The organism is Acinetobacter lwoffii, assembly GCF_024129435.1.
In the GTDB taxonomy this organism is placed as follows: Bacteria; Pseudomonadota; Gammaproteobacteria; order Pseudomonadales; family Moraxellaceae; genus Acinetobacter; species Acinetobacter lwoffii_F.
Genome location: NZ_JAMXXN010000010.1, coordinates 1 through 57,671, shown reverse-complemented (window position 1 = coordinate 57,671; position 57,671 = coordinate 1). Strand labels below are relative to the sequence as shown.

Below are 57,671 nucleotides of genomic sequence, written 5' to 3'. Positions count from 1 at the left end.
ATAATTTTTTAAAATATTGGTCGAATACAGAACAGGGTTACTTCAATTGAACTTCTTTAAAAATAATGTCTTTGAAAATATTAAAAAACTAGATCAGCAAAAACAAAAAAAAATAGCTGCAGCTCAGGAGTTGGGCAAGATATTGGTTAAATCTCCAGGAAAATTTATATGGGACAGTATGGCTTTGATCACACAGTCCAAATCCTTCGAATCTAATTCTATATTAGGGAATTCCAAATTAAATCAACTCGGTTTACACCGTTTTCGGGTTCAGTTTGCCGCAAAAATGGCAGCACAACGTAGATTGAAGTTATCAAAGTTCATTCATCCGGCAGATGTCGAAAGTTTTCAAAAAAATGGGTTTATATTCAAAGAAAATTTTTTAGCTACAGATGAGTTTGCACAATTAAAACAAGAATTACTGATGACTCCGCTAGAAACACGGGAAACCCTACAAGGGGATACGGTGACTCGCCGTATGGCATTAGATGGCAAAACCTTGAAGCACATGCCTGTCACCCAACACTTCCTATATTCAGATGAATGGAGAAACCTGCTGAATTATGTTGCCAGTTTTAAAGTTCAGCCCATCTCTTATCTGCAAGTTATCTTTTCGCATGTCAGAAAGGCCAAAGCAGATCCTCAAACGAATTTACATAGTGATACTTTTCACTCCAGTGCAAAAGCCTGGCTATTTTTAGAAGATGTTGCTGAAGATGAAGGCCCTTTTGTCTATGTACCAGGCTCTCATCATTTGAATCCTGAACGCTTAAATTGGGAACAGCAGAAATCTGAGTCAATCACAGTAAAAACGGATGCCATGACCCGTCGAGGTTCTTTTCGAGTCTCTGAAGAGGAGGTACTTGAATTAGGCTATGCAAAACCGCAAGCTTTTGCTGTGAAAGCAAATACATTGGTGATTGCGGATACCTATGGTTTTCATGCCAGAGCAAAAAGTCTCAAACCTTCGGTGAGGATTGAACTATGGGCTTATGCACGTCGAAATCCATTTGTGCCTTGGTTGGATGGTGATCCACTTTCCTTTCCTTTTTTGAAATCAAATTTAGTGCCTTGGTATTGGGCAAGTCTGGATTTCCTGGAAAAGCGGTATCAGCGAAATAATCCTTGGAAAAAAGTAGGTAAAAAGTGTGCAGCAGATCCTGCTGTTCTGACCAGTAAATAAGAAACGTTTTGAACTTAGAACACTGGATCGACCTTGAATATGGACAAAAAAGCTCGTATTAAATAAAGCATAGATTGGATCTTTTCTCATTCTGCTGTCTACCACTTAAGTATAGGCAGGTTTATTTACTGGGGGTTTAACTTTCTTCTCTTTATTGATCGCTGTATGATAGTGAAAATTTTACATAATAAATTTACAAGTCATCGTCATGGAACCACAGCATCAGATGCCATTAAGAAAACTACCGCGATTGAAAGCGCGTGGTGGTTTACAAGTGATGTATGCATCGATACGTGCATTATTGCTTCGGGAATTACAAACCCGCTTTGGTCAATACCGTCTAGGATATTTATGGGTTTTTTTAGAGCCTTTATTGACTATTGGGATCATGGTGGTACTTTTTGGGACCGTCATGCAAAGAACACTACCGGGGATGGATTATGCTGTTTTTTTAATTAATGGCATTATTCCTTTCTTTATGTTTAGAACGGGAGTGACTTTGGGGATCAGTGCCACTGAATCCAATCGGGGTTTGTTTAGCTATCGCCCAGTCAAACCGATCGATGCTTTACTTGCGCGTAATATTCTTGAGTTTTTGCTTAAATTTACTGCTTATATTGCTTTTACTGCAGCCTTTGTATGGTTTGGCTATCACATCAGTTTTGAACAAATTCCACAACTTCTAGGCTATTGGACGCTCTTATTTATATTCATGTTGGCGTGTAGTCTTATTTTTATTGTGATTGGCGATTTTTCAAAAGAATTAAATAAATTTCTTTCAGTATTCTTTTTAATTCTTTATTTTTTATCGGGTATTTTATATTCCATTCATATTATTCCAGTGGAATATCGCGAATATTTACTTTATAACCCCCTGATTCATATCTTTGAGTTAATGCGCCATGCGGTTGCGCCTACTTATAGTTTGGTGCCGGGAATTAGTCTAAGTTACTTCATGATATGGATGATTATTTCTTTATTTATAGGTTTACTTCTGTATAAGCGCTTTGAACGCCGTATGGTGAAATCGAAATGATCGAACTCAAAAATTTAACCAAATCATACGCAACGCCTAAAGGTCGGCATTATGTATTTAAAGATTTAAATGCGATTTTACCTGAAAACAAAAGTGTGGCCCTTTTAGGAAAAAATGGTGCCGGCAAGAGTACCTTGCTCCGGGTTATTGGAGGAATTGACTATGCTGATTCTGGAAGGGTAGTTACTAATAAAACCATTTCCTGGCCAGTCGCGTTGTCAGGTGGATTTCAGGGAAGTTTAACGGCCCGACAGAATGTGCGCTTTGTCGCCAGACTTTATGTAAATAGTCATGATGAAGTTGAACATGTGGTAAATTTTGTTGAAGAGTTTGCTGAAATTGGTAAATACTTTGATATGCCGATGAAAAGTTACTCGAGTGGTATGCGTAGCCGGATTGGTTTTGGTTTAAGTATGGCCTTTAATTTTGATTATTATTTGCTCGATGAAGCGGGTGCTGTAGGGGATGCGTCCTTTCGAAAAAAGAGTCAGGCTTTACTTGACGAACTTAAAGAAAATTCAAATATTATTATGGTTTCTCATGACTTAAAAGACTTGACCCGCAATTGTGATGTCGCTTTCTTGGTGCGGGATGGTAAAGCAGAATATTTTGATAATGTGCAAGATGCAGTAGGGGTATATAAAGCGTATGCAAGCTAAAATAAATAAGCGGCTTTGGATTGCCTATACCTGCTGTGTTCTTATTCCGGTATTGATTATTGTTTTTTATCTTTTTGCCTTTGCGAAAGACCGTTTTCAGTCTTCTTCGATACTGTTGGTGAAGCAGGTGGCAGATACGCCAGTGGCTGATACTGCAGGAATAGGCGCTTTGTTGGGCGTGCCCAATACTAGTCGTGAAGACTCTCAAATTCTGAAAGAGTATATTGGTTCTCGCGATATGATCGAGAGGCTGGATCAAACGCTGAATCTGCGCAAAGAATTTTCATCGGTCAGTGACCCAATCTTTGCACTACCTCAAGATGCCTCAATCGAAGACTTGGTCGAATATTTTAATAAAATGATTAAAGTCGAACTTGATGAGCAAACCATGATGCTACATGTGCATGCTCAGGGATTTTCGCCAGAGTTCTCACTGAAACTCAATCAAGAAGTATTAAAGCAAAGTGATGAGTTTATCAATGAAATTTCCCAGACCATTGCGCAAGAGCAACAAGTATTTGCAGAGAAACAATATACAGAAGCAACAGCGCAGTTAGATGAGGCTCGTCAGGCGGTACTCCAGTACCAAAATGAAAATGAAATTTTTGATCCTGAATTACAAGCCAAAGCGGTGGCTACACTGATTGCAGGTTTACAGAGTAGTTTGGCACAATTGAAAACTGAAGAGCGCACTTTACTTAGTTATTTGACGCCTGAAGCACCTCAAGTGGTGGCGTTACGGAGTCAGATCGCAGCCTTGCAACAGCAAATTAATACTGAAAGTTCAAAACTGACTTCACCAAATAATTTAAAATTGAATAAAAATGTAGCGGACTTTGAAGCCCTGAAAGCGCAGGTTGAATTTGCAGCTGATCTTTATAAAATCTCTTTGGTCTCTTTAGAAAAAGCTCGATTAGAAGCCTCACGTAAGCTCAAGAAATTGGTGGTGATTGCGACACCGCGTTTAGCCCAGGATGCTTTATATCCGCGTAAAGTCTATATCAGTCTAACTTCATTTATTTTGTTGAATATTATTTTTGGTATTGGATTGCTGATCCATTCGATTATCCGTGAGCACAGAGAATAAATTATGAAAAAAATTGCGTTATTATCAGTTTTATCATTGGCCTGTGCGACGACTGGTTATGCATTTGATCCAAGTTTATTGCCAAGCGAAGTATCTCAGACCTTCAGTGGCGGAAATTTCGATACAGCAAGTGCTAACAGTACTGCCCTGTTAAACAGCCAGTCTGTGGTTGAGCTTTCTCCAAGCAGCTCAATGAAATATCCAATTCAAAACAAGATGTTTGGTTCGCAGCTTTTTAAAGGGGCTTTTGCCTCAACTGCGGGATCGACCTTCAATAGTAGTTATCAAATAAATCCGGGCGATAATATTAATTTACGCCTCTGGGGTGCCTATCAGTTTAACGGCACTCAAAGCGTCGATCCACAAGGCAATATTTTTATTCCGAATGTCGGACCGGTCAAAGTAGCAGGTGTTCGGAATGGCAGTCTACAGTCGGTAGTTGAAGCGCAGGTACGACGTATTTATGTGTCTAATGTCGGCGTGTATGCCGCCCTTGAGCAAGCTCAGCCGGTAAAAGTGATGGTTACTGGCTTTGTGAATCAGCCCGGTAATTATGGTGGTGTGGCGAATGATAGTGTTATTGCTTACCTGGATCGTGCGGGTGGGGTAGATCCAGAACGTGGCAGTTATATTGATATTAAAGTCATGCGCAATGGCCAAACAGTTCAGCAGGTCGATTTGTATGACTTCTTGTTACAAGGTCAAATTCGTCCTTTTTCCTTCCGTGACGGTGATGTAATTGTGGTCGGGCAGCGTACCCATACCTTTAATGTCTCTGGTGAAGTCTATAACCAGAATGATTTTGAGTTTAACTCACCTGCGGTTACGCTGGCACAGGCTTTGGCATTTGCCAAACTTAAACCCGGAGCAACTAATGTCAGTATTCAACGTCGGCAAGGCGCAGAATACCGCAGTGAATATTATTCGTTGAATCAAGCACCGAATATCATGATTGAGGATGGTGATATTGTCACTGTAACGGCTGACCGTTATGCAGGTACGATTCAAGTGCGTGTTGATGGTGCTCATAATGGCGCCCATGCTATTGTTTTACCTTATGGGGCTAAATTGAGTGATGTGTTGACCCAATTACAGCCTAATGCTTTGGCTGAAGTGGAATCTTTGCAATTGTTCCGTCCTTCTGTGGCCAAGCGCCAAAAAGAGATGTTAAATGTCGCTCTAGATAAGTTGGAAGAAACCACATTTAATGCACGCTCAAGCACGCAGGAAGAAGCAGCTTTACGTTTACGCGATGCAGAATTGGTCAAGCAGTTTATTGCTAAAGCGCGTCAAGTAGAGCCTAAAGGGCAGGTGGTGCTGAATCCAGATACTTTTCAAGATGTGATATTGGAACAGGGTGATATTTTACATATTCCAGAGAAAACCTCCGTGGTCATGGTGCATGGTGAAGTTGCTTTCCCGAATGGTATTGAATACAGAAATGGTTTAAGTGCTAAAAATTACATTGAGCAGGTTGGAGGTTTTAGTCAAAAATCGAATAAGTCCAAAGTAATTGTGATTCGTCAAAATGGTAAAGCTGAACTTGTACGTAAAGGTGAAAAAATTCAGCAAGGTGATGAAATCCTAGTTTTGCCTAAAGCGCAAACCAAAGGTATTGAGTTAACACGTGGTATTACACAAGTGCTCTATCAAATTGCGGTAGCAGCTAAAGTAGCTTTGGATTTATAAATATATAAAACTAAACTAAAAATTTAATAGTATTGTTTAAAGAGGGAAGTTTTTTTGGATACCATTAATATTAAGCCAGAAAATATTAATATACTTCATGAAGTGCTTGTAAAGCACTTTTTTGGAAATGCAATGATAGAAAGTATTAATATTTATAAAAATTCTTTAGTTTATCTGACGATTAAAATAAATAATATTCATTTTTCTTTAGATGTATATTTAGACTCTACTATTGATATAGTTTTTAGAAATGATGAAACAAGGAAATTTTATTCTGAATACTTTAAATGTAATTTAAATGTTAAAAATAATATTCTAGGAAAAGAAGAAGTTTTAAATAAAGTTTTTCAAGTTTCGGCTAATAGTATTCTTGATATTGTAGAGGAAACTTTGGATTTTTTGGTTTCAATAGAAAATGATTCAAATATGAGATTAAAAAAAATAAATGAAAGTGTATTTATTTTAAGTCAGCAAATTATCGAAGATAATAGAAATAAAACCTTTTTAGATATGGATTTATTTTTAAGAGATAAACAATTATCAATATTAGATACTTTAAAGGTTATTAAAGAAAAAGAACTAAGTATAGCTAGATTTGGTGATGGTGAAATTCGCTGCATGATTACTAAAAATGGTTGTGGTTTTCAAAAGCATGATTGGAAATTAATGTCCGAGTTAATGGAAATTAATCGAGAAAAATCAGATTTATTGGTTTGTTATCCAGGTTTTTTAGTATATGAAAACTTTTGGTTGAATTTTTGGAGGGAGTATTGGGCTAGGGTAAAATGTTATATTAAGCAAGATGTTTTAGGTGATGCCATGATAACTAGACCTGAGGCATTCTATCTACATGGGCATGATATCTCTAAATTGTGGATTGATATATGGGACAATAAAAATATTTGCTTTGTAACTGGGAAGTCTTCACGCTTGAATTCCAACCATCATTTGTTTTCTAATTTAAAGAATGCTTCTTATGTTTATACAAAAAATAATAATGCTTATGAATGTATAGATGAGATTTATAGTAATTGTCTTAAAGAAAAAAATATTGATATTTTTTTAATTGCATTAGGTCCAACAGGAACTGCTTTAGCTGCAAGATTACATAATTCCGGTAGAAGAGCATTAGATATAGGGCACCTAAATAATAGTTTTGATACTGTTTTTGAAGGGTGTGTTAGACCAGAAAAAGTCAAATATGAAAAAAATATATACTAGACCTTGCTAAAATATGCTCTTACCTAATTTTTGAATTAGCTAAAACCTTATAAAATATAGCTTGTGGCTGTTTGAATTTTGAATAGTACAAGAAGTCTAATATAAATAGTTTTATTGTGGTTTATACTTATTGATACATTTATTTGAAATTATTGTGATATGGAGATAGTTGAAGTTAAAGTAGAGGGGATTAGTTAAGACTTGTGAGATACTGAAGAAAGTATTTCAAGTATATCGTATATTAATATTAATCGGAATTTTTTATGAATGAATTGGAAAATTTAAAAGTTAAACTTAATGAATTCATTAGGGAGGAAAGTTTTTTTAAAAAAATTAGTCATAAGACATGGATTTATAATTATAATACTCTAGTCTTAGATTGTGATTTAAGTGAAAAGAAAATTGCATTTGATTTTTATTTTAAAGATAACTTATTATATGTGGATTTAATCGATAGAGATTTGAACAATAAGAAAAATATATATTGTGATTCTATTAATAGCTATGAAATTGCATTTTTAAAATTTCATAATGAAATTCAATTTTCATTTAATGAAATTAGGGAAGGTTTTTCTTTTATAGTTTCAATAATCGTACCAGTTTATAATAGAGAAAATTTAATAAAAAGCTGTATTGAAAGTATAAATAACCAAAAAACTTCATTTGAAAATTTTGAAGTCGTATTTGTTGATGATTACTCATCAGACTCTTCTATAAAAACGATAGAAAATTTAATTAGTAAAAAAGTCAATTATAGGATATTAAGAAGACCTATTAATTCAGGTTCTGCAAGTTCACCCAGAAATGATGGAATTAAAGCATCAAAAGGGGAATTTGTCTTATTCTTAGATTCTGATGATTATTTATATGATTATACAATTGCTGATTTGTTGGATTTAGTAGATAAAGAAAATTCAGATATTATATATCTTAAAATTAACGGAGATAAGGGCCGGCCTTTTGGTATTAGACCATATAAAAAAGGCGATGTATTACAAGCTTCTATTGATAAAGATCATTTAGTAAGATCTCTAATGCCTTCTAAGTTAATTAGAAAAAGTTTATTAATTAAAAACAATATTTATTTCCCTATTGATATTAAGGTGGGTGAAGATCGTGTATTTTTAATACAAGCTTTATCTAAGGCTAAAAAAATTAGTATATTAGCAAATAGGCCTTATTATTATTTGGTTAATCATGATCAAGAAAGATTAACTTTTGCCCATCAAACTTTAGAGCAGGATCTAGAATTGGTTTCTAGGACCATGAGGTATATTAGCCGTTCCAATTTAAATATAGAAGAAAAGAAAAAGTTTTTTTCATCTTGGATGAATGTTATTCTAGAGTCATATGTGAAAAATAGGATAAAAAGTAATAAAAATAGTAGGAAAAATAAAATAGCTTATATTAAAAGTATTATTAGGGAGTATAGTTTTTATCCTGAATTACATGATGATTCTTGTATCTACCCAGAATTTAAAGTTCTATATAAGTATTTTGTAAGTTATGATTTGGAAAATTTATTTAAAGTTAATGTTGAATGATTTTAGGAAAAATAATTTATGTCTAAGTTAAAGAAGCTTATAAAGAATCCAGAACTTTTTTTAAATGATTTTATGGAAAAAAGATACCCTCCCGGAATTAAGTTAATAGATGTAATAAAAAAAAGGTTCATGACTCAAGAAAAATCTATTTTAAATAAAGGTTCTGCGAGTGTTATTACATCAAATATTCGCCTTTTTAAAAAAACAGTTCACCTTTTACATACTGGTGAAGGTTTAACTCATGGCCCATCTCATTTAGATTTATGGGTAGAGCATTTTGCTAAATCTGGTGAAGAATTCGCAATATTGGTACGCAATAAGGCTTTATTTGATTGGGCTATAAAAAAATACTCTTATTTAGATATCGTCTATGCAAAAAACCCAAGTGATGTAGAAAATATATTAAATAAGCTACCTTTTATTAATGTAATTTATTATTTTTCGAATACAGGAAATCTAATACATACTTTAAGATATAATCGTTATAAGCATGTATTCTTGGGTCATGGCGATAGTGAAAAAGCTGCTAGTGCACACAAATTTTTTCGTGTATATGATGAAATTTGGGTGGCAGGTCAAGCTCATATAGATCGTTTTAAAAATACTGATTTTAATACTGATCATATCAAATTCGTTAAGATCGGTCGTCCGAATTTAAAGAATACATTAACAGTACAGTACGTACCATCTAAAAACCAAAGAAAACGTTTGGTTTATTTACCTACATGGGAAGGAGTTTATGAGGAGAATAACTACTCATCAGCTCATTTGGCTCCAGTAATGTTAAATACGATTTTTAGTAAATTTAATTATTTAATAGATATTAAGCTTCATCCTGTTCTTGGCTCAAGGGATAGTACTTTATTGAATTTGCCAATGACACTAGAGGAAATATTTTTCCAAAATAAAGATGATGTAACTTTATTCCCAAAAGAAGTTTCAGTTGAAAAAATCATTAAACATGCTGATTTCTATATTTGCGATATCTCTGCGGTAGTCAGTGAGTGTATTTCTACATTAGCACCTATTTTCTTGTTCATGCCTAAAGATAGAGAAGTCGTCATATCTAGTAGTAATATGCAGTATAGTGAATACACTTATATATTTTCTGATATTGAAGAGCTACTAGAACTTTTAGAGAGCGTTATTGTTCAAGGTAACGATCCATTAGCAGATGCACGTTATAAAGCCTTAGACTATCTGTTAACAATAGATGCTACCAAGAATGATGAGTTTACCAAGCAATTAAAGAAGATTTCCGAATCATCAACTTTATTGAACAATAGTCGTGAAAAAGTAATTCAGTAATTGAGATTTTAAATGAAAAACATAGCAGTAATTTTATCTGGTGGTTCAGGCTCACGCTTTGGAGGTGCTTTACCGAAACAGTTTACAAAGCTTGCAGGTAAGGCGATTATTGAATATACCATTGATGTTTTTCAAAACTCAGATGATATCGATGAGATTTTTATTGTCTCCCAGACCCACCATATTAACCGCACATGGGACCTGATCAAAAAAAACAAGTGGTCTAAAATTTCCAAAGTAGTAACAGGTGGGGATGAACGCTTTGATTCAACCTATTCGGCTTTAACAGCTTTAAAAGAATATGATGACTCATGTAATGTGCTCTTTCATGATGCAGTTCGACCTTTAGTCAATCAAGAAATTATTAGTAACTGTGTCGAAGCTTTAAAGGATTTTGATGCAGTAGATGTTGTTATTCCTTCAGCGGATACTTTGGTTGAAATTTACGATGATGGATGTATTGCCAATATTCCTCAACGCTCACATATGCGTCGAGGCCAAACTCCACAAGCATTCAAACTGGGCTCAATCCAATTAGCTTATAAAAAAGCATTGGAAAAAAATCGTAAAATCTTTACCTGTGACTGTGGTGTGATTCGGGCAATGTTGCCGCGCACTCGTGTAGCAACTGTAGAAGGAAGTGAACGCAATTTAAAAGTTACTCATCCTGTTGACTTGTTTATTGCCGAAAAGTTTCTTCAATCTGCTCATGGAATCCCTTTCCGTGAAGGGGATAATTTTGATTATCTAAAAGATAAAAATATTGTGATTTTTGGTGGCACCAGTGGTATTGGCCTGGAAATGAAAAATATTGCAGTATTGCATGGTGCTCATGTTGAAATTGCAAGCCGCTCATACAATCAAATAGATATTTGTAATTTGCAAAGTGTAAAAAGCTATCTTGCAGATATGAAAATAAAGCTAGGACATATTGATTATATTGTGAATACTGCTGGTTTGTTGATTAAAAAGCCAATTGATACTTTGACTATTGAAGAAATTACCGCATTGATTGGGGTGAACTATACTGGTGCAGTAAATGTAGCAATTGCATCTAAACCTTATTTACTAGAGACCTCAGGTATGCTGATGAACTTTACCTCTAGTTCATATACACGTGGTCGTGCATTTTATGCGCTCTACTCTTCAACGAATGCGGCAATCGTGAATTTTACTCAAGCAATTGCAGAAGAATGGAGTGATGAAGGAATTCGCGTTACTTGTATTAATCCTGAGCGTACAGCAACACCAATGCGTACAGCAAACTTTGGTATAGAGCCAGCGGAATTATTGCTCTCGGCCAAGGAAGTTGCAATGACTAGTCTTAAAGTGTTAGGAACTAAAAATACAGGTATAATTGTTGACGTTCGTAAAGACGGTCGCTAAGAATTTGAATATGCCTGAAAATAATCTGTACTATATCTATATAGATTCAAAAATTGAAGGAACTATAGATCAATTGATGGGTTATTTTCAGGCTAATATTTTCCATCCTGATGATTGTATTTGTATTTACTTCAAGTTTTATAAAGATATTGAAAAGTATATTCATAAACGATTTAAAAGTACTTCTATTCGATATAAATTTATGCGTAAAAATTCAGATTTTTCTTTTCAGAAAAATAAAGTTGTTTTTTATCTCTTTAATGCTCAATCTAATTGCCGTGTAGTTGCTCATCGAGACTTAGTACATATCTTTGTGACACACGGGGAAAGCCATAAATTGGCATCTATAAAGCCCATCATACGCATTTACGATTTTGTGATAACCTCAGGGCAAGTGGGTGTAGATCGTTTTTTGAAAGCTGGTATTTTTAACTCATTTAATATCCAAAATGAACAACGTGTTATTCCCATGGGAAATACGTTTATCGGCCAGCATTCCTATTATGCTGATGTAAATTCTGATGCCATGTTGTATGCACCAACTTGGGAAGGGGGGATTCCAAGTGAGAACTATTGCTCAATAGGCACACATGCAACGAAAAAATTAACGTGGCTTATTCAGATAAACAAAATTAAGAAACTTTATATTCAAGTACACCCCAATTTGGGCCATAGGGATAAAAGATACCTTGATTATCTTAAAAAGATGGTTAAAGATCTAAATAAATTAGACATTGCTGTGATTTTGATCAAATCAAATTTTCGATTTTTTGAACGATTTAATTATTTTAGTTGTGAGTTACAGACATCAGATGATCTCAAACCGATTGCTTTAAGAGGAGCTGTTGTTGATATTTCAGCGATGGAAATGCAATTGATTAGTGAACACATCCCAACCCTAGTTTTATATCAAGAAAAGCAGTTAGATGGTTTAATTATTCCTAAACGCATAGCTCATCTATACAATGCTAAAAACTCTTTAGAAGCTTTTAATATTGATGATACTGGTTTCCAAGCTCGAATGAAGGAGATATTAAATCATTTCGATTATTTAATAGATTATCAAGAAAGTCATTTGGAGCAAAAAAGTTTTCGGGAGCGAATACATTGGCTGTGCCATTTCGCTACACAAAAAAAGATTAAATTACAAAGACAATTATTGAGCATGTATTAAATGATTCTAAATCAATATTTAGAAAAGCATAATTTAAGTAATTGGAAAAAATCCTTAAATATCTATCATGAATTTCATGCTGGCTGGGGCCGTAAAAAAAGTTTCTTTAAAGCTCAAGCTCTTGCTGAAAAAAAGGGTTTAAAGGCGCTGTGTCTTGAGGATGGATTTATCCGTTCTTTAGGCCTCGGCAAAGACGGTTATGCCCCTCTTTCCCTAGTGGTAGATGAAATAGGGATTTATTTCGATGCCTTACAATCCTCCGACTTGGAACAACTGATTCTTCAGCCTGAAAATGAAGAATTAAACTTACGGGCCGCATCTGCTATTCAGACCATTTTGCGTCATAAAATCACCAAATATAATCAAAAATTCCTAAGTGTAGAATCAGGAAAATTTAACCAAAATACTAAGCATATTTTAGTTATTGATCAAACCTTTGGAGATCAATCCATCAAATATGCAGGTGTGACATCAGAAACATTTAAAACCATGTTGGCACAAGCTTGTTCAGACCATCCACAAGCGACCATTTGGGTGAAAACCCATCCAGATGTATTGGCAGGCAAAGCACAATCCCATTTTCAAGCACAAGACTTCACATCTGCAAATATTCAGGTCTTAACGGATGCTTATAATCCGATTGAATTATTGGGCTATATCGATGAAGTTTATGTGGTCAGTTCACAGCTTGGCTTTGAAGCCTTGCTTTGTGGCAAGACAGTTCATTGTTTTGGGGTGCCGTGGTATGCAGGTTGGGGACTGACAGATGATCAATATGCACCTTTGGAAATCTTAAATGGAAGACGTGGTGTCAAACGTTCCCTCAACCATTTATTTGCATCTGCTTATTTTCATTATGCACGCTATGTCAATCCAGTTACCCGTGAGCGCTGTGAATGTGAAGATATTATAGATCTGATTATTCCGAATATTGAATTTCAAAAACATCTAGGTCAATCCTATATTGCGTATGGTTTTAGTCCCTGGAAAAAGAAATTTATTGCGGACTTTTTAAGCTTTCCAAAGCTTAGTTTAAAATTTCAACGCTATCTAAAGCCTAAAAAAAATCAGCCGACTCTTGCTTGGGGCAAAAAAGCGCAACGACTGAAAGATCAGAATTATCTAAATGTGATTACTGTAGAGGATGGATTTATCCGATCTGTTGGATTGGGCGCCACTTTAATTCGACCATGTTCGCTCGTTTTTGATGATGTCGGTATCTATTATGACGCGACAAAACCATCAGGAATTGAGAATCTTCTCAATCAAGTTAATCTTACCGAACAGCAGCTTCAAAGAGCACGTGATTTACAGCAAAAGCTGATCGATCTGAATATTTCAAAATACAATGTAGGTGAGTCAAGGCCATTAAAACGTCCTCAGCATTCGCGGGTTTTATTGGTCGTGGGGCAGGTTGAAGATGATATGTCGATTCAGCTCGGTGGAATCGGGATTAAAACTAATCTGGATTTGCTGAAAAAGGTGCGGGAAGATCATCCGGACAGTTATATTATCTATAAACCCCATCCAGATGTACAAACGGGTCTGCGGGTCGGAAAAATTTCCGACCAAGACATGTTGACCTATGCTAACCGAGTTGAATTAAACACCTCTATTTTAGAATGTTTTGAAATTTGTGATGAGGTACATACCATAACCTCACTCAGTGGCTTTGAGGCCTTGATTCGAGGCTTAAAAGTTTATTGTTATGGTTTACCATTTTATGCAGGTTGGGGATTAACACAGGACTTGTACTCATCACAAAGACGCAACAATAAAAATGTGACATTGGAAACTTTGTTATATGTAACTCTTGTAGAATATCCAACATATAATTTACCACATACTCAGGCGTCGGGTATTCCCCTGGTTCGCCCCGAGGATGTGATCGCTTATATTAAAAGTCAATTGGATCAACCGCTAGATCATGATCATCAGTATAAGCGTGTATTATTACAGTTATATAAAAAGTTTAAAAAATAGGCCAGTTTTTTATGTCAGTCCATGTGAATCGTTTATTGCTCTCTGAACGGGTTCTGTTGTTACAGGGGCCGATGGGAGGCTTTTTTAACCGTTTTTCTGCTTGGCTAAAAGATCATGATATTCAGTGTTTTAAAGTAAACTTGAATGGTGGAGATCAGTTTTTCTCACGTTCTTTTGAACATAATTTTGATTTTACCGGTCCTTATGCCGATTTTTCAGCGTGGATCGAAGACTTGCTCTTATCTCAAGAGATTGATGCAGTGGTATGTTTTGGAGACTGTCGTAAGTATCATCAAGTTGCAAAAAAAGTCGCATTAAAACATCGAATTAATTTTTTTGCTTTTGAGGAAGGCTATATTCGACCAAACTATATTACTTTTGAGCAAGGTGGAGTTAATTTCTTTTCCAACTTTTTGTCGCATTTAAAATTAAAAACAAAAAAACAAAAAAACACTCAAGCCCAAGAAGTCTCTCAGGTCAATAATAGTTATCGCTCGATGCTGATCAGTGTCATGGTCTATTATCTATTTATGCTGCTTTTCTCCTGGAAATATCCACATTATAAGCATCATCGACAGATGAGCATTTGGGCAGAAATTTATTATTGGATCTGGTCGGGTCTACGGCGTATCAAAAATTCTTGTGTGGAGGAAGCGCGTTTTAATGCATTGATGAATGCTTATAAAAAGCGTTATTTCGTTTTTGCTTTACAGGTACATAATGACTTTCAAATTCGAACCCATTCCGATTTAAAATGTATGAAAAAGTACATTCACATGGTGATTCAGGATTTTGCGCAGCATGCCGATCCATACCACCATTTGGTGCTCAAGCATCATCCGATGGATCGCGGTTATCGTAATTATGCCTCTTACATTCGTAAGCTGGCGAAGTCCTACGATGTTGAAGGGCGTATTCATTATTTTTGTGATATTCATTTACCTACGCTATTGAAAAATAGTCTGGGTTTTGTGGCGGTAAATAGTACTACCGGAATTCAGGCCTTATATCATCATATTCCGGTCAAGGTATTGGGTTATGCGCTTTATAATTTGCCTAAATTGACGAATCAACGTCCTTTGGCTAAATTCTGGAGAAATCCAGGTAAAGTCGATCAGGTGTACTTTAACTACTTCCGCGAAGAACTGATTAATTATTCCCAACTGAATGGAGCTTTTTATGGCGCTTCACCTTGGATGAATAATTATGATATGTCACATATCGAGGTTAACGTTGAAATGCAGCAAGCCAATAATCCTGTTTCCATTTGATAGGATGAGATCATTACTGGTTTATATAAGTAATTATTTATAAAATTTAGGGGTCTTTTCTAGGAAAGATCCTTGAGTACTTTTGTTTAATCTTTACTAAAAAAATAATGATAATAAGAGATTTAACACAATAAAAAAGCCCCGATCTTTCGATCAGGGCTTTTTTAGAATCTGGAGCGGGAAAGGAGACTCGAACTCCCGACCCCAACCTTGGCAAGGTTATGCTCTACCAACTGAGCTATTCCCGCGGAGTCTATAAAGTTTTTTAAATGAAAAAACTAAATGAAAAAATTTTGAGCGGGAAAGGAGACTCGAACTCCCGACCCCAACCTTGGCAAGGTTATGCTCTACCAACTGAGCTATTCCCGCATGCCGTGTATAATACAGCATGCAAAAATGTGGTCAACACCTTTGTTAAAAATCTTGCATCAATTGCATAAAATAAAAGCAAAATGCTGTAGACCAGACAATAAATAACCAATATTCATATAAAAATCAATAAATTTTCGCCACAATCAACGGATTGCATCTGAACAGATTACCGAAATACTCGGCAGAACAAGGTATACTGAGACCATATTTTTGAAGATTGGAGTCAGGCCATGAGCTTAGAACAACAACTGAAAGATCGTTTGGCACAATTATCCCCAACCCATTTGGAAGTGGTAAATGAGTCTTCGGGTCATGGTGGTTATTTCCCGGGAAAAGAATCGCATTTTAAAACCGTGATTGTGAGTCAGGCATTTGCCGGTTTGCGCCCCGTCCAGCGTCATCAGAAAGTTTATGCTGCTGCGGGTGATCTGCTGTCGAAAGACAAGATTCATGCGCTGGCTATTCATGCATTTTTGCCTGAAGAATGGGCAGGTCAGGATACGACCAGTCCGGCTTGTGCACACGCACCAAAAAACTAAGAGGAAATGATGGAAACCCAACTTTTAGTCAAGATTATCCATATGTCGGTAGCAGGACTGGCGATTGTCGCCATTCTTGCCCGTGCCTTGACCTTGTTTGTCGGTACACAAGGGAATTTACCTAATCCGGTGGCACGTATAGCGCTAGTCGCTTTACAGCATTTAGCTATCACGGTGATTGCACTGACCGGCATTGTGTCGCTCGTCCTCAAAGACTTTGATGTACAGCCTTGGTTTTATGCCAAAGTCATTTTATTTTTGGTACTGGTGTCCTCGTTAGGCAAAGCCTATAAAAAAGATGATTCTATCTTGCTATCGCAGCGTCGGGCTGGCTTAGTTATTGCTGTAGTTTCGTTGGTGTCTATTCTGGCTTTGGTAATGATCAAGCCGAATTTTGGCTAAAAGCAAGCTGGCTGTGATGATCAGCACAGCCAGTCCATGCAAATAATTAAAAAATACAAATGTGGTAAAAGTAATTAAAAATGTGAGGAGGGGGACATGCGTACACGTGTGGTATTTAATCAAAAGGGTGGGGTAGGCAAGTCGAGTATTACTGTCAATCTGGCAGCGATCAGTGCACATCAGGGTTTAAAAACCTTATTGATTGACCTGGATCCGCAGGCCAACTCTAGCCAGTATGTGCTGGGTGATGATGCGACGTATTCTAGTGACAAGCCGGCACTCGAACCGAATATCGAAAACTATTTTGAAGATGTACTCGGTAATCAGCAAAGCAAGGGCTTGCTTGGTAATGCGATTGGCTCGATTTTAAAAAGTCGTAGCAAAGGTCTGGAAAGCTATGTGCATCAATCTTCTTTTAAACATCTGGATGTTATTCCGGCTAGCCCGACACTGGGTGCATTGGCCCATGCACTGGAGTCCAAGCACAAGATTTATAAGCTACGAGATGCCTTGCAACAACTGTCGGGGCATTATGACCGGGTATTTATTGATACACCGCCTGCATTCAATTTCTTTACCCTCTCTGCTCTCATTGCGGCGAACCGCGTGCTGATTCCATTTGACTGTGATGTATTTTCTAAACGTGCCCTACAGACCCTGATTGAAAATGTGATTGAAACCCAGGATGACCATAATGAAGGGCTGGAAATCGAAGGGATTGTCGTGAACCAGTTTCAGGCACAGGCCAAATTACCGCGTGAAGTGGTACAACAGCTCAAAGATGAAGGCTTACCGGTCCTCGACAGTATGTTGCCACCCTCGATCTTGATGAAAGAATCTCATCAGAAAAATCAGCCTTTGATTCATTTGGCTACTGATCATAAATTGACTCAGGCCTATCAATCGTTGTTCAATGAGATAGAGCAGAATTAAGATCGAGTTAGCTATGAAACTTGTGAAAGTAAGCCTGAGTATTGCTGCACTGGCATTACTGAGTGCCTGTGCAACGCCGGTAAAACCGACTTATGTGTCGCCCACCCTCTATCAGACTTTGGGTTGTTCGCAATTACAGGGTGAATATAATCGTATTCAGCAGTATATCGACAATGGCGTTGAACCACCGAAACGTACTGGCATCGGTGTGGGCGTTGGTCTTGGCGGTGGTTGGGGTAGTCGCGGTGGATGGGGTATTGGCCCGAGTGTTTCAGTCAATATGGGACAGTCATCCGATACCAAAAGAACCGAACTGGCACGGCTTTTAGGCGAGCAGGAAGCGATTGTACAGGCCGCGCGTTATAAGAACTGTCCGATCATCGTTCGGCAGTCGACGCCTAAATAAATCATTCAACATTAAACGGATAAATGCTGACTTCGGGTCGGCATTTTTTATTGCTTTCACCAAGAATAGGGCGGTTTACATTAAGATAAAACTCACTGGAAATTGACCAGACTGTATATAAATCTGAAATTTATAAGCTTGTTATCCCACTTCCATATTGATTAAGCTACAACCTTGGCCCGGAAAAGTTCATTGCGATGATTGAAAATTGGTTATTTGTTTTAGGACTCATTGCTGTATTAATGGTTCCAGGGCCCGCCAATGCCTTGGTGGCCAGTTCTGCTCATCAGCAGGGGCAAGCCAGAACCAGTCTCTATCTTCCTGCTATTTTACTCGGCTATTTTTATGCCATTAATGTCTGGGCCTTGTTGATTCATCTGGCGTCACCGATCTGGCCAAATTTTAAAGGCTTGGTCTATGTACTGAGTACCATCTGTGTGGGCTGGATGACCTTGCATTTATATAAGGCTCAGCAGTTAGAACATTACAGCAAGACCCATCCGCAGATTCGCCCCTGGCAAATGTTTACCACTACCTTAAAAAATCCTAAAGCAGCATTGTTGGCCTCTGGAATTTTACCGATGGAAACCTGGCAAAGCCCGACCAACTTCGTTCTGGTTTTTGCTGCCTTTAGCTTGAGTACCGTTCCGGTCGGGATTTTCTGGATGGTCTTTGGTCAGGCAATTCTCACCAGTCCATCTGAAAAAATAAAAGCCGGCCTCATTTATAAAGGCGCGGCTTTATTTGTTCTGCTTTGTCTGATCCCACTCCTGATCAAGCTCTGGGATTAAACGCACAGGCTGTAAAAGAATCTTAATGTAAAAAGTTCTTAAGCTGTTTTACTTTTTTTGAGTTTTTGTTGAATAAAGCCAATCACACCTGGCAATACACTTAAAATAATGATGCCAAAAATTAGATAGGTGAAGTTGTCTTTGACGATCGGCATATTGCCAAACATATAGCCCAAAATGACAAATGAGCTAATCCAGGCGAATGCACCTACCACATTATAGGTCAGAAAATATTTGTAATTCATGCTGCCAGCACCGGCGACGAAGGGTGCGAAAGTACGGGCAAAAGGAACAAAACGCGCAAAAATAATGGTTTTACCACCATGTCTGGCAAAGAATTGCTGGGTCGCCAATAAGTGTTTTTTATTGATGAAGCGCGATTCGATCTCGAAAACCCGAGGACCAATATATTTACCAATATGATAATTCAGGGTGTCACCCAGAACTGCCGCAACAAACAAGAGTGGAATCAGCACCCATGGATCCATTGCACCAGTAGAGGCTGCCAGTGCACCTGCTGCAAATAGCAAGCTGTCGCCGGGCAGGAACGGCATCACCACCAGACCTGTTTCTACAAAGATAATCAGGAAAAGAATGGCATAAATCCAGATCCCGTAATTAGTGATAAATTCAAGCAAGTGATCATCAACATGCAAGATAAAATCAATCAGTTCCATGAGCCCAGTACAAGCAAAAGTGTGGTCAAATCCTAACAGCCCGGGGCATGAAAGTCAGTACCAGAAAGTAAAATAATTAAGGCTTCATCCATCTTCAATTAAGCAAAAATTTCTCTTACATATTATCTTCGGATTTTTATAAAAACAGGCTTAATTGGATTAAATCTTGAGCTTAAAAATATAAAAATGACAGACCAATCAAGGCATCCAAAGGGATGCTTTATTCTGCTAGAAATATAATGCAATCAACTAAATGCATACCTCATGCGAATTGTGTGCTTAATGCGCTGAAAAATGTTAGAATACGGCGCTTATCTTTCGTTTGCCTTTCATAGTTGTTCGTCATGACTACCAATACTCAAATTACTGAAGATCGTATCCTGATTCTGGATTTCGGTTCTCAATATAGTCAGCTCATCGCACGTCGTGTCCGTGAAGCTGGTGTATATTCTGAAATGTATGCCTATGATATGTCTGAAGAAGACATTCGTGCATTTAATCCAAACGGTATCATCTTGTCTGGTGGACCTGAGAGCGTTCACCTTGAGGGCAGCCCGCGTGCGCCGCAAGTGGTATTCGAGCTGGGTGTGCCGGTATTGGGTATTTGTTATGGCCTGCAAACCATGTGCGAACAACTTGGCGGTAAAGTTGAGCCAGGTACTGTGCATGAGTTTGGCTATGCAGAAGTAGATATTGTTGTACGTGACAAGCTGATCGGTAATTTACAGGACCGTGAAAACCAGCTGCATGTCTGGATGAGTCATGGTGACAAGGTTGCCCGTATTCCAGAAGGCTTCCAGATCACTGCACAGACGCCAAGCTGTCCAATTGCGATGGTTTCTGACGAAACTCGCCGTTTCTATGGTATTCAGTTCCATCCTGAAGTGACACATACTTCTAAAGGTGCAGAATTACTGTCGAACTTCGTGCATCAAATTTGTGGCTGTCGCGGTCTGTGGACGCCAGAACACATTATTGATCTACGTGTAGAACAGCTTCGCAAACAGATTGGTGATGAAAAAGTATTACTGGGTCTTTCTGGTGGTGTGGATTCATCTGTAGTGGCAGCGCTGTTGCATAAAGCGATCGGTGATCAGCTGACCTGTGTATTTGTAGACAACGGTTTGCTTCGTTTGAACGAAGGCGATCAAGTGATGCAAATGTTTGCTGACAACATGGGTATCCGTGTTATTCGTGCTGCTGCTGAAGAGCGTTTCTTGACTGCGCTTGCGGGTGAAGTTGATCCTGAAGCAAAACGTAAAATTATTGGCCGTGAATTTATTGCTGTCTTCGCTGAAGAAGCACGTAAATTAGATGGCGTAAAATTCCTTGCACAAGGTACGATTTATCCAGACGTAATTGAATCTGCTGCAAGCAAGCAGGGCAAGGCACATGTGATTAAATCACACCATAATGTGGGTGGTTTACCAGCAGATCTAGCGTTTGAACTGGTTGAACCATTACGTGACTTATTTAAAGATGAAGTACGTAAATTGGGTACGACTTTAGGTTTGCCGCACAGCATGATCTATCGTCATCCATTCCCAGGTCCGGGTCTAGGTGTGCGTATCTTAGGTGAAGTGAAAAAAGAATATGCAGACATTTTACGTCTTGCAGATGACATCTTCATGCAGGAACTACGTGACAGCGGCTGGTATGACAAGACTGCTCAAGCATTTGCAGTATTCCAGCCAGTAAAATCTGTGGGTGTTGTGGGTGATGGCCGTCGTTATGCATGGGTAATTGCACTGCGCGCAGTAGAAACTGTGGACTTTATGACAGCTCGTTTCGCGCATCTTCCATATGAACTTGTAGACAAAATCTCTACGCGTATCATGAATGAAATTGCTGACGTTTCTCGTGTGACTTATGACGTATCGTCTAAGCCACCTGCAACGATTGAATGGGAGTAATTTAGGGGTTTCGGACAGCACTGCTGTCCGCCTAAATTACGCCAAGCGCTATGCGCGCGGCAGTATCTGATTTATCAGATATAACCTAATAAAAAAGAGCGCTTCGGCGCTCTTTTTATGCTTTTCGGAAAAGATGCTTATGCCGGTTTAACCTGCCAGTTTTGCATCTCTCCAGCTAAACTTTGCTCCAGATCCGGATCATAAGCTTCAACCCGATTCCGGCCATTGGCTTTAGCCTGATATAAGGCAATATCGGCTTGCTTAATTAGGGTCATCAAATCCGTTTCACAGCTTTCCAGAATGGCAGCACCAATCGAAATGCTAAAACTGAAACGATGTTGGCTGTCCAGATCGATCACAATATTTTCAATTTTATGCCTTAAACGCTCGGCAACTTTTAGCGCTTCATCCAGAGAGGTTTCAGGTAAAAATGCAATAAATTCCTCACCGCCATAGCGTGCCAAAATATCATGCTGCCGCATTTCGCTGTGTGTATTTAGAGCAATCGTCTGTAAGACCTGATCTCCGATATCATGACCATAACGATCATTAATCTGCTTAAAATGATCGACATCAAAGACCAGTAAACTCATAGGCACCGGTTGATCAAAATTCTGTTGTACCAGTTGTTGCGCGAGATATTCAAAACAGCGACGGTTATTCAGGCCAGTGAGTGAGTCGGTATGAGCCATATTTTCAAAGGCCTGCCGATTATATTCATTCAGGGTATGCTGCAAAAATACCATGCGTGATTTTAAGGTCGAGCTCCAGCTAATATATAGACTGAAGGTCAATACTGGCAGATAAATCAGGGAAAATAAAAACATCTGGTACAGGTCAGATCGAGTATTGAAATATACACCGATGTAAATCATCAAAGTAATCAGACTCGAAGTAATCAAAGACGGCCAGAACCGGATCTGCACACATAAATTGGCCAACACAATAAAAACCAAGGAGGCATATTGATAAATGAGGGTATAAGCACTTTCAGACTGATTTAGATTAAAAAACCAGATGGCACTTGCGCCAATAATTGAGGTAGGTAAGAGTAAATCAAACACAGGTAAATTGCGGTAAGAGTGATACATCCAGATCGTGATCAGTACGATCAGAATGGTATAGCTAATTTTGGTCAAAATGAGCAAATTGAGAATATCATGCAGCACCAGAATATCGGCGAGGGTATAAGAGGCATATGCCAGCTGTGCGAATAAATTGACCTGTAATAGGTATTTTAAAGTGAGCTTCTTTTGATGGGCATAGTAGGCCGGTTTTAGAGGCGCAGGAATACGAACAAGCGGATCTTGAAGAGCCTCCTGAATCAGGGTACGTGATTCTTTTTCGTTATCATGCGGCATGCAGCCTTCCCAAATTAAAATATATAAAAATGAATAAGATGAAATTTATATATAGTTGTATAAAAAATATTCTATTCTTTTGTTGGATATTTTAAAAGTGGAAGAATCAAATTTATTTTATAAAATGAAATCCCCGATTAGTGCATTCTAAGGATGATCCTAGCTTATAGAACAGACTAATGATCCAGCTTTAATTCGCCGTTGACTGGGCTGGTTGAGTGTCTGGCTTAAATACATTCCAGGGATTTTCTGTCGCAGGCTTGGGCTTATTCAGCATATCCGGATGATAGACTTCAATCCGGTTTCGGCCAGACTTCTTGGCCTGATACAAGGCAATATCGGCCTGTTTGATCAGATCTTCCAGAGTCTGGGTATGGGATTCCAGTTCTGCTACACCGATCGAAATGGTGAACCGGATGGCATGATTGGGTTCGACATAAATATACTGCTTTTGAATTGCACAACGAATTCGTTCTGCAATCACCAAGCTGTCTTGCAGCTGAGTATCTTCCAAGAGGGCAATAAACTCTTCCCCACCAAAACGTGCCAGTACATCGCTATGCCGCATTTCTTTACGGGTCACCTCAGCAATCAGTTGTAGCCCCCGATCACCGACATCATGCCCATAGCTATCATTAATATTTTTAAAATGATCCACATCAAACATCAACAGGCAGCTACTGGCATGTTTAGGCCATTGATGAATAGAGCGTTCAGCCATATCGACAAAATGGCGACGGTTGTAGAGCTGGGTCAAATCATCGGTATGGGCTAGATTCTTTAAGGTTTGATAGTTCCATTCATCAAGCAGGGAGCGCAAAAAAGAACGCCGCACATTTAGAATATTATTCCAGTTAATATAAATACTAAAAAACCACAGTGGACTAAAGACCACGCTAAAAATAAAGGCTTGAGAAGCACTCATGAACTGGGATACCCCAAGCATGATAAACAGGGCGATCAAGATGGAGCAATAGACCGCGACTTTAAACTGGGTCTGTATACAGAGATTGGCGATGAGAATAAAGATCGCAGAGGCGTAAATATAGGTGGCAACATGGGGACTGGTTGAAAGCGCGAGTAAGCCAATCCAGGCCGCTGCAGCCACAGTGGTGCCTATCGGCAAGATTCTGTCCAGAATCTGAATATTTTTATGTTTTTTAAACAGGTAATAACAGCAAAACATGGCGCCCAGAACCAGAACGACGCGCATCAGACCAGAAATAAAAAACATGTCTGGAATAATCAGAATATCGGCAAAGAAATACAGTAAAAAGGCAATTTGCGCCAGATAGTTAATTTGACGCAAGTTATGATGACTATGCGTATAGACATAATCATGAAAATACTGCTGAAACGGGGCAGGAATACGGGCATGAGGATCTGTTAGCGCCTGTTCAATCAGCTGACGGTTCTGCAGATCACATTCAGATAATTTCAGTGATTTATCGGTCGTCGAATTTTGAAAAGATACATTCGCCGTTGAATATATATTCTCATTCTGAGCAGACATGTCCTGGTCCAGTATTATTTTTATAGGTGCCTATTATGCCGTGGTTGAGTAAAAAATAACCTCCCAAAAATTGGGTATCCGGGAAGTTTTTAAAGCTAAAACGTAACAAAATTTGTGTTTTGTAAAATTGAAAGTGATTGAAATACATGAACAATCATCTTATTCATTGGGATATTTGGTTGTTATGGATTCGTTTCACGTGAAACATAAATGACATTCCTGATCTTCAGTTTATTTAAACTCATAACGCCATGTGCCTAAATCATGATTGCCTTGCTAAAACTTAATTTTGGGGGCTTTGGATACAAATCCCATCTGCCTTTCAGGATTTAAATTAATGAGACTAGTGAGGAGTTTTATACGTATCTAAATATTTCCAGGGATAGATTTTGCCCATAGACCCTGTACATTGTCCTGAACAGAGAGGCATCTTGAATCGGTCAAATGCATGTCTCACCCACTCAAAAGTAGAATGAAAATGCCGAGGTAAGCTCAGCCATGTCGAATAATAGTGATATTGAACTGTCGAATTCCGATGATTGTGAAAAGTATGTGAATCAGTTTATTCAGGAGTTTCCTTTACGTCGCGCGGAAATCGGACAGGGCACCGTGATTAAACGTGCCTTGCCAAGCAGACATAAGCGCATGATTGGTGCCTGGTGTTTTCTGGATCATGCGGGTCCGGCCATTTTCCCGCAAGGAGATGGTCTGGATATCGGACCACATCCGCACATTGGTCTGCAGACCTTTACATGGATGATCGAAGGCAGCATGATGCACAATGACAGTCTGGGAAATCAGCAATTGATTCGTCCCAAGCAGGTCAATCTGATGACCTCGGGTTATGGCATTTCACATACCGAAGTCTCTCCCGAGAGCGAAACGCATATGCATGCAGCGCAGTTATGGATTGCCTTGCCGGATGACAAGATCAATATGGCACCGGGTTTTGAACATTATCCTGAATTGCCGGTCGTCAATGAGCAAGGCATTGAATTTACCGTGCTGGTCGGAGAATATTTAAAAACGAGATCACCAGTTAAAGTACATAGCGAACTACTCGGAGTAGACTTGTATGCAGCTCAAAGTACTAGTGCGCGCTTGCCTCTGAATCCGAAATTTGAATATGGCTTTATGGTGCTTGAGGGGACGGCCAGTATAAATGGGCATGAACTGACTGAAGATAATATGCTGATCCTGGAGCCCGGGTTGCAACAGGTCAATGCTGAAATTCATGCCGGGAGTCGGGTATTATTGATTGGTGGGGAACCATTTGAACGCCCGATTTTACTGTGGTGGAATTTGGTCGGGCGCACGGCAGAGGAACTTAAAGTTGCACGAGAACAATGGATTGAAGGTCATGAACGTTTTGGTTCCATTCCTGCCTATGATGGGCCACGTTTAGAAGCACCTGCATTTCCAGACCAGATGCGGGCTTCCCGATAAATGCTAAAAATGATGGGAATATGGAGTGCTGTCTGAATTGAACTCAAATAGCGAATCTGCAACATAGGATACATATCATTACAGTCATCAAAAATTGAGCTATATTCGGCTGCTTTTTGTTATGCTCAGTGAGCAAGAACAATAAAATCATGAGTCTAATATGCGTGTTTTACATCATCTCGAACAATCACGATCATTTCGTATCCTGTGGGCCATGGAAGAATTAGGACTGGATTACGAGGTTAAATACTATAAACGTCAGCCCAACCTTTCTGCGCCACCAGCCTTAAAACAGATCCATCCGCTGGGCAAAGCTCCGATTCTGGTCGATCAGTCGCAGGTACTGGCAGAATCTGCAGCGATCCTGGAATATTTACAGGAAACCTATGACGAACAGCAGCAGTTTCGTCCCGAAGATCCTGCCGGCAAAGCCCAGTACCGTTACTGGATGCATTATGCAGAAGGCTCATTGATGCCACTGCTGGTAATGCAACTGGTAATGACCACAGTGCCTAAACATACGCCTTTGCTGATTCGGCCTGTGGCCAAGAAAATCTGTGATGGAGTGAAGAAACAGTTTGTACAGAGCCGTTTAAAAGATCATATCCAGTTTCTGGAAAGCTATTTAAGCGAGCATGATTATTTTGCCGGGCATTTCAGTTTTGCAGATATTCAAATGAGTTTTCCTTTGGAGGCTATGCAGAGCCGGACAGGCCAAAGCTATCCAGCGATTCAAGCCTATCTGAAACGGATGTCGCAACGTGCTGCCTATGCGCGTGCACTGTCCAAAGAAAAACAGATCAGCTCTTAAACGCTTAAAAGAAAAGGTGCCGATGGCACCTTTTTTGAGGGTTATCTTATTCTGGAAAGCTGAGACGCTCTTTGGGGAAAATCACCTTAAAGGTAGAACCTTGATTTTCCTTGGACTCAATTTCCAGATGTGCCTGATGCTGCATCAGCACATGTTTGACAATCGCGAGTCCCAAACCGGTACCGCCAGTACGGCGGCTGCGGTCTGAATCGATGCGGTAAAAACGCTCGGTCAGTCGTGGCAGATGTTTGGGATCAATACCGATGCCGTTATCTTGCACCACAAAATAGGCGGATTCACCATCATCATGCCAGCCGATGGTGATGGTGCCGCCTTTAGGCGTGTACTTGATGGCATTGGTGATCAGGTTGCTAAAAGCGCTGGCCAGTTCCATATCTGAACCGATCAGATCGCAATGACTGTCAATGTCCAGATTCAGGGTATGACCATAATCAATATTGTAGGCTTGGGCATCATCGAATAGCTGGTTCATCAGACTCGGCATTTCAATGATCTGGTTTTTGGCAATATTCTTGTCATTTTCCAGACGTGACAGCAGCAGCAGGTCGTTGACCAGTGCATTCATGCGTCGGGTTTGCGACTGCATCTGATCAAAAGCGCGTTTCCAGCGTGGATTGATATCTTCCTGATCGGTAAAGGTTTCAATATAGCCACTGAGCACGGTCAAAGGAGTGCGCAGTTCATGTGAAATATTGTCGACAAAATCCTTTCGCATCTGTTCGAGATTGTGCATCCGGGTCACATCATAAGCGACCAGTACCCGACTTTCTCCGCCAAAACGGGTCATTTTGACCTGCACATAATGGTCTTCAAACAGCGAAGAACGCATTTTCAGGCCGTCCGGGGATTCATCAATATGGTGATAGTATTCGATAAAGCTTGGTTGGCGTAACAAGGTCAGGATATTACGGCGACGGTCATCACTGGAGATTCCGAGCAGACGTTCGGCTGCCGGATTCCACCATTCAATCTGCTGGCTTTCATCAAGCAGCACCACAGCTTCTTGCAAGGCCACCAGTGAAGACTGGGCACGGTCGATCAGTTCGACCATTTCCGCCTGAACAATCCGTTCCTGACGTTGGGCGCGATAAACATTGAAAAGTAGCGCACCCCAAATCCCGCCAATATTCGGCGGAACATCATAAGGACGATTGGAAATCCATTCATTGACCAGATATAAGGAACGCATTTGGGTCGCAAAGAACGCCACGAAGGCAATTACGATACAAATCCAGAAATACCCAATCCCAAAACCGATAAAGCTGGCGATAATCAGGAAAAAAGCCAGTAGGCGTAAATCTTGCTTCGCAAAATCCCATAAACTGCTGTAACGGATTCTTTTGTGTTCGCGTGCCAGTTCGGGGACAGGGTAGGGTTCATACATAAAACAAGATTTACCTTAAAAGATATTAACCTAAAGCGACATCTGAACGGGTCGAGAAACGATACCCTGTTCCGCGAACAGTCTGTACAAAACGGTCTACACCATAAGGTTCCAGCACTTTACGCAAACGGCGGATATGCACATCGATAGTCCGGTCTTCAATATAGACGTTACCGCCCCAAACCTGATCCAGCAATTGCGCACGGGTATAGGCACGTTCCGGATGGGTCATGAAGAATGCCAGTAAACGGTATTCAGTCGGACCCATTTCCAGAATGTTGTTACCAAAATTCACCCGCTGGCTGACCGGATCCAGAATCAAGCCGTTGGCATCAATAGTTTTTTCACCGCTCAAGGCATTGGCACGGCGCAGTACTGCTTTAATCCGGGAAACCAATTCCCGGGTCGAGAACGGCTTGGTCATGTAGTCATCGGCACCAGCATCCAGACCTTGTACCTTATGGTCTTCTTCACCACGCGCTGTGAGCATGATCACCGGAATTTCTGACAGGCTTTCATCACGTTTCAGACGACGACATAAGTCCACACCGCTGACACCACCCGGCATCATCCAGTCCAGCAAAATTAATGCCGGACGCTGATCCACAATCATCTGATGCGCCTGCTTGGCATCTTCTGCCTGTAAGCACTGAAAACCGGCCATATCCAGAGAGGTATGGATCATTTCCCGAATCGGGAGCTCGTCATCGACGATTAATATGTAGTCATCTTTCACAACGCAATACCCTATTTCATGTAAACGGTGAACCGTTTTATATTTATGACAGGCTTATTACAAAGACTAATTATGACAGTATCATTGCAGAAAGGGAAAAACTGCTGAAATTCGAAAAGATTTGTGACAAATATAGCGCAGAAACTTGTTAAAAAATCATAAATTAATTTTACTCATTTTCGTAGTACAGCATAAATCTTCAACTCACTGGTAAATGCAGGAAAGCCGATTAAGCACAGGATTTAACAGCTATTTTTTCTCGGAAAATGACTCGAGCAGCGCCAAAAAAACCACACTACAAGACGATAAAACTTCCTCAAGCGAATGCTTAAAACCGCTCATCACCCAACGAATAGCAATTTGGGTGACATAGCCATTTAAACCAGTCGAAACCAGGGAAATTTCCTGCTCGCTGCGATTTAATTGCGGCATCATCAACATGACAAAGGCATGAATCATGCGGTCGAAACGTGACATGGTTTCATGAATAGTGGCCTGATTATGCAGCTCCTGTACCAGCATGGCATCGATATAAATGATCCGTGCCATGCGCGGATTGTCACGCAGGGTAGTGAGTAGAGCAGTCAGACCGGCTTCGATCATTTTTTTCGGATCGGTCGATGCCTGCATCATGGCCTGCATCACATTCTGTTGCAGTTCATCAATCAGTTTTAGGAAAATGGTCTGAAACAGATGTTCGCTTTTCTTGAAAGATTCATAAAAATAACGTTCAGTCAGTTTGGCTTCATTGCAGATATCTTTGACGGTAACTGAAAAAAAACCATAACTACCATAGGCTTCAATCCCGGCTTCGATGAGCTTTTCACGACGTGCCTGCTGCCGTTCAGCCATCGACAGGCCTTTAAACTGACGTTCCTTAGTTTTGGAGGGTCGTGATTTTGCTGCTGAGTCGATTGAATCGGTCATAAGGCCTGTGTGCTCATCTGCATGAAGATTTTGAATATCTTAACAATAAATCACGCTTAGACCTATATGGAAATGCTGCCCTGAAATTTGGCCTCTAAGGATATGGGATAATTATTGACAATATATATTGTCAAAACTATATTGAGGATCTGTGCTAGCTCCTGAAACAACAGAACAAGATCCTGCTGTCATGGAATGGCAGTTCTTTACATAAGGAAATTGAATGAAAAATTTTAACAATAAAGTTGCCGCAATTACCGGGGCCGGTTCAGGTATTGGCCAGCAACTGGCGGTATTATTGGCTAAGCAGGGTTGTCATTTGGCGCTGAGTGATATCAATGAACAGGGTCTGGCGCAAACCGTGGAATTACTCCAAGGGACTGATGTTCGTGTCACCATTCAAAAAGTGAACGTGGCTGAACTGGAACAAGTGCGTAACTGGGCGGCACAGGTTGAACAGGATCATGGCAGTGTCAATATGATCTTTAACAACGCTGGCGTTGCGCTGGGTTCAACCGTTGAAGGGGCATCTTATGAAGAACTAGAATGGATCGTCGGAATCAATTTCTGGGGCGTGGTGTATGGCACCAAAGAATTTCTGCCACTGATCAAGAAAACTGGCGATGGCCATATCATCAATATTTCCAGCCTGTTTGGTCTGACTGCTCAACCGACCCAGTCTGCTTATAATGCGACCAAGTTTGCGGTACGTGGTTTTACTGAATCCTTGCGTCAGGAACTGGATCTAGAAAATTGTGGAGTGAGTGCACTGTGTGTACATCCGGGCGGCATCCGTACCAATATTGCCAATGCGGCAAAAATGAATAACAGCCTGCTGACTTTAGGTATGAATCCGGAAAAATCAGCCCGTAATTTTAATAAATTATTGCGTTGTCCACCTGCAGAAGCCGCTCGTCAAATTCTGGAGGCGGTACAAAAAGACAAACGCCGTCTGCTCATCGGCAACGATGCCAAAGCAATTGACCTGATTCAGCGAATCTTGCCGACTGGTTATCAGCATGTCACTGCACTGGCGACCCAGTTTGGCAAAAAGAAGAAAAAGTCTGCTTAAGAAATTGTAAAACAGACCCGCGAAAGCGGGTTTTCTTTTATGACGATAATTATAGTCTGACTCTGTGGCAGGTCAGTATCTGAGGTATTGTAAGGCTTTTGAGTTATAAAATTTTTATCTATATCAAGGTCTCAATGGTCTTTTTCTTCCAGACAAACTGATAATACAGTCCCTGCAAAATACACAGGCTGACAAAGGCCAACGCGTACGCATACCAGATGCCTTCCAGGCCCCACCACCGGCTAAACAGATAAGCGGCAGGAACTTCAATACAGAGAATGGCAAAAATATTGATCAGCATCGGCACAGTCACTGTACCGCTTGAGCGCATGATTGAAGCAAAAATGGCACTGGCGCCAAAAAACAGAATTGACCACAGCACAATAAACAGCAGTTGTTGTCCCAGTACTACAACCTTAGGATCGGTAATAAACAGCGCCATCAGATATTTGGAGAACAGGTAGGCCAGAATCACCAGACCGCCGGTAAACAGGATATTCATACTCAGCGCAGTCCGGGTGACTTTATTGAGCAGATCTGATTTACCTGCGCCAATCGCTTGAGCACCAAATACAGACGCGGCAATCGCAATCGACAAAGCAGGAAATTGAATATAATTTAAGACCTGATTGACCGCGCCATAGGCCGCTGTTGCTTCTGCACCATAGCGGTTGACCAGTCCGACAATCACCAGTCCGGCAACTGAAGTCGTGACCATTTGCACACCCGTAGGAACCCCCAGTTTCAAGATCATTCTGCTCAACTGTGGTTGATGACGAATATTTTTTAATAAGGCCCAGTCCAGCTTGAGCGGATGTTGCCTATAGTTCAAATATAGGATTAGAAACAACAGGACCGCCAGATTTCCCAGAATGGTGGCAATCGCCGGTGAGATAATGCCCATTTTAGGAAAGCCAAAATAACCTGCAATCAGTACCGGTGTCACCACCAACCCGACCCCAATGGTAAGTGCGGAAGCAAACAGGGGGGTGGTACTATCCCCAACACCGCGCAAGATGGAAGTATAAATAATATAGATAAAGATTAAGGGGCTACCCGCCAGCATCCATTGCACATAGGGCAAGGATAAATGCATCACATCCGGATCTGTGCCAAGCGCCAAGAGAATATTCTCAGCAAAAATTACCCCAAAAAGTGCAATCAAGCTGCCGCCAATCAAGGTCATAAATAAAGTTGAACCGACCACACAGCGCACTTTTTCTATATTTTTCCCGCCCCAAGCCTGGCCAATCAATACGGTAGAGCCGGCCGATAAACCAATCACAAAGGCCATCAGACAAAACAGGATCGGGAAAAAAACGGCAACAGCAGCAATCGCATTCACTCCGAGCATTTGTCCCACAAAAACCGTATTGATCGTGCCGGAGAGACTTTGCAGGATATTGGTCGCAATTAATGGCAACAGAAATACCAGAAAGGCTTTCCATAAATTCTGTTGATGAATCAGTGAGTGCTGTGCCATGCGACATCCTGTGATTGAATTATCATCTATTTGTTGATGCAGCTATTATTCGGCAGAATATAAGAAAAAGCCTTAGCTTTTAAGTAACTAAGGCATTTATTTTATGAGATTTTTAGTTAAAAAATGAGTTAAACCTTTGAAAGAATTTGACCTGCCTGGATCAAGGTTTGTTCTTTTTTTGCAAAGCAAAACCTGAGCAAGCGTAAATCTGTAGGAGGATGCTGGTAGAACGCAGAGACTGGAATCGCGACAATCCCATGTTGTTCTGCCAGAAAATGGCACATGGATAAATCATCGAGCTCAGGCCGAATCTCTGAATAATCTAAGTTCTGGAAATAAGTCCCTTGAGAAGGTGTCCATTTAAAGCGTGACGTTTCAATGGATGAGTTAAATAAATCCCGTTTGTTTTGATAGAAAGAGGACAGTTCAGGTATATGCTCAGGATGCAGTTGCATATATTCCGCCAAGGCAACCTGAACGGGCGTCACACCACAGAAACTGGCAAACTGATAAATCTGTCTGAACATTTTCATCAGTGCGGGTGCAGCAATACAAAATCCGGTTTTCCAGCCAGTGACATGGAAGGTTTTACCAAAAGAACCAATCACAAAACTCCGCTCACGAAGTTCTGGAAATGACCAGGCCGAATAGTGCTGAACGCCGTCAAAAACCAGATGTTCGTAGACTTCATCGGACAGCACCACAATATTGCGCTCGCGAATCAGCTCGATCAGTTGCTGCCAGTCTGCCTTGGACCAGACACTACCACTCGGATTATGTGGAGTATTTACCACAATCATGCGGGTACGGTCATTAATGGTATCTTTGACCTGATTCCAGTCCACAGAAAAATCAGGATGCTGCAAAGCAATATGCACTGGCTTTGCCCCGACCAGTTGTACCGCAGGGCCATAACTGTCATAGCTCGGGTCGAAAATAATTACTTCTTCACCGGCGCGCACTGTGGCCTGAATGGCACAAAAAATCGCAATCGTGGCCCCAGGCGTAATCGTGATTTCCTCGAAAGGATCAATCATCAGTTGATCACGCTGCTGATAGAGATCTGCCACCAGACTTCGCAAGACTGGCAGACCATCTCCCGGAGCGTACTGGTTAAATCCATTCTGGCTAGCCCGGTTTAAAGCTTCAATCAAGGCAGGAGGCGCTGCAAAGTCTGGAAATCCTTGAGAAAGATTCAAGGCTCCGAGTTTTTGTGCCAAGGCCGACATGGTACTAAAAATGGTCACGCCCAAATCGGGTAATTTAGAAGGGAGTTCCAGCATGTCCTTGGCCTTGAAGAATGAGATCTGAATGAGTGTAGCAGCAAGTTCCGTATAGGATAATCGGAAAAATAGGGAATATTGAGCAATATTTTTAATTAAGATGTACCACATGCAATTTAAGATTTTTAATTGAAGGGCCATAAATTAAAGGCCTAATTATGTGAAATGCATCGTGAACTGGACGAAATGGATAACTTTTCCTAAAATCTGCCGCACAATAATAAAGCTTAAAATTATAACTATAAAATGCCAAAACCTATCCATATGCTGGTGGAGCAGCTCGGGCCTAAGCGACAGCATCGTGCGCTACATTTACAGTTTTCACATCCTCCTTTAAATCATCAGGTTTTGATTCAGCGTATTGAGGGTCAGCATCAGATCAATCAAGGCCTGCAGGCTGAACTGATCTGTCTTTCCACTCATGCTCATATTGCCTTGAAACAATTTATCGGCTGTCGGGTGGCCATTGATCAGGTCACAGACCGGGGTGAACTTTTCCGGACTACGGGCATTATTACTGCAGCCAGTCAAGGACAAAGTGACGGGGCTTTAACCTTGTATAAACTGATGCTGAATGACGCGACTGCACTCTGGCAAAAGCGCCGTAATAGTCGGGTTTTTATGAACAAGACGGTGCGCGAGATCAGTGAAATCCTGTTCAGTGAATGGCAAAACAGAAGTGCGTTATTCGCGGCCAGCCTCAGCCTGAATTTGACAGGACTCAGCCGGGACTATGATGTCCGGCCTTTTGTGATGCAGTCGAATGAATCGGATTATGATTTTCTGACCCGTTTATGGCGTAGCGAAGGAATTAACTGGCTGATCGATGAAAAGCAATTAACTGTGCCTGTATCAGCCAGTGAGATTCAAGCTCAGCTTTTAAAATTGGTAGATCATTCCCAATATTTTTCAGCTTTAAAACGCCGTTCCATCCGGTTTCATCGCAGTCATGCCACCGAACAGCTGGACACGCTGAACAGTCTGATTGCGGTACGTCAGCTCAATCCGAATAGTACCCAGACCCAGCGCTGGCATGCCCAGCAACTTGCCCAGGATCAAAGCCAGCCTTTATTCAGTAATCATCAGCAAAGTGATATTCATGCAAATGCCACTCTTCAACTTGAAGATACGTGGAACATCAGTCCGGCCTGGACCGGCGACTTAAATCATGAGGATCAGGTAACAGCATCTGGTATAGCGCAATTGGATCGACTCAATCAGCAGCTCAGTGACTATCATGCTTTGCAGTCCAAATATTTTAAAGCCAGTAGCAGCGTACGAGATGCTCAGGTCGGATACTGGTTTGAACTGCAACAGCATCCTGAAATTGATCAGCATCCTGCCCATCAACGTGAATTTCTGATTTTAGCTAAGCGGTTTTATAACCAGAACAATTTACCCAAAGATATTTTATCGCAGCTGGACAGTTTGCTTGAGAAGAGCGGTTGGCAGATGGCACAGGAGGAACGACAAGCCAATGAACTACATATCGTGCGCCGTGAAATCCCGGTCGTACCTGAGTATCAGCCTTTTATTCATCGGCCTGTTGCATATCCGCAACGGGCTCGAGTGGTCGGACCTGAGGGTGAAACGATTCATGTCGATGCATGGGGAAGGGTAAAAGTTCGCTTTCTATTTACCCGGAGCGAGGATCATCAGCATGATGGCGGTGCAGGCAGCAATGACAATGATAGCGATTCTGCCTGGGTGGATGTTTTGACCCCTTGGGCGGGTGAAGGTTATGGCATCAGGTTGCATCCACGAATTGGAGAAATTGTGGTGATTGATTTCTTTGAAGGTGATATCGACCGGCCCTTTGTGGTGGGGCGGATTCATGAAGCAGAACGGCATCCGACCATGTTTGATGCGAAGGGAGAACTTCCTGCGACCAAAAAACTCAGTGGCATCCGTTCTCAGGAGGTCGATGGTAATGGCTTTAACCAGTTGCGTTTTGATGATACCTCTGAACAGATTAGTGTGCAGCTGCAAAGTAGTCATGCAGCCAGCCAGCTCAATCTGGGAAATCTAAGTCACCCAAAAGAAAGTGAAAGCAGCGAAGGTCGAGGAGAAGGGTTTGAACTAAGGACGGACCAGTGGGGTGCCATACGTGCAGGAAAAGGCTTATTAATTTCCACTTATCGGCAAGATTCAGCCGCAGGCAATCACTTGGAGGCTGACTCAGTCAAAGAACAGCTTGAATCGAATCTCAATCATAGTAAAGCCTTGAGTGATATTGCAGAAAAACAGCAGGCTGATCCATTGGAATTTTTTGATAGTTTAAAACAGTTTCTGAGTCAGATTGAAGCTGAAGATCAAGCCAAGGCTGCCGCATTTAAACAGGCCGTGATGTTATTAACTGCACCCCAAACGATTGCACTGAGCACAAATGAAAATATTCATTTATCCGCTGATCAGCAAATCAATCAGAGTGCCGGGAATAATATTCATTTATCCACACAGAAATCTTTAGTTGCTCATGCACAGGACAAGATCAGTTTATTTGCTGCTCAAGAGGGTGCAAGTCTCTATGCTGCTAAAGGCAAAATTGAAATACAAGCCCAAGATGATGCGATTGAAGCGATTGCCCGCAAGGTAATCAAGCTTATTTCGACTGAAGACAAGATCGAAATCACCAGTCTGAAAGAGATTGTACTGACCGCTGGAGGGTCTCAAATTAAGATCAATGGTGGTGGAGTGGTGGTCACAACTGGTGGGAAATTTGAGTGTAAGGCCGGGCAGCATCTGTTTACGAAAGGTCAAAATATTATTGAACAAAAAATAAATCTTCCAAAAATGAAAACATTATTCAGTAATAAAATTAACTATCAGTGGACTAACCAGTCTGCAGGAGAAAAAGAAATTTTTATTCTAAATAGGTTGGATGGGAACTTAATTAAAACTAAGAAGTCTGTATTAAATGAAAATAATCAATTAAGTACTTTAAGATTCTATACCTCTCAACCCACAGATTTCGTGGCTTTAGGATTTAATTCTTTACAAACTCATCTCATTCAAGACTTAGATAATGAAAGTATTGATGAACTATTGAATGAGATAGAAGAAAGGGATTTAGAGGATGATGTATATACTGAAGAGGATGTCGAATGATGAGCAATTTAGTTACCATAACATCAAAAATTTATGATGCTTCAGGAAAATATGTCATTAATTTAAAAGTTAAATCACGCTATAAAGGTTCATCGAGAGAAAATACAAATAAAACAGATAAAGATGGTTTATTTATATTTCAGGGTTCACCAAATCGAACTGTGGAAATTTTAGCTAAGCCACCTAATGTGGAAGATTATATCGTTATTAAAACGATTGATTCTTCAATCATTTCTTCTAGAAAGAATCCTGTAAAAGTATCCTTGCCTAAAAGTATAGAGGAGTATCATAAAGAAAAAGTGATGCCTACTACAAAAGGTATAGTTACGACTTTATTTAAAATAATAGACTGCAATGAGAAAATATTAACGAGTTTCCCGGTAAAATCTCGCCCTAAAGGAAAACAAAGTTCATTTGAACGTCATACCAATGAGCAGGGCATTGTAGAGGTGGTATCTTCACCTAATCGAGATATTGAAATTCTAGTTTTGACTTCAAATGATGAGTTTGCTCTAAAAGGTGCTGTTAACTCTGAGCATGGCTCTCAAATACCACAAATAATTAAACTAGACGAACCCTGCGAAAACTTTAAAAGTGAATCAAATATCCAACTTCTAGATAGAGAAGGAAATAATTATATCGTTGAAAATACAAAGATCGAGATACTTTATCTAGGAAATAAGATAACAAAAATTTCAAATACCTCTGATGGTAAATTTTCATTTCCAAGCATGATTGGAGAAAAAATCCAGATCACGGTATTTAAACCTGATGGTAATCCCTTGGAACCGAAAACTCATGTGGTAAAAAGGATTAAAGAAGATGCCATAAAAATGAAATTAGATGTAGATCTAATTAAAGGGAGTACTGTAGAGGGTAAACATAGTATTGATAAAATGATTGAAAATACTAAGTGTTCTGACAAATGTACTGTAGAGACGCTCTCTTTTATGACTACACCAGGCCCATATGTTATATCAATGGAGACTTGGAAAAAGATTTTAGAGTTTGAAAGATATGAGTCGAAACCATATCATCCAGGAGATAGCTCAAGTGGTGTTACATTAGGAATAGGGTATGACTTGGGACAACAATCAAAATCTCAAATTAAGGAAGATCTATCTCCATTTTATACTTCTGGGCAAATTGCAAGGTTATTAGAGGCACAGGGCAAGAGTGGATATTCCGCTGCAGCATTGATTCCTAAATTAGCGGATATAAGAATTTCGAAAGAAAAGGCATTATATTTAGCTACAGCCTTAAAAACTAGATACGCAAAACAAGTTCTTTCTATTTATCCAAAAACACTTGAACTTCATCCTCATTGTCAAGGGGTCTTACTATCATTAGTCTTTAATCGTGGACCGAGTTTAAGTGATAGAAAGGGAAATGTTACTCGAAAGCATATGCGTCAAATTAAGGAGGCTTTTGAAAGTAACGAAATAGAAAAAATACCAGATATTTTTAGAGATATGTCGAAGCTATGGAATAAAACTGGTCCTAAAGGAAATAGTGGAGTAGGAAAGCGTCGACGAGAAGAAGCAGAGATATTTGAAAGAGGATTAAAATGTGATTGTTATAAATAATAAATTAATTGTTTTTTTAATATTAATGATTACAACAGCATGCACCAATGCTAACGAAGCCCAATGTATTCCTCACAGTGTTGTTTTTAACGATATTATGAATTGCTATGTGGAAGATTATAAAAAATATGATCGAAAATTAAATAATTTATATCAGAAAAAAATATTAGGTTTATCAAAGGTTGAAAAAATTAAGTTACAAAGTTCTCAAAAAAAGTGGATTCAATTAAAAGAAGAAATATGTATTGCAGATGAAGAGAACTATGGTAGAGAAAGCCATTTTGATGCAATGATCTGCCAAATTGAGATGACGCAAAAAAGAATTATATATTTAGAGAGGTATTAAATAATATATGAAGGACTTAATAGTAATTTAAGCCAAATTTAATTTATATAAGAAAGGGAGTTATACTCCCTTAACTCACCCTTCCAAAACCTCTTCCAGCAACTCCTCACTCGGTGCAAAGTAATAGGCACCATCTAGAGGTGTTACGAAATGAAGCAGACGATCATGAATTCCATCGCCAGAGGTACCAAACATACGTTCTAACATAGCATCGATAATCGTAAGGTCTTTGGTGTAGGCAATAAAGAATAGACCCTGGTCACCACGTCCATCACCATAAGGCAGAGAATGACGTAGGATTTCCATTTCTTCGCCTTCTTCATCTTCCACTACAGTACGTGACACGTGCGCATTTTCAGGTTTGACTTCATCATCCAGCTCAATCGATTCAAGCTTGGTACGACCCATAACCTGTTCCTGAGTATCAACTTTTAGCTTTTTCCATTTTTCCAGGTTATGCGCGTAACGTTGGGCAAAAATAAATGAACCATCTTGGAAAATACCTGAATCTTCACCTAATAATGCGACTTCAGCACGATCATCCGGGAATTGCGGATTTTCAGTTCCATCAATAAAGCCAGTTATGTCACGACCATCAAAATAGCGGAAGCAAACCCGCTCATCCAGCACCTGAACCTGAACCTGAATGCCTTCAAAAAAAGCCTGACTGAGCGCAAAACAGATATCAGCACGGGCACTGGCAATATGAATGATCATATCTGCCGGAACCACTGGCATTTCAAATGAACCATGAATGGGCTCAAGCTGTTTAAAGCCTGCAGGAGCTTGATCATAAAGTTTTGCCCACAGTTCAGGACCAAAAGCCACTGCCGTTTTAATTTGTGCTTGAGGATGTTGCGTAATAAGACGATCACGCGAAGTAAAAAGATGTTCGAGTTGTTCTTTTAATTGTTCAATACTCAAATCTTTAAGACGTAAAACAATAAAACGGGCATGATCTGAAGGAAGTGGCAAGATTACCGATTGGGCTGTCATTCATGGCTCCTGTAAGGATAGATCCTGTTTTTAATGTACATATTGTGCCTGAAGCTAGACAGAGTGAATAGTGCAATGCCTTATATTTAAGCAGGTTTTTAGCCTGATTTTATTGGAAAATTCATATAATATTGGGCAAGTTTTGCTGAGTTAAATATTCATGTCCTATCAAATGTGGTTTGCCTATATGTTGGCCTGCTGGGTGATTAGTGTCTCTCCGGGTGCTGGTGCAATTGCATCGATGTCGAGCGGATTGAATTATGGTTTTCGGCATGGTTACTGGAATGCGCTGGGTCTGCAACTGGCTTTACTGGTACAGATTGCAGTGGTTGCAGCAGGCGTGGGAGTTTTGTTTGCGACAACCCCATGGGCATTTTTAGTGGTGAAATGGTTTGGTGTCGGCTATTTATTGTATTTGGCTATTTTGCAATGGAAAGCACCTGTACAATCTATCGAAATTAAACATGAATTGGCGCGAAAATCGAGAGGGAAATTGGTACTGCATGGTTTCTTGGTTAATATCACTAATCCTAAAGCCATCGTATTTTTACTGGCCGTCTTGCCGCAATTTCTGGATTTGTCTAAGCCACAATGGATTCAGTATTTGATTATGGCTGCGACAATGGTGACGATTGATCTGATTGTGATGGCGGGTTATACCGGATTGGCTGCTAAAGTTTTAAGGCTGCTTAGATCGCCGAAACAACAAAAAGTCATGAACCGGACTTTTGCCGGGTTATTTGCCGGCGCTGCATTTTTATTGAGTTTGGTGCATCAATAAAGAGTCTTTGCTCTCTCCTTAAAGGAGAGAGGCGGAATAGATCATTAGAAAATCATAATGATTTAACAGAAAGATTAATTCAGCTTTTTAAACTTCTGCACACAGAAGATCAGTGCAAATAGCACCGCCATGGTCAGTACAATGGTTAAACCAGTCGAAGTATTGAGACCGGCACTCGACCATAGGCCCACGGTCACCCCAATTTGCGCAATCACGAATGCCCAGATCACCATTTGTTTGGGTGAGTGTGCAAGGAGTCGTGCGGTCAGGGCAGGGATCACCAGTAATGCCCCCATCAAGAGTGAACCGACTGCTTTCAGCGCAAGCACGGTAAACAATGCCAATAACAACATAAAGATCAGGCGTTGCCATTTGGCATTTACACCTTCACTGACCGCCATGTCCGGATCAATTGCGATTTGAATCTGCGCTTGCCAGCTTTTATAGAGAACGGCTAAGGCCAGAATAATCACGATAGCAAAGGTGGGTAAGTCCGCCCAGGAAATCGTCAGTAGATCACCAAATAGATAGCTGAGAAGTTCCGGTCTTAAACTCGGTAAATGCTGAATGAACAATAGACCTGAGCAAAGCAGTGTTGCTGAACACAGCGCCAGCAAGGCATCATTCGGCAGGCGCGGATCATGCAGTACCCACAAAATCCCTACCAATAATAAGGCAATAAAAGTGACTCCCATCCACAGCGGTAAACTTAAAGCCCCAGCAATGGCAACACCGAGTAAAGTACCGTGTGCCATAGTGTCAGCAAAAAATGACATACGTCGCCAGAGCATGAGACAGCCCAATGGGGCAGTCAGAAATACCAATAGCGTACCCATGATCCATGCAGGTAAAAGGAGTTGTAACCAATCCATCATGGTTTAAGCTTCCGGCTCGGGGTGAATATGAGGACGTGAGTCATGCTGACAGGGGGTGGCAGAATCACCATGTGCGCAATGATCATGATGATGCTGATAGAACACCCGGTTAGTGCCAAAAATTGCCTGGTATTCCGGATGTTGCTGCACGCTTTCTGGCAGGCCGCTACAACAAATATGTTTGTTTAAGCAGACCACACGAGTCGTACCTTGCATCACCCATTGCAGGTCATGTGAAACCATCAGTACGGCACAGCCATATTTTTCCGGCAAGTTACGCACATATTCATACAGTTCAGCTTCGGACTGGATGTCTAGACCCTGCATCGGTTCATCGAGAACTAAAATGTCCGGTTGGCGTAATAAGGCGCGAGCCAATAGCACCCGCTGACGCTCACCGCCAGACAACTGCTGAACTTTAGAATCTTGCAGTTTACTAATGCCGGTATCGCGAATAATTTCGGTTTTAATCTGGGACGGGCATTTTTCTAGTGCTAATAAATCTTTTACCCGTAGCGGCAAGCTATGTGAGGGATTAAATTTCTGTGGCACATAAGAAAATTTGAGCTTGCGCGCAGTTTTGATTTCACCTGATCGCGGTTTCAAAATGCCCAGTATGACTTTAATTAAGGTCGATTTACCAGCACCATTGGGCCCAATCAATGTGACAATTTCTTTCTCTTGTAACGAGAAATCAATGGCTTTTAAGATATCGCGCTCATCGATTTTGACCCAGATCTTGGAGAGCTGAATCAGGGGAGAGGCACTTAAGCTTTGTTGCGGCACTGCTGACAAATTCCTGAAATTTCGATAATGCTGTGATGTGCCGCGAAGTCGTCCGAGCTGGCCAGTGCATCGAGTTGATCGAGCAGGCCCTGAGCCGACGCTTCTTTCACGGCTTTACATTCGGTGCAGATTAAAAAAGCAGCCTGATGACCTTCACGCGGATGGCAACAGGGAATATAGGCATTGATCGAGGTCAGGCGATGAATCAGCCCTTTGCTTAATAAAAAATCCAGAGTGCGATACACCGTTGGTGGGGCTGCAGGACGATCACTGGCATTTTTCATTTGTGCCAGCAGATCATAGGCGCCCATCGGGCCATGCGCATTCAGAATGAGTTCCAGCACTTCTTTACGTAAAGGTGTAAGGCGTGCGCCGCTTGCTGCACAAAGACTTTCCGCTTCAGCAAGACGTTGTGCGACATTGGGATGGTCGTGCACGCCGTGCAATGCGTTGTGGTGTTCGTGCGAACAGGAACCCATAGTTCACCTCAAGTGCGAAACTGAAAATTAATAGATTTCAAATCTTAACATGAAGCGTTCTGAGTTTCGATTGGGCATAGGTATTTTTGTATTTTTGTTATATTATAACACTTCCTGATTTTATCGTTTTTAAGTGATTTCTACTCATGTTCCGTCTCCTTGCAATCAGTCTGCTGGCGCTGTTCAGCACACTCAGTTGGTCACAAAGTCTGGTGGTGTCTACGCAGCCGATCTATCTGATTGCCAAGAAAATTACCCAGGGTGTGGAACAGCCGACTTTATTACTGGCTAACCAAAGTGGACATGATGTGAGTCTGACTCCGGCGCATCGAAAAACTATTCAGGATGCAGGACTGGTGATCTGGTTGGGGCAGGCGCATGAAGCACCCTTGGCGAAAGTGCTGAATGAAAGTAATAAAGGTATCGCACTTTTAGACTCCGGAATTTTGACTACCTTGCCGATGCGTAATCCGCGTGGCGAGGCCTTAAAAAATACGGTAGACACGCATGTCTGGCTCGATCCGAATAATGCGGTACGGATAGGTTTCTTTATTGCGGCGCTACGTTCGCAGCAACTGCCGGAGCATCGTGAACGCTACTGGAAAAATGCCCGTGACTTTGCACAAAATATGTTTGCTACGGCCCAGCGTTATAGTTCAAGCAACAAAGCCAAACCCTATTGGTCTTATCACGATGCCTACCAGTATCTGGAACGCCCGTTAAATTTAAAATTCATGGGGGCATTGACCGATGAGCCGCATGTTTCGCCAACCGTGGCGCAAATCAAGTTTTTACAGGATCATCGTCCACAGCGCAAAATGTGCCTGCTGGCCGAAGGTCATGCCAGTGAAAACCAGTACCGCAAACTCAATCCGGTACTGTTCCAGCATGTCGATGAAAGCATGAGCGGGGCAGGGGACTTTGTGCAGGCTTGGCAGCAATTGGCCACAGAAACCCAGAAATGTGTACTAAATGCACGCTAATGATTTAAAAAATAGACAGATTTTGATTAGTTTAACAGCAGTGACCCGATTTAAAAAAACACGACTAAGGTCGGGAAAAGATTGCATGTTCAGGGGTGTAACTCTATAATGCCTGCGATTAAAAATAATCACCTGTTAAACTTGTCAAGCATGATTGCTGTGAGTGAATAAATAATGAGCCGAACTAGTCGCTTGATTGACCGACGATTAGCGAAAGCTTTGGTCCTCCTGCAAGCCTGTATGATCCCTGTTTCAGCCTTGATCGGCTGGGTCGTGAAAGACTCAACCGCAGCCTTGAGTGCAGCATTAGGTGCACTGGTATGTTGGCTCGCGACTTGTTATTTTTCGTGGCAATCGTTTCGAGCAGCAGGAGCCCGCGCGTCTAAACAAGTTCTTTCGAACATGTATAAAGGCTTGATGGGAAAGTTTGCCATTGTGATTGTTGGTTTCATTTTAATTTTAAGCAATGTTAAACCGTTGTCAGCGGTGGCGTTGTTTTGTGGTTTTATACTTGTTCAAGCCATGTCGTGGGTCGCTCCGTTTTGGGCGTCACGTCTACAAAAATGAGTATAAGCACAACAAGAAATTGAAAAGTTTTTCAGGAGCAGGCGAGATATCAAGCAGCACGCGATATTCGTTTGTTCTATTAGTTTTTTGACATTGACCAGGTGTGATTTATGGCTGCTGAAGAACATGCCCTTACTTCGACCGAGTATATCAAGCATCACTTGACCAACATGACCTATGGCAAAATGCCGGACGGTACGTGGAAATTGGCCGAGAGCGGTGCTGAAGCTCAACAGATGGGGTTCACTGCTATTCACTTGGATTCAATGGGTTGGTCTATCGGACTGGGTCTGATTTTCTGTTTGTTGTTCTGGTTGGTTGCGAAAGCGGCTAATGCTGGTGTTCCTACCAGGTTCCAGTCTGCAATTGAAATGATTATCGAGTTTGTAGATTCAAGTGTACGTGATACCTTCCACGGGAAGTCTCGATTAATTGCACCCTTAGCATTAACCATTTTCGTGTGGATTTTCCTCATGAACTTGATGGATTTGATCCCTGTTGACTTTATTCCTTATGTAGCTCAACACGCGATTGCTTCTATGCTGGGTGTAGACCCTCATCAGGTTTACTTTAAAATTGTTCCGACTACAGATCCAAACATTACCCTCGGTATGTCTATTTCTGTATTCTTCTTAATTATTTTCTATAGTATTCGTGAGAAAGGTGTTGGCGGCTTCGTTGGTGAGTTAGCACTGAACCCATTTAACCCAAGTAATCCAGTTGCTAAAGTGCTTTTAATTCCATTCAACTTATTGTTGGAATTGACTACTTTCTTGGCGCGACCAGTTTCATTGGCTCTACGACTGTTCGGTAACATGTATGCGGGTGAGTTAATCTTCATTCTTATCGCGTTATTACCGTTCTGGATCCAGTGGGCGTTGTCTGTGCCTTGGGCGATTTTCCACATTTTGATTATTACGCTACAAGCATTCATTTTCATGATGTTGACTATCGTGTACATGAGTATGGCAAGCGAAAAGCATTAATGGTATTGCCTAACTGTCAACGGATGGTTGGGCACACAATTTTTTAACTTAATTTGGTATAAAACCTAACCTCTGAGGAATTATCATGGAACTCACTTTAGGTCTAGTTGCAATTGCATCTGCTATCTTGATCGCTTTCGGTGCTTTAGGTACTGCGATTGGTTTTGGTCTTCTAGGCGGCCGTTTCCTTGAAGCTGTAGCTCGTCAACCAGAATTGGCTCCACAACTTCAAACTCGTATGTTCTTAATCGCGGGTCTTCTTGATGCTGTGCCTATGATCGGTGTTGGTATTGGCTTGTTCTTCATCTTCGCTAATCCATTTGTAGGTTAATCAGCTTAATTCCGAAATTCACTATTTGAGGAATTTGCAATGAATATCAACCTCACATTGTTTGGCCAAGCGATTGCGTTTGCGATTTTTGTCGCATTCTGCATGAAGTTTGTATGGCCACCACTAATCAATGCGATTAGTGAACGTCAGCGTAAAATCGCTGATGGCTTAAATGCTGCTGAAAAAGCGAAGGCTGACCTTGCAGATGCGCAAGCACAAGTGAAAGCTGAGTTAGACGCGGCAAAAGCACAAGCGGCTCAATTGATCGAACAAGCGAACCGTCGTGGTGCACAATTGATCGAAGAAGCGCGTACCCAAGCTGCGGCTGAAGGTGAGCGTATTCGTCAACAGGCTAAAGAAGCTGTTGATACTGAAATCAATGCTGCTCGCGAAGAATTGCGTCAACAAGTGGCTGCTCTTGCAGTAACTGGTGCTGAGAAAATTCTTAGCCAGCAAGTTGATGCAGAAGCTCACAATGCCATGCTGACTCAGCTGGCTGCTAAACTTTAAGAGAGGCGGATTATGGCTGAACTCTTGACGTTGGCACGCCCATACGCTAAAGCAGCATTTGCTTACGCTTCTGAGCAAAGTGCAACTGACTCTTGGTCAACAGCACTTGAATTGCTCAGTGCTGCGGTGCAAGACGAAGCATTTTCAGCTTATCTAAATCGCCCTGAGCTTACACCTGCTGAGCAGGTGGCTCTTTTTGCGAAAGTTTTAGGTGAAGACCAAACTGCAGCAGTGTCTAACTTCCTGACATTGCTTGCAGAGAATAACCGTTTGGTTCTTCTTCCTGAGATTGCAGCAGAATATGAGCAGCTTAAATCACAGAATAACAATACTGTGGATGTAGTGATTGAATCTGCATTCCCATTAACTTCTGTACAGGAACAACTTCTTACTCACGCATTAGAGAAAAAATTCGAAGCGGCGGTAAATGTTTCTGTAGAAGTTAACCCAGCGCTGATTGCTGGTGTAGTTATTCGTGCAGGCGACCAAGTGATAGATGATTCTGCGCTTAACAGGCTTGAAAAAATGCGTACTCGTCTTCTTGCTTAATTGCATTTAGAAGACTGAACTTTAAAAAGATTGAGGTATAGCGCAATGCAACAACTGAATCCATCCGAGATCAGTGCGCTCATTAAACAGCGTATCGGCGATCTGGACACCAGCGCAACCGCTAAGAACGAAGGAACCATTGTTATGGTTTCCGACGGTATTGTGCGTATTCACGGCTTAGCTGACGCTATGTACGGTGAAATGATCGAATTCGACGGCGGCCTTTACGGTATGGCACTGAACCTAGAACAGGATTCAGTGGGCGTCGTTGTTTTAGGTAACTACTTAAGCCTTCAAGAAGGTCAAAAAGCGCGTTGCACAGGTCGTGTATTAGAAGTTCCGGTTGGTCCAGAACTTTTAGGCCGTGTAGTAGATGCTTTGGGTAACCCGATTGATGGTAAAGGCCCTATTGATGCAAAATTAACTGATGCTGTTGAAAAAGTAGCACCAGGCGTAATTTGGCGTCAATCAGTGGATCAACCTGTACAAACTGGTTATAAATCAGTAGATACAATGATCCCTGTAGGCCGTGGTCAACGTGAGTTGATCATTGGTGACCGTCAAACTGGTAAAACAGCAATGGCGATCGACGCAATCATCGCTCAGAAAAACTCTGGCATTAAATGTGTATACGTAGCAATCGGTCAAAAACAATCGACTATCGCTAACGTTGTGCGCAAGCTAGAAGAAACTGGCGCTATGGCGTATACAACTGTTGTAGCAGCAGCTGCAGCTGATCCAGCAGCAATGCTTTATCTAGCTCCGTACTCTGGCTGTACAATGGGCGAATACTTCCGTGACCGCGGTGAAGATGCGTTAATCATTTATGATGACTTGTCTAAGCAAGCTGTTGCTTACCGTCAAATTTCATTGCTTTTACGCCGTCCACCAGGTCGTGAAGCGTATCCAGGTGACGTGTTCTATCTACACTCGCGTCTACTTGAACGTGCTTCTCGTGTATCTGCTGACTACGTTGAGAAATTCACTAACGGTGAAGTGAAAGGCCAAACTGGTTCATTAACTGCATTGCCGATTATTGAAACTCAAGCGGGTGACGTATCTGCATTCGTACCAACCAACGTAATTTCGATTACTGATGGTCAGATCTTCCTTGAAACATCATTATTCAACGCAGGTATTCGTCCTGCTGTGAACGCGGGTATCTCTGTATCTCGTGTTGGTGGTTCAGCGCAAACTAAGATCATCAAGAAATTGTCTGGTGGTATCCGTACTGCTTTGGCGCAATACCGTGAATTGGCAGCATTTGCTCAGTTCGCTTCTGATCTTGACGAAGCAACTCGTAAGCAACTTGAACATGGTCAACGTGTAACTGAGTTAATGAAGCAAAAACAATATGCTCCTTACTCAATTGCTGACCAAGCTGTTTCAATTTATGCATCTAACGAAGGCTACATGGCTGACGTAGACGTTAAGAAAATCGTAGACTTTGATGCTGCGTTGATTTCTTACTTCCGTTCAGAACATGCTGCGTTAATGCAACAAATCGATGCCTCTGGTGATTACAACAAAGACATCGAAGCTGCAATCAAAGCAGGTATTGAAAGCTTTAAAGCGACTCAAACTTACTAATTTCAACCTCTGTTGAATTTAGTGTCGGTTTGGTTCACGGAATCAACCTTCGGAAGCTCGCAAGGGCTTTCGAATACTAGGTTAAGCGTATGGCAAATTTAAAAGAAATTCGCGCCAAAGTAGCTAGTATCAAGAGCACGCAGAAGATTACTCGAGCGATGCAAATGGTAGCAGCTTCTAAGATGCGTCGTGCGCAAGAGCGCATGGCTCAAGGCCGTCCGTATGCCGAAAATATGCACCGTGTAATTGCTCATTTGGTCCAAGCGAATCCTGAATACAAACACCGTTATATGGTTGAACGCCCGGTTAAGCGCGTTGGCTATATCATTGTGTCTTCAGATCGTGGCCTTGCTGGTGGTTTGAACATTAACCTGTTCAAGAAAGTGGTTAAACACGTTCAACAGCAACAAGAGCAGTCAATTGAAGTTCAATTTGCTTTAATTGGTCAAAAAGCGGTTTCGTTTTTTAAAAACTACGGCGGTAAAGTGCTTGGTGCGACGACGCAAGTCGGCGATGCCCCAAGTCTTGAGCAGTTATCTGGTTCTGTACAGGTGATGTTGGACGCTTATGATAAAGGCGAGTTAGATCGTATTTATCTAGTGTCAAACGGCTTTGTCAATGCCATGACTCAAAATCAAAAAATCGAACAACTTGTTCCTTTGGCTGCTGCTGAAGAAGACAAGAATCTGAACCGTCAATACGGTTGGGATTACATCTACGAGCCTGAAGCTGAAGAGCTTTTAAATGGCTTGTTGGTTCGCTATATCGAGTCTGTGGTGTATCAAGGTGTGATTGAAAACATCGCATGTGAGCAGTCTGCACGTATGGTCGCTATGAAAGCAGCGACAGACAACGCAGGCGAGATCATTAAGAGCCTGCAACTTATTTATAACAAGCTGCGTCAAGCCGCGATTACTCAGGAAATTTCTGAGATCGTTGGTGGTGCCGCTGCCGTTTAACATTATTTTGAATTGAGGAGACAGCAATGAATAGCGGTCGTATCATTCAGATCATCGGCGCGGTTATCGACGTCGAGTTTGAACGCAACAGCGTTCCTAAGATCTATGACGCTCTCCAAGTAGATGGTACTGAAACTACTTTAGAAGTTCAGCAACAGCTTGGTGATGGCGTAGTTCGTACTATTGCAATGGGTTCTACTGAAGGCCTTAAGCGTGGTTTGAACGTAACCAACACTAACGCGCCGATTTCTGTACCAGTAGGTACAGCGACTCTAGGCCGTATCATGGACGTTCTTGGTCGCCCGATCGACGAAGCTGGTCCTGTTGCGACTGAAGCGCGTTTACCAATTCACCGTCAAGCGCCTTCTTATGCAGAACAAGCGGCTTCTACTGACCTTTTAGAAACTGGTATTAAAGTCATCGACTTACTTTGCCCGTTCGCGAAAGGTGGTAAAGTTGGTCTGTTCGGTGGTGCCGGTGTTGGTAAAACTGTAAACATGATGGAGTTGATCAACAACATCGCGAAAGCTCACTCAGGTTTATCTGTGTTTGCTGGTGTTGGTGAGCGTACTCGTGAAGGTAACGACTTCTATCACGAAATGAAAGATTCTAACGTTCTAGACAAAGTAGCAATGGTCTACGGTCAGATGAACGAGCCACCGGGTAACCGTTTACGCGTAGCGTTGACTGGTCTTACTATGGCTGAATATTTCCGTGACGAGAAAGACGAAAACGGTAAAGGCCGTGACGTACTATTGTTCGTAGATAACATCTATCGTTATACACTAGCGGGTACTGAAGTATCAGCACTTCTAGGTCGTATGCCATCTGCAGTAGGTTACCAGCCTACACTTGCAGAAGAGATGGGTGTTCTTCAAGAACGTATTACATCGACTAAGTCTGGTTCTATTACGTCAATCCAAGCGGTATACGTACCTGCCGATGACTTAACAGATCCATCGCCTGCTACAACGTTTGCTCACTTGGACGCAACTGTTGTATTGAGCCGTGACATCGCATCTTCTGGTATTTACCCAGCGATCGATCCACTAGACTCAACTTCACGCCAGTTAGATCCGTTAGTTGTTGGTCAAGAGCATTATGAAATTGCACGTTCTGTACAGAACGTATTGCAACGTTATAAAGAGCTTAAAGACATCATCGCGATTCTTGGTATGGACGAGCTTGCTGAAGAAGATAAACTGGTTGTTTACCGTGCGCGTAAAATCCAGCGTTTCTTCTCTCAACCGTTCCACGTAGCTGAAGTATTTACTGGTGCTCCTGGTAAATTAGTATCTCTTAAAGAAACGATTCGTGGCTTTAAAGGTCTTCTAGCTGGTGAATACGATCACATCCCAGAACAAGCGTTCTACATGGTTGGTGGTATTGACGAAGTTATTGCTAAAGCCGAGAAACTTTAATTAGCTACTCTAATTTAGGAGATTCTCATGGCGACTATGCAATGTGATGTTGTAAGTGTTCAGGAGTCTTTGTACTCAGGCACTATAACTATGCTAATTGCAAAAGGTGCTGGCGGTGAGTTGGGTATTATGCCTGGCCATGCTCCGTTGGTAACTTTGCTCCAACCTGGCGCGATCCGCGTTATTTTGGAAAACGGTACAGAAGAGTTGATCTATGTATCTGGTGGTGTTCTAGAAGTTCAACCGCATGTTGTTACGGTTCTTGCAGATACTGCAGTCCGTGCAGAAAACTTAGATGAAGCAGCTATTGTTGAAGCGCGTAAACACGCTGAAGCATTGCTTGCGAATCAAAAGAGCGATTTGGACTCTGCTGCTGCTTTGGCTGCTCTTGCAGAAACTGCTGCACAGTTGGAAACGATCCGCAAAATCAAAAACCGCGCTCAATAAGAGACGGTTTGAGATTGAAAAAACCACCCGAAAGGGTGGTTTTTTTATGCCCAATTTTCTTGGAAATTTGCACCTTCCGAATTTGGTTTTATTGTTGGCTTTTTAATATTTATGGTCAATGGGATAGGAAAGTCATTCCCAATAATCACAGCCTCACCTGGTTGTAGGCTTGGTAGGAAGTCAGAAGCAGCTTTATCAATTTCACCACAGGCTCTTTCTACAATTTCACGATCTCTATCGTTTGTAAGGCGATGAACGATCAATGTACCAAGCTGACTTAAAACACCTTCAGTAATATCTCTTGGTCTTTGAGTAGCAAGACAGATATTTAACCCAAACTTACGACCTTCTTTAGCAATAAGCTCAAAAGCATCGAGTTTGGCTAAAGTATCTTCATTACCAATTGTTTTACCAATGAAGTTATGTGCTTCATCAAGAAAAATAACAACTGGTTTTTTTTGAAAAACTCTTTGGCGAGACTCATTTAGTAAGGCACGTCCAATACAATTTGCAATGATTTCACGTGCTTTATATTCAAAAGGAATCCCGCTTAGATCGATACGTAAGAGTTTGTGACTTGGATCTGTAGATGATGAGAATCCTTTGATTTTTTCTATTAAAGAAATATTTTTAGGAGTTGGATGGAAAAGTGTATTAAATGGCGGTGAATTAATAATTGTTGTAATTCTGCTTATTAAAGAAAGGCAATTAGCAAAAGATTGTCCATCATGATTCCCCCATCTTGTAATATCTTTGATTGGTTTTTTTTCGATCCAATTGGTTGCATCTGGAAAAATACATTCTTGTTCAATTTGAAAAGATAGGTGGCTTAAATTGAAACTTAAAGTTGGATCATCAAGATTATAGCTTTTATATAAACTATTAAAATCACCTTTAGGTTGATCAGTCTTTAAAATATATTCAGATGCATATAAATCATTTCTTATTCTTGCTAACTTTAAACTTTTTAGCGCTTCTCGAAATTTAGGTCCTTGAACTTTTCCTGAAGGTTCAAATAGTGCAAGAAAGTCAGTTTCTAAGAAGCATTCAGGAGGTAGATAGCATTCTGTAGTTTTACTGGCAGGGTTGATAGAGTTTCCGAGATGTAAGTGAAATACGCCTTCTTGATCAAAATCTTTATATTCACCAGTTGCATCCAAAAGAATTATTCTTGGATGATATCTAAGGCATTCTTCTAAAATTTTAGCAGTTGTATAGCTTTTCCCTCCACCTGTAGATCCTAATATACCAAGATGACGACCAAATAACTTTTCAGGTGTAACTGTAATTTTACAGTCTCTATCTAGGTCTATGGATCCAATTTCTAGTTCAATTTCTGGGGTTATATGGTTCATCCTGCGAGGAATTTCTGCTATGAAGTCATGTGGTGCTGAATAGATTAAGTCATTGATGCTTGGGTAGTAATCAATACCTGCTGTAACTTTCAGATTATCCATTTGGATAGAACCAAGAAGTTGAATTCTTCCAACAATATCTAAATTTGAAAGTTCTAAATCGGCTTTCTTTATTTCGACAATGCGGCCAAGAATTAAATTAATCTGACTTTCAATAATGACGAATTCACCAACTTCACCTTTACCATACCTACGACCTTCAAAATAAGCAGGTTCATGCTGTAGGTTAATGAATTCGAATTGTAATGAGTTTGCTGAAATTGCATTAACTTTACCGAACAGAAGTTCAGAACGTACAATTCCTGTATTTTCTAATTCACCCATTAGCTACCCCCATGAATAACTTGATAAAGACTTTCTGCAGGGCTCAGAGCTTTGAGGTCTGGAATGTTAATTGCAAAATTTTCGAAATCAGCTTCAATAAATAAAATATCTAAGCCTTTATCAGCAAGTGCTTTAAATTTTTTCCAGTATGGTGAAAAATCATCTGGATTTTTAAACTTTCGTTCTACAGAGCGATCTACGATGATTAATTTTAAGTGTGGATTAGATTGTAATGCAGCATATATCGGTTCAGATAAGTGATCGTCATTAAAACCAAAACCTGTTGTTATTAAACAAGTGTTTGGTTCACGTATACCTTGAAGGAATTTAGCTATCAGCTCTAGGTGAGGTTGAATGTATGACTGTTGATATTTGCCTTTTGCAGGAAAAATCATGCATACATTTTTAGCATCATTAGATTCTTTTTGCTCAATAACAAAACTACCATCAGTTTCCGTTCTTTTAAACCAATTAACAGAGCCGTGTAATTTATACATATGAAATACACCATCCAAATATTTTGGTGTGGTTGACGTATTAATAGAATCTCTTTTAATAATGTCATAATCAAAAAATTGAGGACTATAAATTCTAGGCGTAGAGAAAGTGAATCCATCAATTATTGTAATTCCAAGTTTTCCTGCAGCTTCTTCAAAGCAAGTATCATAATTTGTGGTAAAAAGTTTAATCCTATTATCTTTACTTTTTCGTCTAGCAAGTTTTTTTATAAACTCCATATGTGCAAATAAATCAGATAGAGGTTTATCAAATTTACATTTATCTAAGATAATTTCTTTTGATTTTATTAAGAAAGCCTCTAATTCAGGACATTCTTTAATCTGTTGATATGCTTCACAGTATGAGAGAAATTCTTCAATATTCTTCTTAGTAGGACTAGTAAGATCATAGTCAATTTGCGCAATGATTTTGTCTGCGTCAGTCTTCCTAGATGGATCTTCAATACAAAATGTCCATAAGTCAGGCATACTTGGGCCTTTTACTTTACCGAGCGAAGTTCCACTACCAGCTAGTACCATAATATTGGGCATTTGAAGTGCTGTTTTAAGCTTGATTTTGAGATCATTTAAGTCATTAGTCTGTTGCTCAGTCTCGTCATCTCTATGAGGGATAAACTTCTCATTAGGTGTGCTTCTATAAAATCTGATGCCCATTAATATATTCTTGTAAAGTAATTGTTTTTATTATAATTTTATTATATTAAAAAAATAGTCATATTCTAGATTTAATTAAAAATTTTCTATTCTCTACAATCTTTACCTTAAATATGTCATCAAAATTTTTATCCAAACTTGATAGCTCTTAACTTTTTATAAGTTGCTCAAATTTCATTTTGTACCACTCGATATAACTTTTACCTGCTCTCAGTAATGTTTTGAACCAATCTGTAAGCAGACACACGCGATAAAAAAATCAGTGATAAGTTAAATAATTCGAATAGATACACGCTTGTTATAACTTGATGCAATTGGGTTTTGAACAGGCAAAACTTATAATTGAAAAAGGGAAAATCATGGCTTATCAATCTATTAATCCATTTACCAATCGAAAATTGAAAGACTACCCATCGCATAGCGATCAAGATATTCAACATGCACTCGATACTGCAGAAAAAATTCTAAAGTCAGAATGGTCACAGCAGGTCGATATCCGTATTGCAGTACTGCGTAAATTGGCTACCAACATGCGAGCGCAAAAAGCTGAACTGGCCAAGCTTATGACCCAGGATATGGGGAAACTGATTAAGCAAAGTGAAGGTGAAATCGAAACCTGCGCCAAAATTGCAGAATATTATGCTGATCATGCCAAAGAGTTTTTAGCGCCAGTGTCCTATGAAACGGAACTAGGAGAAGCTTGGGTCGAGCATCATCCACTGGGTATTATTATGGCAGTTGAACCGTGGAATTTCCCGTTTTATCAACTGATGCGGGTTTTTGCACCAAACTGTGAGATTGGTAATCCAGTTTTGGCAAAACATGCCAGAATTGTACCGCAATGTGCAGAAGCCTTTGAGCAATTGGTCTTGGATGCAGGCGCACCCAAAGGTGTCTGGACCAATCTGTTTATCAGCAGTGATCAGGTCGCTGAAGTAATTGCAGACAAGCGTGTGCGTGGTGTAGCACTCACAGGTTCAGAAGGTGCGGGCAGTGCAGTCGCTGAACAGGCGGGCAAACATCTTAAAAAATCCACACTGGAATTGGGCGGTAATGATGTGTTCATCGTACTGGATGATGCAGATCTGGAACGCGCGATCAAGTTAGGCTGTCAGGCGCGGGTCAATAATGCCGGGCAGGTGTGTACGGCGGCGAAGCGATTTATTCTGCATGAAAAAATTGCCGAACAATTCAAAGCCGGCATGCTGAAAGCTTTTGAGCAGTTAAAACTGGGTGATCCGCTTGATCCTGAAACCACTTTAGGACCACTGTCTTCAAAAGACGCACTGGAAAAACTCACCAAGCAGGTCGAAAAGGCCGTAGCGCAAGGTGCGACCGTAGTTACTGGCGGTAAGGCTGTAGAACATCAAGGCAATTTCTATGCGCCAACTATTCTGGAAAATATCACGCGTGAAAATGAAGCCTGGTATGAAGAATTCTTTGGCCCGGTGGCACAAATCTATGTGGCGAAGGATGATGATGAAATTGTCGAAATTGCCAATGATTCTAATTATGGCTTAGGTGGCGTGATTCATTCACAGGATATCGAGCGCGCTAAAAAACTGGCGTCACGGGTAGAAACTGGCATGATCTGGATCAACTGGTTTACTGACACCACGCCCGAATTGCCATTTGGTGGAATCAAAAATTCCGGTTATGGGCATGAACTGTCGATTGATGGTTTTAGAGAGTTTGTGCAGAAGAAACTGGTCGTCGTCAAAAGCCCGAAAAAATAATATGAGCTGATCCGATATCAAATAAGCCACTATTCAGTGGCTTATTTGTCTGGATATTCTTCACGTTTGCCACCTTCATAACTGGCAAAACGTGGGTGTTCTGGTGGAAATGACGGTTCAGCACTTGGCCAAGGCCAGCCACCAAACTGGGTTTCACGATAACGACGAAAAGCAGTCTCCAGCTCTTGAGCACTATTCAGCACAAAAGGCCCATGCATAGCCACCGGTGCACCGATCGGTTCACCCTCCAGCCATAAAATATGCGATTCTAGTAGGCCGCCTTTGAGGTGGATATCCTGATCTGGTTTCAGTTCTACCAGATGCTTGACCTGTATTTTTTGTCCTTCCAGCTCCAGACTTTTGCCTTGATAGAAATAACAAAACCGCGTTGCACTCGCAGTGCTTGCCGGAATAATCAGCTCTGCCTCAGGCGCAAGCGTGATCATATAAATATTAACCCTGTTTTCAACGGGTGCTGCCCAGGAATGTGCTGGACGGTCCAGTACTTCAGTTGTTTTAAACTGCCCTGAAATGACCCGGATCTCCGCTTTACGTCCGGCCGCATCGGCTGAAAATACATGTGGAATCTGTTCACGCCACAACATTTTATAATCGGCCGGCTGCTTTTTCTGTTCCGGTGAGGAATTCAGCCAGATTTGAAACAGCTCCAGAGGATTGTCCTGATCCTGATGGACTAAGGGAAACATCTCGCAATGCTGCACCCCATTGCCGGTAGTCAGCCATTGCACATCACCCGCGCCATAACGTCCTGAGTTTCCTAGCGAGTCAAAATGATCGACATAACCGCGCTCGACAATGGTAATGGTTTCAAAACCTGTATGCGGATGCTCCGGAAAGCCGGGAATACTCTCGCCATAATACATGTCATATTCATGCTGCTGTGGCGGGGAAACTGGGCCTAATTTAGAATTGCCTTGCGGATAATGATCTTGATGATGAACTGTAAAAATAAAAGGATCTTTCAGATCAAGCCGGGATGTGACTGGAACCACAGAATACAGCACTGAATTCGACATGATTGAACTCCTGATTATCTGATTAGATGAAAATTGTTGATCTAAATGTAATTTTTATAATCCATAACAGTGTATAGCCTGCAAGGCGATTGAGGAAGACATGTTTCGATCAATCGCCTCAAAATGAGATTTTTAGGTATTTTAAGTATTATCCTGATCAGTATTGCTCTCTGATTCCTGATCTGGATTCTGGATCAGCAAGCCGGCCAGTTTGACCATTTCGGATTGCACATTAACCATCTGGGATTCAATCTTTTTCAAGTTCACTTGGCTGAAATCCACCTGACCATTTAAAAGAGGAGAAGCCAGAACTTGCTGATTGGCGGTCATAATGTTGTCACGAATCTGGTCAATTTCCTGACTTTTCAAGTTCAGGTTGCCTAACACCTGATTAAAACTGCTGAGTTGCTGTTGTAGCTGGGTCGCAGTGGACTGCAGTTGCTGGGTATCTTTAGCTTCGACCGCCATTTGCAGTTCGGTCTGGGTCTGTTTTAACTGTTCTACATAACTGCCGGCCTTGAGCTGCAAGTCGGCGACATCACGAACCATATAAAACATATTGCCCGATTTAAGTTCGGTTTGTGCTGCTGAACTCTGTTGCTGAGAGGCTGGTTCCAGATCTGAGGTCGTGGTATCTGCCTGTTCAGCCGGTGCTTCGACAGCCTGTTCACAGCCCATCAGTAAAATTCCAGAGCTAAATAATGCGAAAGGAAGGACAGCATTGGCAAGAATCTTGGACATGGAATCAGGGTCTCGATACAGGTGATGGAATTTGAGTAGTATTTAATATAAGGACAAACTATGGAGATAAAAAAGATTGTTGCAAACTCATAACAATTCTTCTGGGTTGCGAACGTTGCTCTATTCAAAAACAAGAAAAAGATTATTAAAAGCTGGTAAAGAAGTACTTTGCTCTCACCAAATTGGCTTGTTTGGCCTGCAATCACTTTGAAAATGTTTTTAGGTGAATTTTAATGCAATTAAATAGGGTGTGTTGACACTTTTAGCTTAAAAAAATAGCGAAGTAGTAAAATCAAATCGCCAAACCCAATTTTACTATTCGCTATGCCTCGTAC

General features: G+C 40.8%; 52 protein-coding genes and 2 tRNA genes. 36 read left to right on the top strand and 18 right to left on the bottom strand.

Annotated features, from left to right (window positions below; all coding sequences use genetic code 11):
- Positions 1 to 46: 46 nt before the first annotated feature.
- The 12 genes from NI455_RS08610 (at position 47) to NI455_RS08555 (ending at position 15,541) form a co-directional block, all read left to right on the top strand.
- Positions 47 to 1,183, top strand: a complete 1,137-nt coding sequence (locus NI455_RS08610) for a phytanoyl-CoA dioxygenase family protein (RefSeq protein WP_253113598.1) — start codon at positions 47 to 49, stop codon at positions 1,181 to 1,183.
- Between the two features lie 208 nt (positions 1,184 to 1,391).
- The gene (locus tag NI455_RS08605) at positions 1,392 to 2,219 is read left to right on the top strand and encodes an ABC transporter permease (protein WP_219307716.1); all 828 of its coding nucleotides are present in this window, start codon (positions 1,392 to 1,394) and stop codon (positions 2,217 to 2,219) included.
- Positions 2,216 to 2,878, top strand: coding sequence for an ABC transporter ATP-binding protein (locus NI455_RS08600; protein ID WP_253113597.1), 663 nt, complete (start codon positions 2,216 to 2,218; stop codon positions 2,876 to 2,878). The genes NI455_RS08605 and NI455_RS08600 overlap by 4 nt, the downstream gene beginning before the upstream one ends.
- A complete protein-coding gene (locus NI455_RS08595; RefSeq protein WP_219307708.1) occupies positions 2,868 to 3,965 on the top strand; it encodes a KpsE/RkpR family capsule polysaccharide export protein in 1,098 nt (365 codons plus the stop codon). The genes NI455_RS08600 and NI455_RS08595 overlap by 11 nt, the downstream gene beginning before the upstream one ends.
- Positions 3,966 to 3,968: 3 nt before the next feature.
- Entirely contained in the window at positions 3,969 to 5,654 is a 1,686-nt protein-coding gene (locus NI455_RS08590) for a polysaccharide biosynthesis/export family protein (protein WP_253113594.1), read from the top strand.
- A gap of 54 nt (positions 5,655 to 5,708) precedes the next feature.
- The gene (locus tag NI455_RS08585) at positions 5,709 to 6,875 is read left to right on the top strand and encodes a GT-D fold domain-containing glycosyltransferase (RefSeq protein ID WP_253113592.1); all 1,167 of its coding nucleotides are present in this window, start codon (positions 5,709 to 5,711) and stop codon (positions 6,873 to 6,875) included.
- Positions 6,876 to 7,138: 263 nt separating this feature from the next.
- Positions 7,139 to 8,419 (top strand): glycosyltransferase family 2 protein, encoded by a 1,281-nt coding sequence (locus NI455_RS08580; protein WP_253113589.1) that lies wholly within the window; start codon positions 7,139 to 7,141, stop codon positions 8,417 to 8,419.
- 18 nt (positions 8,420 to 8,437) lie between these two features.
- Complete coding sequence (locus NI455_RS08575) at positions 8,438 to 9,727, top strand: CDP-glycerol glycerophosphotransferase family protein (protein WP_253113587.1); 1,290 nt, start codon at positions 8,438 to 8,440, stop codon at positions 9,725 to 9,727.
- Positions 9,728 to 9,739: 12 nt separating this feature from the next.
- Positions 9,740 to 11,113 carry a bifunctional cytidylyltransferase/SDR family oxidoreductase gene (locus tag NI455_RS08570; RefSeq protein WP_253113585.1) on the top strand — a complete coding sequence of 458 codons (1,374 nt, stop codon included), beginning with the start codon at positions 9,740 to 9,742 and terminating at the stop codon, positions 11,111 to 11,113.
- A 10-nt stretch (positions 11,114 to 11,123) separates the two neighbouring features.
- Positions 11,124 to 12,287, top strand: a complete 1,164-nt coding sequence (locus tag NI455_RS08565; protein ID WP_253113583.1) for a hypothetical protein — start codon at positions 11,124 to 11,126, stop codon at positions 12,285 to 12,287.
- Positions 12,288 to 14,270, top strand: a complete 1,983-nt coding sequence (locus NI455_RS08560) for a capsule polysaccharide biogenesis protein (protein WP_253113582.1) — start codon at positions 12,288 to 12,290, stop codon at positions 14,268 to 14,270.
- An 11-nt stretch (positions 14,271 to 14,281) separates the two neighbouring features.
- The gene (locus NI455_RS08555) at positions 14,282 to 15,541 is read left to right on the top strand and encodes a capsule polysaccharide biogenesis protein (RefSeq protein WP_253113581.1); all 1,260 of its coding nucleotides are present in this window, start codon (positions 14,282 to 14,284) and stop codon (positions 15,539 to 15,541) included.
- Positions 15,542 to 15,713: 172 nt separating this feature from the next.
- Here the strand turns inward: NI455_RS08555 and NI455_RS08550 are convergent.
- Positions 15,714 to 15,789, bottom strand: a tRNA-Gly gene (locus NI455_RS08550).
- 48 nt (positions 15,790 to 15,837) lie between these two features.
- A tRNA-Gly gene (locus NI455_RS08545) sits at positions 15,838 to 15,910 on the bottom strand.
- A gap of 233 nt (positions 15,911 to 16,143) precedes the next feature.
- Between NI455_RS08545 and NI455_RS08540 the strand changes: the two genes are divergently transcribed.
- From NI455_RS08540 to NI455_RS08520, 5 genes are all read left to right on the top strand, one after another.
- On the top strand, positions 16,144 to 16,452 hold the full coding sequence (locus tag NI455_RS08540) for a BolA family protein (protein ID WP_004280957.1): 309 nt from the start codon (positions 16,144 to 16,146) through the stop codon (positions 16,450 to 16,452).
- 9 nt (positions 16,453 to 16,461) lie between these two features.
- A complete protein-coding gene (locus tag NI455_RS08535) occupies positions 16,462 to 16,854 on the top strand; it encodes a SirB2 family protein (protein ID WP_253113580.1) in 393 nt (130 codons plus the stop codon).
- A gap of 96 nt (positions 16,855 to 16,950) precedes the next feature.
- Positions 16,951 to 17,787 (top strand): ParA family protein, encoded by an 837-nt coding sequence (locus tag NI455_RS08530; RefSeq protein WP_004280959.1) that lies wholly within the window; start codon positions 16,951 to 16,953, stop codon positions 17,785 to 17,787.
- 13 nt (positions 17,788 to 17,800) lie between these two features.
- The gene (locus NI455_RS08525; RefSeq protein ID WP_253113578.1) at positions 17,801 to 18,193 is read left to right on the top strand and encodes a hypothetical protein; all 393 of its coding nucleotides are present in this window, start codon (positions 17,801 to 17,803) and stop codon (positions 18,191 to 18,193) included.
- Between the two features lie 197 nt (positions 18,194 to 18,390).
- A complete protein-coding gene (locus NI455_RS08520) occupies positions 18,391 to 18,984 on the top strand; it encodes a threonine transporter RhtB (RefSeq protein WP_253113576.1) in 594 nt (197 codons plus the stop codon).
- Positions 18,985 to 19,022: 38 nt separating this feature from the next.
- Here the strand turns inward: NI455_RS08520 and NI455_RS08515 are convergent, their stop codons facing one another.
- Positions 19,023 to 19,661 (bottom strand): DedA family protein, encoded by a 639-nt coding sequence (locus NI455_RS08515; RefSeq protein WP_004644839.1) that lies wholly within the window; start codon positions 19,659 to 19,661, stop codon positions 19,023 to 19,025.
- A 344-nt stretch (positions 19,662 to 20,005) separates the two neighbouring features.
- Here NI455_RS08515 and guaA point away from each other — a divergent pair, with 344 nt between their 5' ends.
- Entirely contained in the window at positions 20,006 to 21,574 is a 1,569-nt protein-coding gene (gene guaA, locus NI455_RS08510; protein WP_253113574.1) for a glutamine-hydrolyzing GMP synthase, read from the top strand.
- Between the two features lie 137 nt (positions 21,575 to 21,711).
- On the opposite strand, the gene NI455_RS08505 is transcribed toward guaA, so the two are convergent.
- Both NI455_RS08505 and NI455_RS08500 read right to left on the bottom strand, forming a co-directional pair.
- Positions 21,712 to 22,935 (bottom strand): GGDEF domain-containing protein, encoded by a 1,224-nt coding sequence (locus tag NI455_RS08505; RefSeq protein ID WP_253113572.1) that lies wholly within the window; start codon positions 22,933 to 22,935, stop codon positions 21,712 to 21,714.
- A gap of 190 nt (positions 22,936 to 23,125) precedes the next feature.
- A complete protein-coding gene (locus NI455_RS08500) occupies positions 23,126 to 24,448 on the bottom strand; it encodes a GGDEF domain-containing protein (RefSeq protein ID WP_253113570.1) in 1,323 nt (440 codons plus the stop codon).
- A gap of 498 nt (positions 24,449 to 24,946) precedes the next feature.
- On the opposite strand from NI455_RS08500, the gene NI455_RS08495 reads away from it, so the two are divergent.
- Positions 24,947 to 25,894 carry a pirin family protein gene (locus NI455_RS08495; RefSeq protein WP_253113568.1) on the top strand — a complete coding sequence of 316 codons (948 nt, stop codon included), beginning with the start codon at positions 24,947 to 24,949 and terminating at the stop codon, positions 25,892 to 25,894.
- 160 nt (positions 25,895 to 26,054) lie between these two features.
- Positions 26,055 to 26,705 carry a glutathione S-transferase family protein gene (locus NI455_RS08490; RefSeq protein ID WP_253113566.1) on the top strand — a complete coding sequence of 217 codons (651 nt, stop codon included), beginning with the start codon at positions 26,055 to 26,057 and terminating at the stop codon, positions 26,703 to 26,705.
- Between the two features lie 46 nt (positions 26,706 to 26,751).
- Here NI455_RS08490 and phoR read toward each other — a convergent pair whose 3' ends face one another.
- The 3 genes from phoR to NI455_RS08475 all read right to left on the bottom strand — a co-directional run bounded on the left by phoR (position 26,752) and on the right by NI455_RS08475 (position 29,773).
- Positions 26,752 to 28,110: a phosphate regulon sensor histidine kinase PhoR gene (gene phoR / locus NI455_RS08485; RefSeq protein ID WP_253113564.1), complete on the bottom strand. Its 1,359-nt coding sequence runs from the start codon at positions 28,108 to 28,110 to the stop codon at positions 26,752 to 26,754.
- A gap of 25 nt (positions 28,111 to 28,135) precedes the next feature.
- Positions 28,136 to 28,846 carry a phosphate regulon transcriptional regulator PhoB gene (gene phoB / locus NI455_RS08480; protein WP_004280972.1) on the bottom strand — a complete coding sequence of 237 codons (711 nt, stop codon included), beginning with the start codon at positions 28,844 to 28,846 and terminating at the stop codon, positions 28,136 to 28,138.
- A gap of 249 nt (positions 28,847 to 29,095) precedes the next feature.
- Complete coding sequence (locus NI455_RS08475; RefSeq protein ID WP_005108393.1) at positions 29,096 to 29,773, bottom strand: TetR/AcrR family transcriptional regulator; 678 nt, start codon at positions 29,771 to 29,773, stop codon at positions 29,096 to 29,098.
- A 223-nt stretch (positions 29,774 to 29,996) separates the two neighbouring features.
- Between NI455_RS08475 and NI455_RS08470 the strand changes: the two genes are divergently transcribed.
- Positions 29,997 to 30,845 carry an SDR family NAD(P)-dependent oxidoreductase gene (locus NI455_RS08470; protein ID WP_005105117.1) on the top strand — a complete coding sequence of 283 codons (849 nt, stop codon included), beginning with the start codon at positions 29,997 to 29,999 and terminating at the stop codon, positions 30,843 to 30,845.
- Between the two features lie 118 nt (positions 30,846 to 30,963).
- On the opposite strand, the gene NI455_RS08465 is transcribed toward NI455_RS08470, so the two are convergent.
- Both NI455_RS08465 and NI455_RS08460 read right to left on the bottom strand, forming a co-directional pair.
- Entirely contained in the window at positions 30,964 to 32,328 is a 1,365-nt protein-coding gene (locus tag NI455_RS08465; RefSeq protein WP_253113562.1) for an MATE family efflux transporter, read from the bottom strand.
- Positions 32,329 to 32,456: 128 nt separating this feature from the next.
- The gene (locus NI455_RS08460) at positions 32,457 to 33,611 is read right to left on the bottom strand and encodes a methionine aminotransferase (RefSeq protein WP_253113672.1); all 1,155 of its coding nucleotides are present in this window, start codon (positions 33,609 to 33,611) and stop codon (positions 32,457 to 32,459) included.
- 246 nt (positions 33,612 to 33,857) lie between these two features.
- Between NI455_RS08460 and NI455_RS08455 the strand changes: the two genes are divergently transcribed.
- Genes NI455_RS08455 through NI455_RS08445 form a run of 3 tightly spaced genes read left to right on the top strand, consistent with a single transcriptional unit; the run spans position 33,858 to position 38,651 of the window.
- Positions 33,858 to 36,719 (top strand): type VI secretion system Vgr family protein, encoded by a 2,862-nt coding sequence (locus NI455_RS08455; RefSeq protein ID WP_253113560.1) that lies wholly within the window; start codon positions 33,858 to 33,860, stop codon positions 36,717 to 36,719.
- Positions 36,719 to 38,305, top strand: coding sequence for a pesticin C-terminus-like muramidase (locus NI455_RS08450; RefSeq protein WP_253113558.1), 1,587 nt, complete (start codon positions 36,719 to 36,721; stop codon positions 38,303 to 38,305). The genes NI455_RS08455 and NI455_RS08450 overlap by 1 nt, the downstream gene beginning before the upstream one ends.
- Positions 38,289 to 38,651 carry a lysozyme inhibitor LprI family protein gene (locus NI455_RS08445; RefSeq protein WP_253113556.1) on the top strand — a complete coding sequence of 121 codons (363 nt, stop codon included), beginning with the start codon at positions 38,289 to 38,291 and terminating at the stop codon, positions 38,649 to 38,651. Before NI455_RS08450 ends, NI455_RS08445 begins: the two co-directional genes overlap by 17 nt.
- Positions 38,652 to 38,726: 75 nt before the next feature.
- Here NI455_RS08445 and NI455_RS08440 read toward each other — a convergent pair whose 3' ends face one another.
- Positions 38,727 to 39,647 (bottom strand): Dyp-type peroxidase, encoded by a 921-nt coding sequence (locus NI455_RS08440; protein ID WP_253113554.1) that lies wholly within the window; start codon positions 39,645 to 39,647, stop codon positions 38,727 to 38,729.
- Between the two features lie 160 nt (positions 39,648 to 39,807).
- Here NI455_RS08440 and NI455_RS08435 point away from each other — a divergent pair, with 160 nt between their 5' ends.
- A complete protein-coding gene (locus tag NI455_RS08435; protein ID WP_004280977.1) occupies positions 39,808 to 40,428 on the top strand; it encodes a LysE family transporter in 621 nt (206 codons plus the stop codon).
- A gap of 74 nt (positions 40,429 to 40,502) precedes the next feature.
- Here NI455_RS08435 and znuB read toward each other — a convergent pair whose 3' ends face one another.
- From znuB to NI455_RS08420, 3 genes are read right to left on the bottom strand one after another with little or no spacing between them, the layout of a single operon-like run.
- A complete protein-coding gene (gene znuB / locus NI455_RS08430) occupies positions 40,503 to 41,303 on the bottom strand; it encodes a zinc ABC transporter permease subunit ZnuB (RefSeq protein ID WP_005105129.1) in 801 nt (266 codons plus the stop codon).
- A gap of 3 nt (positions 41,304 to 41,306) precedes the next feature.
- On the bottom strand, positions 41,307 to 42,089 hold the full coding sequence (gene znuC, locus NI455_RS08425) for a zinc ABC transporter ATP-binding protein ZnuC (protein ID WP_435574931.1): 783 nt from the start codon (positions 42,087 to 42,089) through the stop codon (positions 41,307 to 41,309).
- Complete coding sequence (locus NI455_RS08420; protein ID WP_005108406.1) at positions 42,071 to 42,568, bottom strand: transcriptional repressor; 498 nt, start codon at positions 42,566 to 42,568, stop codon at positions 42,071 to 42,073. Before NI455_RS08420 ends, znuC begins: the two co-directional genes overlap by 19 nt.
- Before the next feature lie 146 nt (positions 42,569 to 42,714).
- Here NI455_RS08420 and NI455_RS08415 point away from each other — a divergent pair, with 146 nt between their 5' ends.
- The 10 genes from NI455_RS08415 (at position 42,715) to NI455_RS08370 (ending at position 50,911) form a co-directional block, all read left to right on the top strand.
- Positions 42,715 to 43,551: a metal ABC transporter solute-binding protein, Zn/Mn family gene (locus tag NI455_RS08415; protein ID WP_253113550.1), complete on the top strand. Its 837-nt coding sequence runs from the start codon at positions 42,715 to 42,717 to the stop codon at positions 43,549 to 43,551.
- A gap of 174 nt (positions 43,552 to 43,725) precedes the next feature.
- Positions 43,726 to 44,118, top strand: a complete 393-nt coding sequence (locus NI455_RS08410; RefSeq protein WP_004280982.1) for an ATP synthase subunit I — start codon at positions 43,726 to 43,728, stop codon at positions 44,116 to 44,118.
- Between the two features lie 110 nt (positions 44,119 to 44,228).
- Positions 44,229 to 45,104 carry a F0F1 ATP synthase subunit A gene (atpB, locus tag NI455_RS08405; RefSeq protein ID WP_253113548.1) on the top strand — a complete coding sequence of 292 codons (876 nt, stop codon included), beginning with the start codon at positions 44,229 to 44,231 and terminating at the stop codon, positions 45,102 to 45,104.
- 85 nt (positions 45,105 to 45,189) lie between these two features.
- Positions 45,190 to 45,435, top strand: a complete 246-nt coding sequence (atpE, locus tag NI455_RS08400) for a F0F1 ATP synthase subunit C (RefSeq protein WP_000424060.1) — start codon at positions 45,190 to 45,192, stop codon at positions 45,433 to 45,435.
- A 39-nt stretch (positions 45,436 to 45,474) separates the two neighbouring features.
- Positions 45,475 to 45,945: a F0F1 ATP synthase subunit B gene (locus tag NI455_RS08395; protein ID WP_004280990.1), complete on the top strand. Its 471-nt coding sequence runs from the start codon at positions 45,475 to 45,477 to the stop codon at positions 45,943 to 45,945.
- Positions 45,946 to 45,957: 12 nt separating this feature from the next.
- Positions 45,958 to 46,494 (top strand): F0F1 ATP synthase subunit delta, encoded by a 537-nt coding sequence (locus NI455_RS08390; protein ID WP_253113546.1) that lies wholly within the window; start codon positions 45,958 to 45,960, stop codon positions 46,492 to 46,494.
- Positions 46,495 to 46,539: 45 nt separating this feature from the next.
- Positions 46,540 to 48,084 carry a F0F1 ATP synthase subunit alpha gene (atpA, locus tag NI455_RS08385; protein ID WP_004644861.1) on the top strand — a complete coding sequence of 515 codons (1,545 nt, stop codon included), beginning with the start codon at positions 46,540 to 46,542 and terminating at the stop codon, positions 48,082 to 48,084.
- 89 nt (positions 48,085 to 48,173) lie between these two features.
- Entirely contained in the window at positions 48,174 to 49,043 is an 870-nt protein-coding gene (gene atpG, locus NI455_RS08380) for a F0F1 ATP synthase subunit gamma (protein WP_004644862.1), read from the top strand.
- Positions 49,044 to 49,069: 26 nt separating this feature from the next.
- The gene (atpD, locus tag NI455_RS08375) at positions 49,070 to 50,464 is read left to right on the top strand and encodes a F0F1 ATP synthase subunit beta (protein WP_004644863.1); all 1,395 of its coding nucleotides are present in this window, start codon (positions 49,070 to 49,072) and stop codon (positions 50,462 to 50,464) included.
- 27 nt (positions 50,465 to 50,491) lie between these two features.
- The gene (locus tag NI455_RS08370) at positions 50,492 to 50,911 is read left to right on the top strand and encodes a F0F1 ATP synthase subunit epsilon (protein ID WP_004644865.1); all 420 of its coding nucleotides are present in this window, start codon (positions 50,492 to 50,494) and stop codon (positions 50,909 to 50,911) included.
- A 44-nt stretch (positions 50,912 to 50,955) separates the two neighbouring features.
- On the opposite strand, the gene NI455_RS08365 is transcribed toward NI455_RS08370, so the two are convergent.
- Together NI455_RS08365 and NI455_RS08360 are read right to left on the bottom strand one after the other, a co-directional pair.
- Positions 50,956 to 52,650: an ATP-binding protein gene (locus NI455_RS08365; RefSeq protein ID WP_004732607.1), complete on the bottom strand. Its 1,695-nt coding sequence runs from the start codon at positions 52,648 to 52,650 to the stop codon at positions 50,956 to 50,958.
- Positions 52,650 to 53,822 (bottom strand): SIR2 family protein, encoded by a 1,173-nt coding sequence (locus NI455_RS08360; protein ID WP_004732605.1) that lies wholly within the window; start codon positions 53,820 to 53,822, stop codon positions 52,650 to 52,652. The genes NI455_RS08365 and NI455_RS08360 overlap by 1 nt, the downstream gene beginning before the upstream one ends.
- A 359-nt stretch (positions 53,823 to 54,181) precedes the next feature.
- Here NI455_RS08360 and NI455_RS08355 point away from each other — a divergent pair, with 359 nt between their 5' ends.
- Positions 54,182 to 55,558, top strand: coding sequence for an NAD-dependent succinate-semialdehyde dehydrogenase (locus tag NI455_RS08355; RefSeq protein ID WP_253113544.1), 1,377 nt, complete (start codon positions 54,182 to 54,184; stop codon positions 55,556 to 55,558).
- Positions 55,559 to 55,599: 41 nt separating this feature from the next.
- Here the strand turns inward: NI455_RS08355 and NI455_RS08350 are convergent, their stop codons facing one another.
- The gene (locus NI455_RS08350) at positions 55,600 to 56,595 is read right to left on the bottom strand and encodes a pirin family protein (RefSeq protein ID WP_253113542.1); all 996 of its coding nucleotides are present in this window, start codon (positions 56,593 to 56,595) and stop codon (positions 55,600 to 55,602) included.
- A gap of 141 nt (positions 56,596 to 56,736) precedes the next feature.
- A complete protein-coding gene (locus tag NI455_RS08345) occupies positions 56,737 to 57,336 on the bottom strand; it encodes a PM1805 family lipoprotein (RefSeq protein WP_253113540.1) in 600 nt (199 codons plus the stop codon).
- Positions 57,337 to 57,671 lie beyond the last annotated feature (335 nt).

Coding starts and splice junctions, on each gene's coding strand:
- NI455_RS08605 (WP_219307716.1), top strand. CDS start 1,392: ATGGAACCACAGCATCAGATGCCATTAAGAAAACTACCGCGATTGAAA.
- NI455_RS08600 (WP_253113597.1), top strand. CDS start 2,216: ATGATCGAACTCAAAAATTTAACCAAATCATACGCAACGCCTAAAGGT.
- NI455_RS08595 (WP_219307708.1), top strand. CDS start 2,868: ATGCAAGCTAAAATAAATAAGCGGCTTTGGATTGCCTATACCTGCTGT.
- NI455_RS08590 (WP_253113594.1), top strand. CDS start 3,969: ATGAAAAAAATTGCGTTATTATCAGTTTTATCATTGGCCTGTGCGACG.
- NI455_RS08580 (WP_253113589.1), top strand. CDS start 7,139: ATGAATGAATTGGAAAATTTAAAAGTTAAACTTAATGAATTCATTAGG.
- NI455_RS08575 (WP_253113587.1), top strand. CDS start 8,438: ATGTCTAAGTTAAAGAAGCTTATAAAGAATCCAGAACTTTTTTTAAAT.
- NI455_RS08570 (WP_253113585.1), top strand. CDS start 9,740: ATGAAAAACATAGCAGTAATTTTATCTGGTGGTTCAGGCTCACGCTTT.
- NI455_RS08565 (WP_253113583.1), top strand. CDS start 11,124: ATGCCTGAAAATAATCTGTACTATATCTATATAGATTCAAAAATTGAA.
- NI455_RS08560 (WP_253113582.1), top strand. CDS start 12,288: ATGATTCTAAATCAATATTTAGAAAAGCATAATTTAAGTAATTGGAAA.
- NI455_RS08555 (WP_253113581.1), top strand. CDS start 14,282: ATGTCAGTCCATGTGAATCGTTTATTGCTCTCTGAACGGGTTCTGTTG.
- NI455_RS08540 (WP_004280957.1), top strand. CDS start 16,144: ATGAGCTTAGAACAACAACTGAAAGATCGTTTGGCACAATTATCCCCA.
- NI455_RS08535 (WP_253113580.1), top strand. CDS start 16,462: ATGGAAACCCAACTTTTAGTCAAGATTATCCATATGTCGGTAGCAGGA.
- NI455_RS08530 (WP_004280959.1), top strand. CDS start 16,951: ATGCGTACACGTGTGGTATTTAATCAAAAGGGTGGGGTAGGCAAGTCG.
- NI455_RS08525 (WP_253113578.1), top strand. CDS start 17,801: ATGAAACTTGTGAAAGTAAGCCTGAGTATTGCTGCACTGGCATTACTG.
- NI455_RS08520 (WP_253113576.1), top strand. CDS start 18,391: ATGATTGAAAATTGGTTATTTGTTTTAGGACTCATTGCTGTATTAATG.
- NI455_RS08515 (WP_004644839.1), bottom strand. CDS start 19,661: ATGGAACTGATTGATTTTATCTTGCATGTTGATGATCACTTGCTTGAA.
- guaA (WP_253113574.1), top strand. CDS start 20,006: ATGACTACCAATACTCAAATTACTGAAGATCGTATCCTGATTCTGGAT.
- NI455_RS08505 (WP_253113572.1), bottom strand. CDS start 22,935: ATGCCGCATGATAACGAAAAAGAATCACGTACCCTGATTCAGGAGGCT.
- NI455_RS08500 (WP_253113570.1), bottom strand. CDS start 24,448: ATGTCTGCTCAGAATGAGAATATATATTCAACGGCGAATGTATCTTTT.
- NI455_RS08495 (WP_253113568.1), top strand. CDS start 24,947: ATGTCGAATAATAGTGATATTGAACTGTCGAATTCCGATGATTGTGAA.
- NI455_RS08490 (WP_253113566.1), top strand. CDS start 26,055: ATGCGTGTTTTACATCATCTCGAACAATCACGATCATTTCGTATCCTG.
- phoR (WP_253113564.1), bottom strand. CDS start 28,110: ATGTATGAACCCTACCCTGTCCCCGAACTGGCACGCGAACACAAAAGA.
- NI455_RS08475 (WP_005108393.1), bottom strand. CDS start 29,773: ATGACCGATTCAATCGACTCAGCAGCAAAATCACGACCCTCCAAAACT.
- NI455_RS08470 (WP_005105117.1), top strand. CDS start 29,997: ATGAAAAATTTTAACAATAAAGTTGCCGCAATTACCGGGGCCGGTTCA.
- NI455_RS08465 (WP_253113562.1), bottom strand. CDS start 32,328: ATGGCACAGCACTCACTGATTCATCAACAGAATTTATGGAAAGCCTTT.
- NI455_RS08460 (WP_253113672.1), bottom strand. CDS start 33,611: ATGCTGGAACTCCCTTCTAAATTACCCGATTTGGGCGTGACCATTTTT.
- NI455_RS08455 (WP_253113560.1), top strand. CDS start 33,858: ATGCCAAAACCTATCCATATGCTGGTGGAGCAGCTCGGGCCTAAGCGA.
- NI455_RS08450 (WP_253113558.1), top strand. CDS start 36,719: ATGAGCAATTTAGTTACCATAACATCAAAAATTTATGATGCTTCAGGA.
- NI455_RS08440 (WP_253113554.1), bottom strand. CDS start 39,647: ATGACAGCCCAATCGGTAATCTTGCCACTTCCTTCAGATCATGCCCGT.
- NI455_RS08435 (WP_004280977.1), top strand. CDS start 39,808: ATGTCCTATCAAATGTGGTTTGCCTATATGTTGGCCTGCTGGGTGATT.
- znuB (WP_005105129.1), bottom strand. CDS start 41,303: ATGATGGATTGGTTACAACTCCTTTTACCTGCATGGATCATGGGTACG.
- NI455_RS08420 (WP_005108406.1), bottom strand. CDS start 42,568: ATGGGTTCCTGTTCGCACGAACACCACAACGCATTGCACGGCGTGCAC.
- NI455_RS08415 (WP_253113550.1), top strand. CDS start 42,715: ATGTTCCGTCTCCTTGCAATCAGTCTGCTGGCGCTGTTCAGCACACTC.
- NI455_RS08410 (WP_004280982.1), top strand. CDS start 43,726: ATGAGCCGAACTAGTCGCTTGATTGACCGACGATTAGCGAAAGCTTTG.
- atpB (WP_253113548.1), top strand. CDS start 44,229: ATGGCTGCTGAAGAACATGCCCTTACTTCGACCGAGTATATCAAGCAT.
- atpE (WP_000424060.1), top strand. CDS start 45,190: ATGGAACTCACTTTAGGTCTAGTTGCAATTGCATCTGCTATCTTGATC.
- NI455_RS08395 (WP_004280990.1), top strand. CDS start 45,475: ATGAATATCAACCTCACATTGTTTGGCCAAGCGATTGCGTTTGCGATT.
- NI455_RS08390 (WP_253113546.1), top strand. CDS start 45,958: ATGGCTGAACTCTTGACGTTGGCACGCCCATACGCTAAAGCAGCATTT.
- atpA (WP_004644861.1), top strand. CDS start 46,540: ATGCAACAACTGAATCCATCCGAGATCAGTGCGCTCATTAAACAGCGT.
- atpG (WP_004644862.1), top strand. CDS start 48,174: ATGGCAAATTTAAAAGAAATTCGCGCCAAAGTAGCTAGTATCAAGAGC.
- atpD (WP_004644863.1), top strand. CDS start 49,070: ATGAATAGCGGTCGTATCATTCAGATCATCGGCGCGGTTATCGACGTC.
- NI455_RS08370 (WP_004644865.1), top strand. CDS start 50,492: ATGGCGACTATGCAATGTGATGTTGTAAGTGTTCAGGAGTCTTTGTAC.
- NI455_RS08365 (WP_004732607.1), bottom strand. CDS start 52,650: ATGGGTGAATTAGAAAATACAGGAATTGTACGTTCTGAACTTCTGTTC.
- NI455_RS08360 (WP_004732605.1), bottom strand. CDS start 53,822: ATGGGCATCAGATTTTATAGAAGCACACCTAATGAGAAGTTTATCCCT.
- NI455_RS08355 (WP_253113544.1), top strand. CDS start 54,182: ATGGCTTATCAATCTATTAATCCATTTACCAATCGAAAATTGAAAGAC.
- NI455_RS08350 (WP_253113542.1), bottom strand. CDS start 56,595: ATGTCGAATTCAGTGCTGTATTCTGTGGTTCCAGTCACATCCCGGCTT.
- NI455_RS08345 (WP_253113540.1), bottom strand. CDS start 57,336: ATGTCCAAGATTCTTGCCAATGCTGTCCTTCCTTTCGCATTATTTAGC.